Annotated in this window: 41 protein-coding genes and 2 pseudogenes; 21 read left to right on the top strand and 22 right to left on the bottom strand. The window is 73.6% G+C overall.

The window, feature by feature from the left end:
• Positions 1–87: 87 nt before the first annotated feature.
• The 4 genes from HF526_RS23640 (at position 88) to HF526_RS23625 (ending at position 4,587) form a co-directional block, all read left to right on the top strand.
• Positions 88–795, top strand: coding sequence for a LuxR C-terminal-related transcriptional regulator (locus HF526_RS23640; RefSeq protein ID WP_169383754.1), 708 nt, complete (start codon positions 88–90; stop codon positions 793–795).
• 111 nt (positions 796–906) lie between these two features.
• On the top strand, positions 907–2,145 hold the full coding sequence (locus HF526_RS37070) for a GNAT family N-acetyltransferase (protein ID WP_169383753.1): 1,239 nt from the start codon (positions 907–909) through the stop codon (positions 2,143–2,145).
• Positions 2,142–3,359, top strand: coding sequence for an FAD-dependent monooxygenase (locus HF526_RS23630; protein WP_169383752.1), 1,218 nt, complete (start codon positions 2,142–2,144; stop codon positions 3,357–3,359). Before HF526_RS37070 ends, HF526_RS23630 begins: the two co-directional genes overlap by 4 nt.
• Positions 3,360–3,465: 106 nt before the next feature.
• A complete protein-coding gene (locus HF526_RS23625) occupies positions 3,466–4,587 on the top strand; it encodes a right-handed parallel beta-helix repeat-containing protein (protein WP_169383751.1) in 1,122 nt (373 codons plus the stop codon).
• Between the two features lie 25 nt (positions 4,588–4,612).
• On the opposite strand, the gene HF526_RS23620 is transcribed toward HF526_RS23625, so the two are convergent.
• Genes HF526_RS23620 through HF526_RS23575 form a run of 10 tightly spaced genes read right to left on the bottom strand, consistent with a single transcriptional unit; the run spans position 4,613 to position 15,620 of the window.
• The gene (locus tag HF526_RS23620; protein WP_169383750.1) at positions 4,613–5,884 is read right to left on the bottom strand and encodes a nucleotide sugar dehydrogenase; all 1,272 of its coding nucleotides are present in this window, start codon (positions 5,882–5,884) and stop codon (positions 4,613–4,615) included.
• Between the two features lie 20 nt (positions 5,885–5,904).
• Positions 5,905–6,927: a GNAT family N-acetyltransferase gene (locus HF526_RS37065; protein WP_169383749.1), complete on the bottom strand. Its 1,023-nt coding sequence runs from the start codon at positions 6,925–6,927 to the stop codon at positions 5,905–5,907.
• A 20-nt stretch (positions 6,928–6,947) separates the two neighbouring features.
• Entirely contained in the window at positions 6,948–7,922 is a 975-nt protein-coding gene (locus tag HF526_RS23610; RefSeq protein ID WP_169383748.1) for a glycosyltransferase, read from the bottom strand.
• Complete coding sequence (locus HF526_RS23605) at positions 7,919–8,602, bottom strand: sugar transferase (RefSeq protein WP_338051695.1); 684 nt, start codon at positions 8,600–8,602, stop codon at positions 7,919–7,921. The genes HF526_RS23610 and HF526_RS23605 overlap by 4 nt, the downstream gene beginning before the upstream one ends.
• Positions 8,583–10,019, bottom strand: a complete 1,437-nt coding sequence (locus HF526_RS23600) for a hypothetical protein (protein ID WP_169383747.1) — start codon at positions 10,017–10,019, stop codon at positions 8,583–8,585. Before HF526_RS23600 ends, HF526_RS23605 begins: the two co-directional genes overlap by 20 nt.
• Positions 10,016–11,623: a lipid II flippase MurJ gene (locus HF526_RS23595; protein ID WP_169383746.1), complete on the bottom strand. Its 1,608-nt coding sequence runs from the start codon at positions 11,621–11,623 to the stop codon at positions 10,016–10,018. Before HF526_RS23595 ends, HF526_RS23600 begins: the two co-directional genes overlap by 4 nt.
• The gene (locus tag HF526_RS23590; RefSeq protein WP_169383745.1) at positions 11,616–12,479 is read right to left on the bottom strand and encodes a polysaccharide deacetylase family protein; all 864 of its coding nucleotides are present in this window, start codon (positions 12,477–12,479) and stop codon (positions 11,616–11,618) included. The genes HF526_RS23595 and HF526_RS23590 overlap by 8 nt, the downstream gene beginning before the upstream one ends.
• A 26-nt stretch (positions 12,480–12,505) precedes the next feature.
• Positions 12,506–13,483, bottom strand: a complete 978-nt coding sequence (locus HF526_RS23585; protein WP_169383744.1) for a YveK family protein — start codon at positions 13,481–13,483, stop codon at positions 12,506–12,508.
• The gene (locus HF526_RS23580; protein WP_169383743.1) at positions 13,480–14,589 is read right to left on the bottom strand and encodes a DegT/DnrJ/EryC1/StrS family aminotransferase; all 1,110 of its coding nucleotides are present in this window, start codon (positions 14,587–14,589) and stop codon (positions 13,480–13,482) included. Before HF526_RS23580 ends, HF526_RS23585 begins: the two co-directional genes overlap by 4 nt.
• Positions 14,586–15,620, bottom strand: a complete 1,035-nt coding sequence (locus HF526_RS23575) for a Gfo/Idh/MocA family protein (protein ID WP_169383742.1) — start codon at positions 15,618–15,620, stop codon at positions 14,586–14,588. Before HF526_RS23575 ends, HF526_RS23580 begins: the two co-directional genes overlap by 4 nt.
• Positions 15,621–15,962: 342 nt before the next feature.
• On the opposite strand from HF526_RS23575, the gene HF526_RS23570 reads away from it, so the two are divergent.
• From HF526_RS23570 to HF526_RS23545, 6 genes are all read left to right on the top strand, one after another.
• Complete coding sequence (locus HF526_RS23570; RefSeq protein ID WP_169383741.1) at positions 15,963–17,423, top strand: amidase; 1,461 nt, start codon at positions 15,963–15,965, stop codon at positions 17,421–17,423.
• Between the two features lie 34 nt (positions 17,424–17,457).
• Positions 17,458–17,706 carry an aa3-type cytochrome oxidase subunit CtaJ gene (ctaJ, locus tag HF526_RS23565; protein WP_169383740.1) on the top strand — a complete coding sequence of 83 codons (249 nt, stop codon included), beginning with the start codon at positions 17,458–17,460 and terminating at the stop codon, positions 17,704–17,706.
• Positions 17,693–18,193 carry a DUF5130 family protein gene (locus tag HF526_RS23560; protein ID WP_338051694.1) on the top strand — a complete coding sequence of 167 codons (501 nt, stop codon included), beginning with the start codon at positions 17,693–17,695 and terminating at the stop codon, positions 18,191–18,193. Before ctaJ ends, HF526_RS23560 begins: the two co-directional genes overlap by 14 nt.
• 164 nt (positions 18,194–18,357) lie before the next feature.
• Entirely contained in the window at positions 18,358–19,077 is a 720-nt protein-coding gene (locus tag HF526_RS23555; protein WP_169383738.1) for a response regulator transcription factor, read from the top strand.
• Positions 19,074–20,606 (top strand): ATP-binding protein, encoded by a 1,533-nt coding sequence (locus HF526_RS37060; protein WP_169383737.1) that lies wholly within the window; start codon positions 19,074–19,076, stop codon positions 20,604–20,606. The genes HF526_RS23555 and HF526_RS37060 overlap by 4 nt, the downstream gene beginning before the upstream one ends.
• 131 nt (positions 20,607–20,737) lie before the next feature.
• Positions 20,738–21,070: a hypothetical protein gene (locus tag HF526_RS23545; protein ID WP_169383736.1), complete on the top strand. Its 333-nt coding sequence runs from the start codon at positions 20,738–20,740 to the stop codon at positions 21,068–21,070.
• 35 nt (positions 21,071–21,105) lie between these two features.
• On the opposite strand, the gene HF526_RS23540 is transcribed toward HF526_RS23545, so the two are convergent.
• Together HF526_RS23540 and pepN are read right to left on the bottom strand one after the other, a co-directional pair.
• Positions 21,106–21,789 carry a phosphatase PAP2 family protein gene (locus tag HF526_RS23540; RefSeq protein WP_169383735.1) on the bottom strand — a complete coding sequence of 228 codons (684 nt, stop codon included), beginning with the start codon at positions 21,787–21,789 and terminating at the stop codon, positions 21,106–21,108.
• A gap of 64 nt (positions 21,790–21,853) precedes the next feature.
• Positions 21,854–24,427, bottom strand: coding sequence for an aminopeptidase N (gene pepN / locus HF526_RS23535; protein ID WP_169383734.1), 2,574 nt, complete (start codon positions 24,425–24,427; stop codon positions 21,854–21,856).
• A gap of 209 nt (positions 24,428–24,636) precedes the next feature.
• Here pepN and HF526_RS23530 point away from each other — a divergent pair, with 209 nt between their 5' ends.
• Complete coding sequence (locus HF526_RS23530) at positions 24,637–25,272, top strand: mycothiol-dependent nitroreductase Rv2466c family protein (protein WP_169383733.1); 636 nt, start codon at positions 24,637–24,639, stop codon at positions 25,270–25,272.
• Between the two features lie 94 nt (positions 25,273–25,366).
• On the opposite strand, the gene HF526_RS23525 is transcribed toward HF526_RS23530, so the two are convergent.
• Positions 25,367–25,801, bottom strand: coding sequence for a CBS domain-containing protein (locus HF526_RS23525; protein WP_169383732.1), 435 nt, complete (start codon positions 25,799–25,801; stop codon positions 25,367–25,369).
• A gap of 216 nt (positions 25,802–26,017) precedes the next feature.
• On the opposite strand from HF526_RS23525, the gene HF526_RS23520 reads away from it, so the two are divergent.
• The 4 genes and pseudogenes from HF526_RS23520 (at position 26,018) to HF526_RS23510 (ending at position 31,478) form a co-directional block, all read left to right on the top strand.
• Positions 26,018–27,451 (top strand): aldehyde dehydrogenase family protein, encoded by a 1,434-nt coding sequence (locus HF526_RS23520; RefSeq protein ID WP_169383731.1) that lies wholly within the window; start codon positions 26,018–26,020, stop codon positions 27,449–27,451.
• A 227-nt stretch (positions 27,452–27,678) separates the two neighbouring features.
• Positions 27,679–29,181 (top strand): annotated as a pseudogene (locus tag HF526_RS37055) (glycoside hydrolase family 140 protein); the annotation flags it as partial.
• Between the two features lie 252 nt (positions 29,182–29,433).
• Positions 29,434–29,682 (top strand): annotated as a pseudogene (locus HF526_RS37515) (transglycosylase family protein); the annotation flags it as partial.
• A gap of 164 nt (positions 29,683–29,846) precedes the next feature.
• Positions 29,847–31,478, top strand: coding sequence for a serine/threonine-protein kinase (locus HF526_RS23510; protein WP_169383729.1), 1,632 nt, complete (start codon positions 29,847–29,849; stop codon positions 31,476–31,478).
• Positions 31,479–31,484: 6 nt separating this feature from the next.
• Here HF526_RS23510 and HF526_RS37050 read toward each other — a convergent pair whose 3' ends face one another.
• The 3 genes from HF526_RS37050 to HF526_RS23495 form a co-directional block, all read right to left on the bottom strand.
• Complete coding sequence (locus HF526_RS37050; protein WP_211177694.1) at positions 31,485–33,551, bottom strand: prolyl oligopeptidase family serine peptidase; 2,067 nt, start codon at positions 33,549–33,551, stop codon at positions 31,485–31,487.
• A gap of 288 nt (positions 33,552–33,839) precedes the next feature.
• Positions 33,840–34,499 (bottom strand): thiaminase II/PqqC family protein, encoded by a 660-nt coding sequence (locus HF526_RS23500; RefSeq protein ID WP_169383728.1) that lies wholly within the window; start codon positions 34,497–34,499, stop codon positions 33,840–33,842.
• 5 nt (positions 34,500–34,504) lie between these two features.
• Positions 34,505–35,344 carry an MBL fold metallo-hydrolase gene (locus HF526_RS23495; protein ID WP_338051693.1) on the bottom strand — a complete coding sequence of 280 codons (840 nt, stop codon included), beginning with the start codon at positions 35,342–35,344 and terminating at the stop codon, positions 34,505–34,507.
• 198 nt (positions 35,345–35,542) lie between these two features.
• Here HF526_RS23495 and HF526_RS23490 point away from each other — a divergent pair, with 198 nt between their 5' ends.
• Complete coding sequence (locus tag HF526_RS23490; protein WP_169383726.1) at positions 35,543–36,082, top strand: DUF937 domain-containing protein; 540 nt, start codon at positions 35,543–35,545, stop codon at positions 36,080–36,082.
• A gap of 28 nt (positions 36,083–36,110) precedes the next feature.
• On the opposite strand, the gene HF526_RS23485 is transcribed toward HF526_RS23490, so the two are convergent.
• Positions 36,111–36,761, bottom strand: coding sequence for a DUF429 domain-containing protein (locus HF526_RS23485; protein ID WP_338051692.1), 651 nt, complete (start codon positions 36,759–36,761; stop codon positions 36,111–36,113).
• A gap of 36 nt (positions 36,762–36,797) precedes the next feature.
• On the opposite strand from HF526_RS23485, the gene HF526_RS23480 reads away from it, so the two are divergent.
• Both HF526_RS23480 and HF526_RS23475 read left to right on the top strand, forming a co-directional pair.
• Entirely contained in the window at positions 36,798–37,301 is a 504-nt protein-coding gene (locus tag HF526_RS23480; protein WP_169383724.1) for a ribose-5-phosphate isomerase, read from the top strand.
• A 3-nt stretch (positions 37,302–37,304) separates the two neighbouring features.
• The gene (locus tag HF526_RS23475) at positions 37,305–38,126 is read left to right on the top strand and encodes an Fpg/Nei family DNA glycosylase (protein WP_169383723.1); all 822 of its coding nucleotides are present in this window, start codon (positions 37,305–37,307) and stop codon (positions 38,124–38,126) included.
• Between the two features lie 31 nt (positions 38,127–38,157).
• On the opposite strand, the gene HF526_RS23470 is transcribed toward HF526_RS23475, so the two are convergent.
• Positions 38,158–38,931, bottom strand: coding sequence for a hypothetical protein (locus HF526_RS23470; protein ID WP_211177693.1), 774 nt, complete (start codon positions 38,929–38,931; stop codon positions 38,158–38,160).
• 194 nt (positions 38,932–39,125) lie between these two features.
• Between HF526_RS23470 and HF526_RS23465 the strand changes: the two genes are divergently transcribed.
• Positions 39,126–40,022, top strand: coding sequence for an HAD-IIA family hydrolase (locus tag HF526_RS23465; protein WP_211177695.1), 897 nt, complete (start codon positions 39,126–39,128; stop codon positions 40,020–40,022).
• A 249-nt stretch (positions 40,023–40,271) separates the two neighbouring features.
• Here the strand turns inward: HF526_RS23465 and HF526_RS23460 are convergent, their stop codons facing one another.
• Positions 40,272–41,300 (bottom strand): DUF6925 family protein, encoded by a 1,029-nt coding sequence (locus HF526_RS23460; protein WP_211177692.1) that lies wholly within the window; start codon positions 41,298–41,300, stop codon positions 40,272–40,274.
• Positions 41,301–41,364: 64 nt separating this feature from the next.
• Positions 41,365–42,486 carry an amidase family protein gene (locus HF526_RS23455; RefSeq protein ID WP_211177691.1) on the bottom strand — a complete coding sequence of 374 codons (1,122 nt, stop codon included), beginning with the start codon at positions 42,484–42,486 and terminating at the stop codon, positions 41,365–41,367.
• A gap of 197 nt (positions 42,487–42,683) precedes the next feature.
• Between HF526_RS23455 and HF526_RS23450 the strand changes: the two genes are divergently transcribed.
• Together HF526_RS23450 and HF526_RS23445 are read left to right on the top strand one after the other, a co-directional pair.
• Complete coding sequence (locus HF526_RS23450) at positions 42,684–42,860, top strand: hypothetical protein (protein WP_169383721.1); 177 nt, start codon at positions 42,684–42,686, stop codon at positions 42,858–42,860.
• 97 nt (positions 42,861–42,957) lie between these two features.
• The gene (locus tag HF526_RS23445) at positions 42,958–44,109 is read left to right on the top strand and encodes a cation:proton antiporter (protein ID WP_169383720.1); all 1,152 of its coding nucleotides are present in this window, start codon (positions 42,958–42,960) and stop codon (positions 44,107–44,109) included.
• An 18-nt stretch (positions 44,110–44,127) separates the two neighbouring features.
• Here the strand turns inward: HF526_RS23445 and HF526_RS23440 are convergent, their stop codons facing one another.
• Both HF526_RS23440 and HF526_RS23435 read right to left on the bottom strand, forming a co-directional pair.
• Positions 44,128–45,351, bottom strand: a complete 1,224-nt coding sequence (locus tag HF526_RS23440) for an FAD-dependent monooxygenase (RefSeq protein WP_169383719.1) — start codon at positions 45,349–45,351, stop codon at positions 44,128–44,130.
• Positions 45,348–47,177, bottom strand: a complete 1,830-nt coding sequence (locus tag HF526_RS23435; protein WP_211177690.1) for an ABC transporter ATP-binding protein — start codon at positions 47,175–47,177, stop codon at positions 45,348–45,350. Before HF526_RS23435 ends, HF526_RS23440 begins: the two co-directional genes overlap by 4 nt.
• Positions 47,178–47,358: the final 181 nt, after the last annotated feature.

Here is a 47,358-nt window from a genome sequence, read left to right as displayed (position 1 = left end):
GCCCCCGCCCCCGCTCGCCGCCCCCGGGGACGAGGGCCGGCAGCTGCCGCCCGCGTCGGCGCCGAACGCCGAGCTGGGGTCGCGCCCATGACGCTCCGATCGCCGCGGGTGCTCGTGATCGACGATCACCGCCTGGTCGCCTCCTCGCTCGTGCTCGCCCTGGCCGAGCGGGGCCTGGACCCGCATCTGTGCCCGGTCACCGGGACCGCGGAGATCCTGCGGTTCGCCGAACAGACGGCGCCCGCGGTCGTGCTGCTGGACCTCGAGCTGGGGCTCGAGCCGGACGGTGGGCAGGTCGACGAGCTCGCCGTCGTGCGGACCTGCCACGCCCGCCGGTGGGTCACGCTGATCGTCAGCGCGAGCACCGACTCGCGGCGGGTGGCCGCGGCGATCGCGGCGGGCGCGGCCGGCTTCGTCTCGAAGTCGGCGCCCCTGACCGAGATGCTGGACGTGGTGTGCGCGGCCGCGGCGGGCCACCCCGTGCTGACCCCGGCCGAGCGCGCCGGCTGGCTCGACATCGACCGGCGGGCCCGTGCGGCCGAGCGACGCGACCAGGCCCGCCTGAAGCGACTGACCGCGCGCGAGCGGCAGGTGCTCGAGCGGCTTGCGCGCGGCGAGCGGGCGGCGGCGATCGCGGAGGAGTTCGTCGTGTCCGTGACCACCGTGCGCAGTCAGATCCGGTCGATCCTGACCAAGCTCGAGGTCAACAGCCAACTGGAGGCCGCCGCGATCCTGCGCCATGACGAACCGGCGCCGGCGCCGGTGGTGGAGCTGTGGCGCCGGCGTCTGGGCTGACGGCCCGCCGAGCAGGTTCCACCCGTTAACGGTCACCGCCCGCCTCCCGACCTCTTCGAGGGAGCGCGCGAGACGGTGTGCAGACACAGCCCGCTCAGGGGGTGAGCGTTCGTGAGGTCACGGCTCGGAGTCGGCCCACCGCTGCCGCATCCGGCGCGCGGCCGGCCGGCGCCGGATCCCGCGGCGCCGCTGCCGCGCGGGGCGGTCGACGTGGTCGCGACGCCCGACCCGGGTCCGGTGCTGCTGCGGTCCTGGGACGAGCTGGTGGGCCGGACGCCGGGAACCGACGTCACCCAGCTGTCGGCGTGGTCGCGGGTGCGCCGGCTGGCCGGCTTCGCGCCGATCCACCTGCTGGCGCGCCGGGACGGCGAGCTCGTCGGCGGGGCGCAGATCCTCGTCCGGCGGCTGCCGCTGCTGGGCGGCGTCGGATACCTGCCCTACGGCCCGATCATCGCTCCCGGTGTCGCGGACCGGCCGGAGATCCGCCGCGCGCTCGCCGCCGCGCTGGCCCGGCTGGGCCGGCGCCGGCTGCGGATCCTGTTCGTGCAGCCGCCCGAGGGCGCCGAGGACGTGAGCGCGGACCTGCTCGAGCTCGGGTTCCGGCCGTCCACGGCGGGCATCGCGCCGCCCGGCTCCCTCCACGTCGACCTGACCGAGGACCTGGCGACCATTCGGGGCCGGTTCGGCAAGCGGTTGAAGTCGTGGACGAACCGCTGGGAGTCCCGTGGGGTCTCGGTGCGGCCAGGTGACGAGCGGGACCTGCCGCTGCTGCACGAGCTGATGACCCGCTCCGCCGAGCAGCAGGGCCACCCGGTCCTGCCCTACCGCTACGTCGAGGCCCTCTACCAGGAGTTGGCCCCGACCCACCATGCGGCGATCTTCGTGGGCGAGGTGCACGGCGCTCCGGTCGTGGCCGACCTGGTGACCCAGTGCGCGGGCATGGTGCGCGGCCGGCTCGGCGGCTTCGACCGCTCGGGCGACGCCTCCCGGCTCAGCGTCCCGGCCGCGGTGCGCTGGCAGATCATCCAGTGGGGCAAGGCCAGGGGCTACCGCTGGCTCGACTTCGGCGGCCTGCGACCGGCCACGTTGGAGGCACTGCTGGGCGGGGACGGGCCGCCCGCGGACGGCTGGGCCGGCGCGGACCAGCCGAAGCTGACGTTCGGCGGCACGGCGTTCCGCTACCCCCAGGCCGTCGAGATGATCAGACCAGCCGCGCTGCGGGCCGGTTACGACCTCGCCTGGCGCTCGGAGCGCGGCCGCCTGCTGCTCGACTCCGCGCGCACGCTGCTGCGCGGCGGCCGGCCCGAGGGCGGCCGGGGCCCGGCGGCCGGGGGAGGAGACCACACGTGAGGATCGTCTGTGTCGGCGGCGGCCCGGCGGGGCTGTACTTCGCCATCCTGGCCAAGCGGCGTTATCCGCAGCACGAGGTCACCCTCTCCGAACGCAACCCCGCGGGTGCCACGTACGGCTGGGGCGTCGTGTTCTGGGACGACTTCCTCGACGGCCTCTACCGCAACGACCCCGACAGCGCGCGCGAGATCCGCGAGTCCGCGGTGCTCTGGGAGGGGCAGGAAGTCCGGATGCGCGGGGAGCGGACCGCCTACCTCGGCGGTTACGGGTTCAGCATGAGCCGCCGGGGGCTACTGGAGATCCTCACCCGGCGCGCCCGGGCCCTCGGCGTGGACGTGCAGTTCGAGCGCGAGATCGGCGACCCCGCCGGGCTCGACGCCGATCTGATCGTCGCCTGCGACGGCGTCAACAGCGGCATCCGCGAACGGCATGCCGAGCACTTCGGGGCCGGTGTCGCGGTGGGCCGCAACAAGTACATCTGGCTCGGGACGCCGAAGGTGTTCGACTCGTTCGTGTTCGGCTTCGAGCAGACCCCCGCGGGATGGATCTGGTTCCACGCCTACCCGTCGACGACCGAGAACAGCACCTGCATCGTCGAGTGCACGCCGGAGACCTGGTCCGGCCTCGGGCTCGACGAGCTCGACCCGGACAAGGGCACCCAGGTGCTGGAGGAGATCTTCGCCGGGCCGCTCGACGGGCACCCGCTGATCAACCAGACGCGCAGCATGGGCGTGGTGCCCTGGCTGAACTTCCGGGAGATCAGCAACCGGACCTGGCGCCGGGACAACGTCGTCCTGATGGGCGACGCCGCGCACACCACGCACTTCACCATCGGTTCGGGCACCAAGCTGGCGGTCCAGGACGCGATCGGGCTCGCCGACGTGCTGCCCCTGCACGCCGAGGACCTGCCGCGGGCCCTGCAGAACTACGACGAACAGCGCCGGGCCGCGCTGCTGGCGGTACAGGACGCCGCGCACAGCAGCATGACGTGGTTCGAGCACGTCGACGTCCACATCGATCCCCACCGCGATCCCGATGCCGTCGAGTTCGCCTATTCGCTGTGGAAACGGCGCGGGCATTACCCCTTCTGGCGCTATCAGTTGCATCTGGCGACCCAGATCGGCCCATTGCGCCGGGCGCGGTCCTCGGTGAGTTCCGCCCGGCGGACGCTGCGCGCGCGCCGGCGCGGTGAACTCCCCGTACTGCACCCGTGACACGTGCCGAATGGTGCTTCCGCGGTGCGATCACATGCGTCGGCTTTACATCGGATCATTACGCTGGAGACGGGATGCGAGTTCCGACCGGAATGTGGTGATACCGATGACGCCGCACCGCAGGATCGCTGCACGATCGACCGGAACGGCGGTACTGGCCGCGGTGCTTCTCGCGCTCGCCGCCCTGTCCGGGTGCTCGACCGCCTCGGCACCGGGCCCGAGCGGCCCGCCGGGGAGCGCCGCCGTCCCGGCCCCGCCGTCGGGTGTCCCGTCCACCGTCGAGAACTGCACGACGACGCTGACCACCGTGGCCGCGGCGCAGGCCGCGCTCGACGCGGCGCTACCGGGCGAGAAGCTGTGCCTCACCGGCGGTCAGCTCAGCACCGCCGAGCTGACCATCACCCGCTCGGGCCGGCCGGACGCGCCGGTGCAGGTCGTCTCCGACGGCGCGGTGATCCGCGGCATCACCGTGCGGGCCGACAACGTCGTGATCTCCGGCCTCGCCACGAACGCCGGCAGCGGCATCACGCTGACCGGCACCGGGCTGACGGCCCGAGGCAACGCGGTCGCGAACGCAACCGACGACGGCATCCTCTGCAAGGCCTGCACGGACAGCCTCATCGAGTCCAACATGGTCGACCGGGCCGACGGGACCGGCATCCGGATCCAGGGCGACCGGGTCACGGTGCGCGCGAACACGGTCAGCGGCTCGGTGCGGATCAGGTCGCGGGACGCCGACGGGATGCGGTTCTTCGGTACCGACCTCGTCTTCGCCGACAACACGATCCGCGACATCAAGCAGATCGGCTACCCCCAGGGCCAGGAGCCGCACACCGACTGCTTCCAGACCTTCGACGACTCCAGCCCGCGCACCTACAACGTGACGATCTCCGGCAACCGGTGCACGAACGTCGACGCGCAGTGCCTGATCGGCACCGTCAGCAACCGCAACTACGTCGGGGCGCCTCCCGGCGCGCTCGCCATCCGCTTCGTCAACAACGTCTGCAACACCGGTGGCGCGCAGTCGGTGTACCTGGAGAGCTACCCGGACGTCGAGATCCGGAGCAACGCCTTCACCGGCGGGCAGCTCTTGCGGGCCGTGCTGGCCGTGAACGGGTCGACCAGGGTGACCGTCGCCGGCAACACCGTGGCCTCCGGCATCCCACCGGTCGAGGTCGACGACGAGTCCCGGGCGGGGTTCGTCGACTCCGGCAACACGTCGGGTTGACCGCGGGGCGGTCCGGGCGGCGAGCTCAGAGCCGGTCGACCCCCGCACCCGCCACCCGGTTGCGGGTGTCGAGCACCCGCTCGGCGTGGCGCTCGAGCAGGTCCCAGTCGACGGCGTCGTGGTCGGTCAGCACGACCACCACGTCCGCCTCGGTGAGCTCGCCCGGTTCGCACGCCACCATCTGCACGAACGCCGGAACCTCGGCCGCTGCGATCTGCGGGTCGACCGCGTGCAGGTCCGCCCCGAGGTCGGCCAGCCGCCGCGCGACGGCGACGGCCGGCGACTGCCGGGCGTCCCCGGAGTTGCGCTTGTAGGACAGGCCGATGAGCAGCACCCGGCTGCCGTTGACGGCCAGCCGCTTGCGGTTCAGGTGCTCCACCACCCGGGAGACGATGTAGCTGGGCATGTTCTCGTTGACGTCGTTGGCGATCTCGACGAAGCGGAACGTGCGGCCCAGCGCCCGCCGCACCTGCCAGGACAGGTAGGACGGGTCGATGGGCAGGCAGTGCCCGCCGACGCCGGGACCCGGGGTGAACTTCATGAACCCGAACGGTTTCGTCGCCGCCATGTCGATCACCGACCAGACGTCGATGCCCAGCTCGTGGCAGTAGATGGCCAGCTCGTTGACCAGGGCGATGTTGACGTGCCGGAACGTGTTCTCCAGCAGCTTCGCCAGCTCCGCCTCGCGCACCGCGGGGGCCGGCACGGTCCGCTCCACCAGGTCGTCGTAGAACGCCCGCACCGCGGCCGCCGCCGCCTCGTCGATCCCGGAGACGATCTTCGGTGTGTTGCGCAGGCCCCAGGACGGGTTGTTCGGGTCGATGCGTTCCGGGCTGTAGCCGACGTGGAAGTCCGGCCCGGCCCGCAGCCCCGACCCGACCTCCAGGATCGGAAGGAAGATCTCCTCGGTGGTCCCCGGGTATGTCGTCGACTCCAGCACCACACAGCAGCCGGGCGTCACGTGCGGGGCGAGGAACCGGGCCGCGTCGGCGATGTAGCTCAGGTCCGGGGCGCCGTCGCGCAACGGCGTCGGCACGCAGACCACAGCGGTGCCGAACCCGGCCAGGTCGGCCGTGTCGGCGGTCGGATGGAAGTGTCCGGACCCGAGTGCGGCGGCCAGCTCGGCGTCGGAGATGTCGTCGACGAAGCTCTCCGCGCGGCGCAGCCGGTCGATGCGGCTCTTGTCCACATCGAAACCCACGACGCGGTACCCGACCTCGACCGCACGCACCGCGAGCGGCAACCCCACATAGCCCTGGCCGACCACCACCACCCGGCCCCGATCCGTGACTGTCATGGCATCGCTCCTCGCTGGTCTCAGCAGAAGTACCGGTAGAGCAGGCCGCCCGCCTGTGCGGTGATCTCGTCGGGGACCGAGTCGTCGGTGAGCAGGCGGGTGAGCCCGGACAGCGCGGCGCCGAGCTCGCGGTGTCCCGGACGCGGCTCGGCGGCGCCGGCGGCCAGGGTGAGCAGCGGGCGCTCGGTGGTCGCCCACTTCCGCTTGTAGGCCACCAGTCCCGGCTGGTCGAGGTCGCTGAGCCCCCAGTCGACGAGATCGAGGCCCCAGCGGACACCGCAGCGGATCGCGGCCCAGTAGACGGCGTCGTTGGGGCGCAGGTGCAGGTGCTCCGGCAGCGAGGCGCCGAACTTGTAGTAGAGGACCCCGCCCCACTCGACGAACAGCGCGCCGGCGATCACCTCGCCGGCCACCGTGGCCAGCAGGGTGACGACCCGGCCGGGGGAGAACTCCTGCCAGATCCGCTCGAAGAACTCCAGCGGCTGGGCGAGCAGCCGGTACTTGTGCTTGCGCAGTCGCACGTGCAGCCGATGGAACTCGGCCACCGCCGCGAGATCGGGTCGGACGTCGACGCGCACCCCGGCGCGGGCCGCGGCCCCGATGTTGCGCCGCGCCTGGGAGCTGATCCGCCGGTGCAGGTCGTCGAGGCCGGTGTCCAGTGGCGTGCCGTGCCAGGCGGCCTCGCCGGTGACCCGCAGGCGCGGGTCCGACGCCGCCGGGGAACCCGCGAGGCAGCGCAGCGTGTACGGGCGCCCGCCGAGCCCGGCCGCGGAGAACAGCGCGGCCCACGTGGACTCGTCGGCGACCAGTGGATCGGCGCGGTCGGAGAACGGCAGGCTCGACAGCCGGGTGCCGCGGGCGTCGTCGAGGGTCACCCAGGCCAGGCCGCCGACCGGTTCCCCGCGGCCGTCGACGGCGATGCGCGCCTCGGGCGTGAAGCCGTAGGTCCGGCACACCGCGGCGATCCACGGCGGCGAGGTGAACACGCTGCCGTGCGGCCCGTCGGCGAGCCGGCGCCAGGACGGGTCCGTGACGGGGTCCACCGCAACGGTCGCGCAGGTGATCACGGGAGGAGCTCGAAGGCACGGGGAGCGGCGACCCGCCGCACCGCGGTCTGCAGCGTCGCGAGCAGGTCGGAGACGGTGACGGCACCGGCGTCGCGGTGCAGGACCAGCCCGCGGGCGGCAAGCTCCTGGGCGAGCTCGCGCTGGTGGTCGTCGTTCGACTCGCCGTAGCGCGCGAACCGGTCGACCATGATCGCGAAGCGGCCGGCCGCGAGGTTGGCCAGCGCCGACCCGCCGCCGGCGTGGCTGACCACGATGTCGGCCCGGGCCAGCGCGTCCCACAGATCGGCGGCCGGCAGGAACGGCGTCGCCGTCAGCGGCAGATCGCCCACCGGTGTTCCACCGGTCTGCCAGAGCACCTCGACCGGCAGCCCGGTGGCCTGCTCCAGATCCCCGCCCGCGGCCAGCGTCTTCGACAGTGGGACGACAAGGCGCCGGAACGGGAACTCGGTGGCCGTGCCCAGGGTGACGACGACCCGGATCCGGTCGCCGAGGCGCGGCTGCCTCGGCGCCGGCTCGTAGACGTCGAACCCGTTGCCGCCGTAGTGCCAGTGCGCGTCGCTCCAGTGCCGGTACTGGGTGTAGGTGCGCACCCGCGGCACCCGGCGCAGGATGCGGCCGGTCATCGACGGGCCGCCGACCCGGGCCGCGCTCTCGATGTAGTGGCACGCGACCCCGCGTGCGGCGAGGTAGGGCAGGTAGCCGAGCGCGATCCCGGAACCGGTCGACACCGCGCGGGTGATACCCCGGCGGCGCAGCAGCGCATGCGCATGCGGCAGGCAGCGCAGCACCCCGCGAACGTCCCGGACGCCGACGTAGGGGACGTACTCGACCTCGCGGCCGGCCAGCATCGACAGGCTCTGCTCGTTCTCGTGCGTCACCCACAGCGAGTCCGGGTCCCGCGGGATCCGCTCGGCCAGGCCGCTCAGCTGGGTGAGATGGCCCCCGGTGGTGGCCAGGAACAGCGTGGTCATCGGGCCCCACCTCCGCGCAGCAGCGCCGGGACCGTGCGCAGCAGGATCCCCATGTCCGACCAGAACGTCCGCTGTCGCACGTAGCGCGCGTCGAGCCGCAGCATGTCGAGGGTGCCGAGCCGGCTGCGGCCGCTGACCTGCCACAACCCGGTCAGGCCCGGCGGCACCGTGAACCGGGACGCGAACTCGGGTGGGAACATCTCGGCCTCCCATTCGAGGCAGGGCCGGGGACCCACCAGGGCCATGTCCCCGCGGACCACGTTGAACAGCTGCGGCAGCTCGTCGAAGCTGGTGCGGCGCAACAGGTTTCCGGTCCGGGTGACCCGCGGGTCCCGGTTCAGCTTCGAGCTGCCGTCCTCGCAGGTGTCCTCGCCGCGCAGCTCGCGGGCGATCAACTCGCGCAGCGCCGCGTCATCGCCGCCGAGGCGCATGGTGCGGAACTTCAGCAGCGTGAACACCCGGCCGTGCTGCCCGACCCGCCGTTGCCGGAACAGCACGGGCCCACCGCCCTCCAGCCGGATCGCACACGCGATGAACAGCATCGGGAGCAGCACGATCACGATCAGCAGTACGGCAAGGACGACGTCGACCGTGCGGCGCGCCAGCGCCGCCGGCCCGGTCAGGTCGGGGCTTCCCGGTCCGTCCGCGATCGCGGAGGTCTCACCCGTGTCGTGGCTCACGACCCCTCCCGACCGTCATCGCGAGCATGGCGAAGATCAGGTCGCCGGTTCCGCGCTGCTCGAGATGGGGGTCGATGACCGTCACGATCAGCAGCACCCACCACACGATGTACAGCGCCGCCGCGTAGGCCCCCGGCATCGCCGCACGGACGGCGGTCCCGCGCAGGTGGCGCAGGACCACGACGGTCAGCCAGGCGAACCCGGCCAGCAGCGGCAGCCCGCCGATCCAGAGGAAGTACAGGTAGCCGTTCTCCAGGTAGATGACGTCGCGCCAGGTCTCCGGGGCCTGCAGGACCGGGTTCGGTGCCACCCCGATCGCGATGTGCAACGGGTCGAACCGGGGAAGGAAGAAGTTCGACAGGTTGTCGATGCGTCCCAGCCAGCTGACCGGCAGCCCGGTGCCCTGGAACTCCCCGATGCGGGCGATCACGGCCGGCGCCCCGACCAGGCACACCACCACCGCCGCAGGCAGCAGCCGTACCACCCGGGGGCGCAGCCGCGGGTACCGGCGCAGCAGCATCCAGCCGGCCACCACGGCGCAGATCCAGATGCTGTACTGGCCGGCGGCCAGCACCCCGGTGCCCAGGATCAGCCCCAGGGCCAGGCCCTCCCGCCGGCCGAGCCGGCCGCGCATCGACAGGATGATCAGCAGCACCAGGCTGATGACGATGTAGTCCCCGGTGGCGATGGGCGAGGCCAGGGTCGCGGACCCGCGCTCGGTGATCGCCTGCGGGTCGTCCCCGGGCGAGGCCCAGTAGGTCTCCAGGAGCGAGACGACGGGCCCGAAGTTCAGCGTCTGCAGGATGGCGATGACCGCCAGCGCTGCGCCCGGCCACACGATCACCCGCGACATCCGGACCATCTGGTCCTCGGACACCACGGCGAGCCGGACCAGCAGGTAGAGCCCGACGAGCTTGCAGACCGGCAGGATCGCCGCGTAGTCGGAGGACTGCGGCATCTGCCCCTGCAGCATGTACGACACCAGCGGCCACACCGTCGACAGCAGCAGGAACGCCAGCAGCGGGCGGTCCACCGGGTGCCAGCGCCACTCGATCCGCTCGCCCCGCAGGTAGCGCACGTAGTAGCCCACCGCGGCGCCCAGCGTGAGCAGGGCGAGCAGCCCCTCACTGGGCCGGACCAGCGGGATGAGGGTGCCGCGGTCGATCCCGCCGAGGAAGGGCAGCGTCGCCATGTAGGCGTAGACGGCGAAGACCGGCCGGTACGCCGTCAGGGCGACGAGCTCCAGGCAGGCCAGCCCGGCGAGGATCCCCCAGGCGCCGACCGAGGGCAGGACCACCATGACGGCCCCGACCAGCACGGTGGCCAGCGCGGCGACCAGCACCAGCAGGGTGCCCGAGCGCCGGCGCCGGGCCGGCGGCGCGGGGGGCGCCGTCGCGGGGAGCAGGTCGGCGGTCATGCCGCACCCCGCACCAGGTGCCGCCCGGTGTACCGCACGACGCCGACGTAGACCGCCAGCGCGACCGCACCGCACGCGGACAGCAGGGCCAGGATGCCCAGCCGGCCCGGCTGGGCGGCGGCCAGCGCCCACCAGCCCAGCGCCACGACGGGCAGCATCGAGGCCCCCGCCAGCGCGACCCGGCCGAGCTGATGGGGCTCCACCACGGCGTGCGGGCGGAGCGCGGCCCGGATCCGGCCCAGCACGATCACGGCGGCGGCGAGCTCACCTGCGAGCAGGGCGCCGACCAGCCCGACGAGCCGCGGGCCGGCGGCAGGCAGCAGCAACGCCGCCCCCGCGGTGGCCAGCGTGACCGCCAGCGCCGCCCCGGCGGCCAGCCGCGGCCCGCGGTCGGTGAGCCGGGCGAACAGTGCCTGCTGGCCCAGGTCGTGCAGGCCACCCACCAACTGCGCGAACGCGACGACGGTCAGGCACGCGGCGAGCTGGGAGATCAGGACGGCGTTGCGCAGCTCCCCGTTGGCGAGCAGATCGGCGGTCGGCCAGGCGAACGCCGCCAGCAGGATCAGGCCGGGCAGGCCGGCCAGCAGGGCATAGAGCAGGCCGGTGCGCCAGGCCGCGGCGAACGGCCCGCGGTCGGGCAGCCGGGCCGCGGCGGCGAGACCCGGCAGCGCGGCCATCGAGACGGCCCGCCCGCCCAGATAGGACAGCGCGTAGAACACCGAATACGACAGCTGCACGACGAGCACCCCCCCGCGCACCGTGGTGGCCAGCGCGAGCAGCGCGTACATCGCGGACGTGGGGCACGCGGCCACCCACATCGACCGCACGATGCGGCGCACGACGTCGACGGCGTCGGGATCCCGGCGCCAGTCCAGCGTCGGGCGGGCGACCATACCGAGCCGGGCCGCCCCGAACAGCTGGATCCCGGCGTGCGCGACGACGGACAGCGTCGAGCCCACCCCCAGCAGCACGATCATGTCCATCGGCACCGCGCCGGCCTCCAGCCCGGCCCCGTACACGGCGCCGGCGAGCAGCACGGTGACGATCAGACCCAGGTTCTCCACGGCGGGTGCCGCGGCGGCCAGCGCGAACCGCTGCCGGGCCTGCAGCGCGGCGACCCCCAGCGCGGCCACCGTGTAGAGCACGATCTGCGGGGCGACGAACAGGACCAGCACGACGGTGAGGCGGAACGCGCGCTCCCGGACCGCCGGGTCGGGGATGCCCACGGTCAGCGTCCAGGCCACCGCCGGCGACAGCAGCGCCAGCACGACGGCGACCACGGCGGAGATGGCCAGCAGGACCCCGCCCACCCGGGCGAGGGTGCGGGCCGCGTGCCCGGTGCCGTGCACCGCCGCGACCCGCACGACCGTCGGTACGACGACCATGGCCAGCACCGGACCGGCGATGACCGTGTAGACCAGGTTGGGCACCACGTAGCCGGACTGAAAGCTGTTCGCGAAGTAGGTGGGGCCCAGCACGGCACCGATCACCAACACGCGCAACAGCCCGGTCACCCGGCTGACCAGCGTCCATCCCGCGACGGTGACCGAGCTGCGGGCGGGGTCGCGGGGAGTCTCGTTCATCACCGTCGCCGATTCACTCATCGGGCCACCCGGCCTCGCGGTCACGACCGGCGGGGTGCACGACCTCGCGGACCCGGTGCCGCAGCCGCTGCGTGCGACCTGCGGTCCGGGACAGCAGCCGGTAGGCCGGGGACAGCTTGAACCGGAACATCCGTGGCGAGTCCGCGCCGTGCACGCCCACCCGGTCCACGGCGAAGCGACCGCCTTCCCGGGCGACGGCGAAGCCGACGTCGTACCCGGCGGCCGCCACTGCGTGCCGCGCGGCCTCGTCGAAGGTGCCGTACGGGTAGGCGAACGCCCGGGGCGCCACCCCGGTCACCGCCGCCAGTTCCGCACGTGCCGCCGCGACCTGCCGGTGCAGGGCGGCCCCGTCCAGCCCGGCGAGCCGGGTGTGGTCGAAGCCGTGCACACCCAGCTCGACGCCGTCCCCGCACAGCTGGGTCAGCTCCGCCGCCGCAGCGAGCCGCTCACCGGTGTAGCCGGGGGTCCAGCGCGCCCGGCCGCCGAGCAGACCCGGGCACACGAACAGCACCGCCGGCACGCCCGCCGCGGCGAGCACCGGCGCCGCGACCCGCCCCACGGACTCGTGGCCGTCGTCGATGGTGACCAGGAACGAGCGCCGCGGGGTGGGCCGCCCGGCGAGCCCGGCGAGGTAGTCGTCCAGGCTCAACGCCCGCCAGCCGCGCCGGCGCAGGTCCTCGAGCTGCGCGGCGAAGGCCTGCCGGCTGACGAACAGGCCCTTGGGATCGCCGCCGGCCGGGGCGTCGCCGAAGAAGTGGTACATCAGCACCCGCGGCGCCTGCCGGGGCAGTCGTGGCCGCGGCGCCGGGCGGAGCAACGTCAACCGCCCGGTGTGCAGGAGGGTCCGGGTGGACATCGGTCGGGGCCTGCGCCGGCGCCGGCTCAGCGCCGGGTCCAACGCCGCGCCAGCAGCGCCGCGGCCACCACCGCGACGAGCAGCCCGCCCAGCGCGCCCAGGCCGGCGGCCAGCGGCGGCCGGAAGCCGACCGGGTCGGGGACCGAGTACGCCGGGACGACGATCTGGGACAGCGGGCCCGTCGCGTCGGCACCGGTGCCGGTGGCGTTGATGCTGGTGTTGAGCGCATCCAGCTGGGCCTTGATCGCGGCTGCCTGGTCGGTGAGGGCCTGGTTGGTCGTGCCCGCCGGCAGCGCCGCGATCTGCGCGGCGACCGCCGCCTGCTGGGCGGTCAGGTACTGCCGCGTCCCCAGTTCCCCGAAGTGCCCGGCGATGTTCAGGTAGCTCTTCGCCACGGCGTCGGCGATGGCGGTCGCGGTGGTCCGGTTGCGGTCGTGGGCCTCGATGGTGATGAAGTCACTGCCCTCGACGATCGTCGCGGTGACCTTCTTGCCGAGGTCCTCGACGGTCATGCCGTTGGCGGCGGCGACCGGCTCGAGCACGGCGCGGCTGGTCATCAGCACGGCCTGGGTCGTGAGGTTGCGGTCCTCGCGCAGGAAGCCCGTGGACTGCTCGTTCTGGACCTTGTACATCACCTCGACGCGCGAGGCGTACGTCGGCGGCAGCAGCAGCGACGTCGTGACCGAGGCACCGGCACCGAGCACGACCAGCAGCAGGCCGAGCAGCACGAGCCGGAACCACTCCCGGCCGGTCAGCGACCGCCGGGGCGGGGGCGCCGGCGGCTCACCGGCGGCGAGGGTGCCGGCCGGCGCCCAGGGCGCCTCCTCGACCGGCTCGGCCCGCCGCGGCGGCGCGACGACCGGATCGATGGTCTCCCCGGCGCGCCCGTGGCCGTTGGCCGGACCGGGATCGACGGCGGGTTGTACGGTCGGCGAGTCCGCGGCGAGCTTCCGCCGGACCGCCTCGGCGACCGTCTCCCGCTGGTCGGTCGCACTCTTCTTCACCATTGGGCACCTCGAACCGTGTCGCACACCAGATCGATCTGGAAGTGATCGAGCGTCGGATGGATGGGGAGGGAGAGGATGCGGTCCGCCGCCGCCTCGACGACCGGGAGCCGCTCTCCGTAGGTGGCGAACGCCGGCTGCCGGTTACACGGAACGGGGTAGTGCACACCCCATCCGATGCCCGCCGCGTCGAGCGCCGCGGTGACGGCCGCCCGGTCCGGCACCTGCACCACGGCGAGGTGGTGGACGGGTTGGGCCGCGGGCGCGACGGTGACCGGGACGCACCACACCGGCAGGTTCGTGCGGTAACGACGCATCACCGCGGCCCGCGCGCGGTTCGCATCGTCGAGTCCGGACAGTTTCACCCGCAGCACCGCCGCCTGCAGGCTGTCGAGCCGGCTGTTGCGCCCGGACACCTCGTGCCGGTGCCGGTCGACCGGCGACCGGCCGTGGTCGGCCAGCCGGCGGATCCGGGAGGCGAGGGCGGGATCGCCGGTCACGACGGCACCGCCGTCGCCGAGCGCGCCCAGGTTCTTGCCCGGATAGAAGCTGAACGCCGCGGCGGCCCCGGCGCTCCCGGCCCGCACCCCCGCGAAGCGGGCCCCGTGCGCCTGTGCGGCGTCCTCGACGAGGGCGAGGCCGTGCCGGTCGGCCACCGCGCGCAGCGCCGGCATGTCGGCCATCTGTCCGAAGAGGTGCACGGCGATGATCGCGGCCGTCCGCGGGGTCACCGCGGCGGCGGCCAGGTCCGGGTCGATCAGCAGCGTGTCCGGCGCGACGTCGACGAACCGTGGGCGGGCCCCCACGGTGCACACCGCCTCTGCGGTGGCCACGAACGTGTTGGCCGGCACGATCACCTCGTCGCCCGGACCGATGCCCAGTCCGGTCAGGATCAGCTCGAGCGCGTCGGTGCCGTTGGCGACCCCGACGCAGTGCGCCGCGCCGCAGTAGGCGGCGAACTCGGCCTCGAAGGCGGCCACCTCGGGACCGCCCACGAAGTACCCGCTGGCGAGCACCGCCTTCCAGGCCACGTCCAGTTGGTCGTGCAGCCGGTCGTGCTGTCCGACGAGGTCGAGGAACTCCACGGTGCGGCGCGGCGCGGTCATGAGGCCGCCCGGCTGCTCGGGACCAGCACCGGCGCGACGCCCGGAGCCCCGAACACGGGCGAGGACTGCCCGGTGGCGATCGCGCGGTCGGTCGCGGCCAGCACCCGCACGACCTCCAGGCCGCGCTCGCCCGGCGTGTCGGGCTGTCTACCGGTGCGGATGCACTCCACGAAGTGGCCGTCCTGGATCATCAGCGGCTCGCGGAACGGCACGTACGGCGAGGTGATGTCGCCGGTCCGGTAGCTGACCGGCATGTCCCCGGTCGCCTGCGCGTCGTCCGCACCGGCCGGGTCCACGCCGATGTCGTAGATGCGGATCCGCTCGTTGTCCGACAAGTCGTCGTAGATCGCCATCTTCTGCTCGCCGACCACCGTCGTGCGCCGCACCTTGTTCGGGTTGAGCCAACTGACGTGTACGAATGCGTGCGTGGTCGGGAAGTCCAGACGCAGGTAGGCGACGTCGGCATGGCGCCGGCCGATGTTGCGGCAGGCCCATACCGCAGTGGACACAGGAAGCTCGTCGAGCAGATAGGAGGCGATCGAGATGTCGTGCGGCGCGAGGTCCCAGATGACGTTGACGTCGCGCTGGTACTGACCCAGGTTCAGGCGCGCCGCGTCGATGTAGAGAATCCGGCCCAGTACGCCGGAGCGGATGATGTCGCGGAGCCTGCGGACCGCGGGGTTGTATTCGAAGGTGTGCCCCACCATGAGTTGCGCGCCGTGCCGGGCCGCGGTCGCGACCAGGGCCTCGGCATCGGGGACCGAGGTCGCCATCGGCTTCTCGACGAGGACGTGGCGGCCGGCGCCGAGGGCCCGGTTCGCGATCGGGAAGTGCGTCGACGGCGGTGTCGCGACGACGACCGCGTCGACGTCGTCGATCACGTGCCCGAGGTGGGCTGCTGTGCGGACGGTGGGACACCGCGCCGCGGCGTCGCGAAGTCGCTCCGGGCTGATGTCCACCACGGTGACCGAGACGTCCGGCATGGAACTGAGAACGCGGACGTGCTTGCTCCCCCAGTAGCCGTACCCCATCACTGCGATTCGCGTTCTCGCTCGTTCGTCCATTGTGCTTCCCCCAGAGCTCGCGCAGTCCTCGGAACAAAGTGGTCGCGCACCCGCGGAACAAGATCGAAGGGATGCCGACCGACGAGGAATCCCTAGGTAGGATCGTTTTGATGCCGAGCGGAGTTACGCATCGGCGCTGGAAGATTCTCTATGAAATCGTCCGGCGCCGAATGGGCCAATGGTTTAGAACGCGTGCGCATTTTTATGGGTCCACGTGGCCCCGGCATGAAGAACCGGTTGAATTCGGACTTTTCACCCGGGCGTCCGGGGCGGGTCCGGGGCGCGGGTCCGGTGGTACACGATGCGTACATGGCCGAGCCGCACGAACTGACCGCCCTGGAGCAGGCCGCGGCGCTGCGCCGCCGCGAGCTGAGCGCGCACGAGCTCGTCGAGCACACGCTGAGCCGCATCGACGCACTCGACGCCACCCTCGGCGCGTTCGTCACGCTGACCCCGGACCGGGCGCTCGAGGCGGCCCGCGAAGCGGACCGGCGGCTCGCCGCCGGCTCCGGTGACGACCTGCCGCCGCTGCTCGGCGTGCCCACCGCCATCAAGGACCTGGCGATGACCGCCGGGGTCCGCACGACCTTCGGCTCGCCGGTCTATGCGAACTTCGTCCCCGACGTCGACGACGACGCCGCCCGGTTGCTGCGCGAGGCCGGCGCGATCAGCGTGGGCAAGACCTCGACCCCGGAGTTCGGGCTGCCGCCCTACACCGAGCCCGCGGGCCGGCCGCCCGCGGTGACGCCGTGGGACACCACGCGGCTGGCCGGCGGCTCCTCCGGCGGCGCCGGTGCGGCGGTGGCGGGCGGGCTGGTCGCGTTCGCGCACGGCACCGACGGCGGCGGGTCGATCCGGATCCCGGCCGCGGCCTGCGGGCTGGTCGGGCTCAAGACCACCCGGGGGCTGGTGTCGCGCGGCCCGCTGGGCGGCGACCCGCTGGGCATGTCGGTGTCCGGTCCGCTGGCCCGCACGGTCGCCGACGCGGCGGCGATGCTCGACGTGCTGGCCGTCGCGGTGCCCGGTGAGGCCTACCCGGCCGCGCCGCTGCCGGCGGGGGAGACCTACGCGGGCCACGTCGAGCGGGCCGCGCCGGGACGGCTGCGGATCGGTCGCTACCGGACTCCGCCGGTGCCCGGCGCCGAGGTCGATCCGGCCTGCATCGCCGGCTACGAGCGGACCTCGGAGCTGCTGGCCGGGCTGGGGCACGACGTCGTCGAGTTCGACCCGGGGATCAGTCCCGAGTTCCTGCCCGCCTTCGAGACGCTGTGGGCGGTGCTCGCGCACGCCCACCCGGTGCCGGCCGAGGCGGAGCCGCTGCTCGCCCCGCTGACCCGGTGGTGGCGCGACCGCGGCAGTGCGATCAGCGCCCCCGAGTACCTGGCCGCGACGCAGGCCGCGCTCGGGGTGACGCGGACCGTCGTCGGGGCCCAGGCCGACGCGGACACCGGCGTGGACGTCGTGCTCACCCCGGCCCTCGCGCAACTGCCGCGCCCGGTCGGCTGGTTCACCGCCGGGGGCGACCCGGCCGAGGACTTCGAGCGGCAGAAGCGGTTCACCCCGTTCACCGCGACCTACAACATCACCGGCCAGCCCGCGCTCAGCCTTCCGGTCGGCTGGGGCCGGGACGCGACGGCCCCGAACGGTCCGGAGCTGCCGGTGGCCGTGCAGCTCGTCGGCCGGCCCGGCGCCGACGCGCTGTTGCTCGAGCTGGCCGCGCAGCTCGAGGCGGCCGCGCAGTGGTGTGATCGGCGACCGCCGACCTGGTGAGTCGCACCAGGCGCTCATCGGATAGCTTTGGGTCGTGAGCGTGGTGCAGACGGTGCTGCTGTTCGTCGTGCCGCCCGTGGCGTTGTACCTGCTGATCGTCCTGCTGGTGGTCGGGCCCAAGATGGCGCGGCGGCCCCGGTACCGGGCCGGTCAGCCCTGGACGTACGAGCCCATGTGGTGGACCGCGAACCCGGAGGGTGCGGGGCTTGCGCCTGCGCACGACGAGCCCGGGGCGGATGCGGCTTCGGCCGCTGGTCGGGGAGGTGCCCGTGGCAACTGGTGAGCACGGCGGACACGGCGCGCTGGCCGAGGTCAACCCCGACGACCTGCCCCAGGGCGCGGTCGTCACCACGTCCGGGCGCGTGTCGCGGGCCGAGGTGTTCCGGGAGCCGTCGAAGGCCGACCAGCCGTTCAGCCCGGTCCAGCTCTCCCGCCTCGACGAGGCACTGACGATGGCGAGCCGCGAGACGGGCCTGCGCTTCAGCGTCTACCTGGGCGATCTGGGCGGCAAGCCCGACGAGCGGGCCGCCGAACTGCACGGCCGGCTCCCCGGTTCCGCCGAAGCCGTGCTGGTGGCCGTCGACCCGGAGCACCGGGTCGTCGACGTGGTGACCGGCCCGGAGGCGCGGCTGCGGCTCCCGGACCGCGGCGCCAAGCTGGCCGTGATGAGCATGGTGGCGTCCTTCCGGGAGAGTGACCTGGTGGGCGGGCTGCTCAGCGGTCTGCGCATGCTCGCGGATCAGGCGGGTGGGCGGGCCCGCACGCAGTGACCCGATCGTGCGCAGCGCGCTACGGGGTGTATCGCTAGCCCATATGGTGGACGCATGTGCGCCGAAGGCCCGCGCCGTGCTGCGATGAGGGGCTCCAACCCTCACCATCCACACATCGTCGACTGTCGGCGAGAGCGTCTCGCGTCGAGTGGACGACCGCGCCCATGACTGATTCACGACAGATCCCCGAGGCCGACAAGGTCGCGGAGCAGCCGCTCCGAGACCTCGCCACGCCCGTCTTCATCGTCGACGACCACGCGCTCGTCGGGACCGCACTGGCACGCAGCCTGCACGACGAGGGCATGCACGCGAAGCACTGCCGGGCCGGTTCCACCGAGGGAATCCTCGCCGAGGCCGCCGCGCTGACCCCCGGGCTCGCGCTGCTCGATCTGGACCTCGGCCGCGACGCCGAGGGCAACCGGATCGACGGCGCCGACCTGATCGAGCCGCTGCGGGCGTCCGGCTGGCGGGTTCTGGTGCTCTCCGGGAGTGCCGACCACGGGCGCATCGGTGCCACGCTCGACGCCGGGGCGCTGGCCTGGGTGCCCAAGCACGCCCCGTTCCCCACCCTGCTGCGCGCCGTCCGCGAGGCCGCGGCCGGGCGGGAGGTCATGTCGCCGGCACGCCGCCGGCAGTTCATCGACCTGCACCACCGGCGGCTGGCCGAGAGCCGGGAGCTCACCGAGAAGCTGGCCCGGCTCACCCAGCGCGAGCGCGAGGTGCTCGCCGAACTCGCCCGGGGCCGCCGCGCGCAGGCCGTCGCCGATCTGTTCGTGGTCTCGCTCGCCACCGTGCGCACGCAGATCCGGGCCGTCCTGACCAAGCTCGAGGTCGGCTCCCAACTCGAAGCCGTCGCGCTGTACCGCAAGGCACACCGCAGGTGACCCGGCCGGCCGCCCGCGGTGGAGCCGGCGCCGCCGCGGGGCAGCGCCGGCTCGCGGCGCGGTGGGCCTCCCGCCGCGCCATCGACACCGTGGTCACGGCGGGGGTGTGCGCGGTGGCCGCCGTGGTGTTCGGCGCCCCGTCCGTCCTGGACGTCCTCGACCCGGTGCTGACCGGGCAGATCCTGACGCTGGCGGCCGCGGCCGTCGGCGCCGGGGCCGCGATCCTCGCGGTGGTTGCGTCGCGGCTGCTCGGCGACCCGCGGCCGGGCTGGATCGCCTCCGCGCTCATCCTGTACTGCGTCGTCGTGCTGCCCTGGAGCGCGGCGTCGCCCACCGACCTCGACCTCGCGCACCGCGCGTCCCGGCTGGTGGCCTACCTGACCGCGCTCGTGCTGCTGCTGCTCTCGATCCGCCCGCCGCGGGCGCTCGGGTCCTGGGGTGGCTGGGTGGTCATGTTCGGCGGCGGCCTGCTCGCCGTGGCCGCGCTGAACACGCCGGACGTCGGCCCCGCCCGAGTGCTCGTCGAGGGCCCGATGATCACGATCGCGGTGCTGGTCGGCTGGACGGCGACGGCGGTCGCGTTCGTCGTCGACGGCGTCGCCCGGCAGAGCACCCCGCGGTCGCGGTTCGGGCTGGGACTGGTCGTGCTCGCCGTCGCCCAGCTCTACCGGGTCGGGGTGGGCCTCCCGGGCGCCGGCGGGAACCTGGTGTTCGCCGTGCTGCGGCTGATCGGTCTCGTCGTCGTCCTGGTCGGGCTGGCCCAGCTCGTGCAGCGCGCGCTGAGCGCCCTGCGGTCCCAGCAGTGGGAGCAGCAGGAGGAGCTCGCGGCGGCGGCGCTGCACATGGAGCGCGCGACCGAGCTCGCTGCTGAACGCGACCACGAGCTGCGCAACGGGCTGGCGGGGCTCGCCGGGATCACCCACCTGCTCAGCTCCGAGCCCGATTCGGAGGACCACGAGCGCCTCAAACAGGCCGTGCTGGCCGAGCTCGGGCGACTGCACCTGATCCTGGACGGCGCCGGTATCGATGGCGGCGGGGGCGAGGCGTTCGACGACGGCGCGCCCCAGGAGTACGAGGTCGAGCCGGTACTCGCCGGGCTCGCCGCGCTGCGGCGGTCGCGCGACGCCGCGGTCGACCTGGAGGTCGAGCCGGGGCTGGCCGCCCGCGGCCACTCCGCGGTGCTCGCCCAGGTCGTCACGAACCTGCTCGCGAACTGCGACCGGCACGCCCCCGGGACCCCGGTCACGATCCGGGCCCGCTCCGCGGACGGCGCCGTCGCGGTCGAGGTGCGCGACCGCGGACCCGGCCTGGCCTCCGGCGGCGAGGAGGCGGTGTTCGCGCGCGGGGTGCGCGACGAGGCCGCCGGTGGCTGCGGGCTCGGGCTGCACATCAGCCGGCAGCTGGTCGACCGTGAGGGCGGCACCCTCGAGCTACGCACCGTGTCCGACCCGCCCGGCTGCCTCGCCGTGATCACCCTGCCGCCGGTGGGCGCCCCCGTGCCATCGGTCACCGACAGTCTCGGTCGGTGACAGCACCCCCCTTCGGTGCTGCCGGTTCATCATTTTCGGCGATGCCGAGCACCTCCGTTTCGTCCCATACTGTGTTCGTCAGGGGCGATGACTCCTCGGAGACTCCTCGGACGAGGAAGGTGGGGACCCAGATGGGCGATGCGGCATCGCGGCGGTCACGCAAGGCCGGCCCGTCCGTGCTGACCCCGCCGGCCGGGCTGCCCGTCCAGCGCGACGTCCACGCGGCCGTCCCGGCCCAGCGGGACGGTTCGCCCGACCAGGTACCGGCGCAGCCGCCGGCACCCCCCGCGCCGCAGGCGCGGTCGGCCACGACGTGCACCTGCGGACACGAACGGGAGACCCACGAGCACCTGCGGCCGGGCAGCGACTGCGGAGCCTGCGGAGCGACGGTGTGCTCGGCCTACCACCCGCGCAGCGGGCGGATCCGCCGGGCGCTGCGCCGGATCGGGCTGCTCGCAGACTGACCGGGACCGGCCCTGCGGGTATCACCCTGCGGGTATCAGGACCCGCCGCGCTCCCCGAGACGGCGGCGCCGGGCCCGGCGCTCGGCCGCCCACTCGATGACCAGCGCCGAACCGAGCACCATCGCGACGGCTGTGCAGAACCCGCCCACGGTGTCGGTGGGGTAGTGGATGTCCCCGGCGACCAGTGCGATCGCCATCCCGGTGCCCGCGACGAGCGCACCGGCCGCCAGCAGCGCAGCCCCGGCCCGTGGGCCCGGCCGGACCAGGCTGATCACCAGCAGCGCGGTGACCAGGCCCAGTGAGGTCGCCCCGCCGGTGTGCCCGCTGGGGTAGGCGAGCCCGCCGTCGATGGTCCGCCCGATCGCCGGCTTGAGCAGCGTGGTCGCGACCCCGGTGAGGCCCGGCCCCACGATCGCCAGGATGGCGATCCGCCACCGGCGCAGCGCCAGGCAGATCCCGGTCAGCAGCGTCGCGAGCACGATGACCGGCAGCGGGTTGCCGATCAGGGTGGCGTCGCGCCACGTCCGCTCCGAGTCCCCGGTCCACAGCGACACCAGCGCCTGCAGCCTGCCGTCCAGCCGGCCGCTCATCGAGTCGCCTGCGTAACGCACGGCCAGCACCGTGAAGACCAGCGCCGCCACGACCACCACGATCGCGGCCGGGCGGCGCAGTGCGGCAGGTAACGCGGACCGTTCGGCAGCGGACGGAGTGGTCACCACGCGGCCACGCTACCGCCGCCGCCGGGCACCGGTCATCGCTCAAGGATGGGGATGTCCTGTGAACCTAGGACCGGTCGAACTCCCGCGCCGCGAGCGCCCGGACGATCCCGGCCCGGCCCTCGGAGACCAACCGGCGCAGGGCCGGCGGGTGCGACTCGTCGGCGAGCCAGGTGTCGGCGGCGTCGACCGTCGCCTTGTCCACGGCCCACGACGGGAACAGGCCCAGCACCACCGGCTGTGCCCGCTCGCTGGTCCGCCGGTTCCACACACCGGCCACGTCGGAGAAGTAGCGCTCCACGTACGGCGCCAGCAGCGCCCGCTGCGACGGGTGGCTGAACCCGGAGATGATCGCCTCGTTCACCGCGTTCGGCAGGTCGTCGTCGTGCACCGCGCGGTCCCACGCCCGGGCCTTGGCCTCCGGGGTGGGGATCAGCGCACGGGCCCGCTCGGCCTGCCGCTGCCCGGTCGCCGTCGGGTCGCGCTGCGACTCCTCGTCGATCTCGGTCTCCGAGGCGGCTCCGTGTGCGGCGAGCGCCTGCAGCAGCCGCCAGCGCAGGTCGGTGTCCATGGTCAGCCCCTCGGGCACGTCGACATCGAGCAGCCAGCCCTTCATCCGGTCCAGCGTGGCCCGGTCCAGCACGCTCCCGGCCAGCGCGTTGACCGTCGCGAGCTGGGCGTCCGAACCGGGCTTGGCGGTGTCCAGCCGGAACCGCAGCGCGTCGACCAGCAACGGCCAGCCGCGCTCGGCCGCCCACTGCTCGTCGGCGTAGGAGGACAGCGCCGTCTGGGCCTGCAGCAGCAGCCGCTGCACGACGCCGATCTCGGACTCCGAGCCGAACCCGCCGGCGACCAGCGTGGCGAAGTCGCGGGCCTTGAGCTCGGCCTCCCGGGTCATCTCCCAGGCCGCCGACCAGCACAGCGTGCGCGGCAGCGGGTCGGCGATGTCCCCGATCCGGTCGACCAGCACGGCGAGCGAGTCCGGGTCGAGGCGCAGCGCGCAGTAGGTGAGGTCGTCGTCGTTGACCAGGATCAGCTTGCCCCGCGCCGTTCCGACGAGGTCGGGGACCTCGGTGCGCTCACCGGTGACGTCGACCTCCACCCGATGGGTGCGGACCAGCTTGGACCCGGACCCCTCCCGGTCGGGGTTGTCGTCGTCGTAGATGCCGACGGCGATGCGGTGGGTCCGGAACTCGCCCGCGCCCGGGCGGGCGCCGCCCTGGACCACCTCGAACCGGGTGAACCGGCCCTGGTCGTCGACGTCGAAGGACGGGCGCAGCATGTTGAGCCCGGTGGTCTTGAGCCACTGCTCGCCCCAGCCGGAGAGGTCGCGGCCCGAGGCCTCCTCCAGCGCGCCGATCAGATCGGCGAACGTCGCGTTGCCCCAGGCGTGGGCGGCGAAGTAGCTGCGCAGCCCGGCCAGGAACGGCTCCAGGCCGACGTAGGCGACGAGCTGCTTGAGCACCGACGCACCCTTGGCGTAGGTGATCCCGTCGAAGTTGACCTCGACGGCCTGCAGGTCCGGGATGTCCGCGGCGATGGGGTGCGTCGAGGGCAGCTGGTCCTGGCGATAGGCCCAGGACTTCTCCACGTTGGCGAAGGTCGTCCAGGCCTGCGCGTACTCGGTGGCCTCGGCCTGGCACAGCACCGACGCCCAGGTCGCGAACGACTCGTTGAGCCACAGGTCGTCCCACCAGCGCATGGTGACCAGGTCGCCGAACCACATGTGCGCCATCTCGTGCAGCACGGTCTCGGCGCGCCGCTCGTACATGAACCGGGTGACCCGGGAGCGGAAGACGTAGTCCTCCAGGAACGTCACCGCGCCGGCGTTCTCCATCGCGCCGGCGTTGAACTCGGGGACGAACAGCTGGTCGTACTTGCCGAACGGGTACCGCACGCCGAAGTTGCGGTGGTAGAAGTCGAAGCCCTGCTTGGTCTCGGTGAACAGCCGGTCGGCGTCCATGTACTCGGCCAGCGAGGCGCGGCAGTAGATGCCGAGCGGGATCCCGTCGTGGGTGTCGCGCCACTCGGCGTACGGGCCGGCGATCAGCGCCACCAGGTAGGTGGACATGATCTCGCTGGGCGCGAACCGGTGCCGCGCCGCGCCGCCCGTCCCCTCGCCGGTCTCCTCGATGACCGCGTTGGAGACGACCTTCCAGTCCGCCGCCGCGGTCACGTTCAGCTGGTAGCGCGCCTTGAGGTCGGGCTGGTCGAAGCACGCGAACATGCGCTTGGCGTCGGCGGTCTCGAACTGGCTGTAGAGGTACACGCCGCCGTCGACCGGGTCGGCGAAGCGGTGCAGGCCCTCGCCGGTGTTCATGTACCGGCCGGTGGCGACGACCGTCAGCTCGTTCTCGGCGGCGAGACCGGGCAGCGGGATGCCGTCCTCCTCGCGGTAGCCGGAGACGTCCAGCGGGGTGCCGTTGAGCGTCGCGGACTCGACCCCGGCGCCGACGAAGTCGATCCAGCTGTCGGCGCCGGGCTCCCGGCACTCGAAGCGGACCGTCGTCGTCGTCGCGAAGGTGGCGTCGCCGGGCTTGCCGCTGCCGTCGGTGAGGTCGAGATCGACGGTGTAGTCGGAGACCTTCAGCAGCGCGGCGCGCTGCTCGGCGTCGGTACGGGTCAGGTTGGGCGGGGCCACGAATCTCCTCAGTGCTCCTCGGCAGAGCGGCTCGGCGCTGCTCGGTGCTGATTGGCGGGCGGTTCACCAGCGCGGAGGCAGCCGATCCAACCACGAGCGCGGATCGGGTGCCGCGGAAAATCCCCCCGGCCGGGCCGAGATGCGGGGAACAGCACGGTCCCGCATCGTGTTGCCCATCGTAGGAGTGCGTCCACGGGGGGCGCGCAACCATGATCGGAGAGCACGTGAGCAGCACCGAGAAGGCCCCGTCCCGCGTCGACCTGTGGTTCGACCCGCTCTGTCCGTGGGCCTGGCTGACCTCCCGCTGGATCCTCGAGGTCCGCGAGGTGCGCGATATCGAGTTGAACTTCCATGTCATGAGCCTTGCCGTGCTGAACGAGGGCCGGGATCTCCCGGAGAACTACCGTGCGCTGATGGAGAAGGCGTGGGGCCCGGTGCGGGTCTGCATCGCCGCCGCCCGTGAGCGCGGCCCGGAGATCCTCGAGCCGCTCTACACGGCGCTGGGTACCCGTATCCACAACGGCGGCAACAAGGACTTCGACGTCGTCGTCAAGGAGGCGCTGGCCGAGCTCGACCTGCCGGCGTCGCTTGCCGACGCCGCGAGCAGCACCGAGTACGACGAGGAGCTGCGCGAGAGCCACCACCGCGGCATGGACCCGGTCGGCCTGGACGTGGGCACCCCGACCATCCACGTCGACGGCGTCGCCTTCTTCGGCCCGGTCATCTCGAAGGTCCCGACGGGTGAGCAGGCCGGTCGCTTGTTCGACGGCGCGCGGCTGCTTGCCGAGTACCCGCACTTCTTCGAGCTGAAGCGGACCCGGACCGAGGACCCGACCTTCGACTGAGCCGGTCCGCCCGGACACGCCACGAACGGCACCGCCGCCCACACCTGGTGGGCGGCGGTGCCGTTCGTGATGTCCGGGGCGTTCCCCCGGGGTCTCAGTACCGTGCGATGACCGCGTCGCGCAGCACGCCGGTCTCCAGTTCCATCTCCCGCACACGGTGCTTCACCAGGTCGCCGATGCTGACCATCCCGATCAGGCTGCCGTTGTCGACGACCGGGAGGTGCCGGTAGCGGCCCCGGGTCATCAGCGCCATGGCGTTGGCGACGGTCTCGTCCGGCGCACACGTGACGACGTGGTGGGTCATCACATCGTCGATCTTCATGTTCAGCAGTTCGCTGCCGTGACGGCCGAGACCCCGGATGATGTCGCGCTCGGAGATGATCCCGCAGATCTTGCGATCGGCGTCGCACGCCAGAATGGCGCCGATGCCGTGCGTGTTGAGTCGATTGACCGCTTCGGCTACCGTGGTCCACGGCAGGGCGGTATGTACAGTTCGGCCCTTCACATTGAGGATGTCCGCAATCTTCATCGGTCTCTCCTCCGTTCGACGACGATGCACCAATGGTGCGCTCGATCGCCGTCGAACGCGCTGTCAAGGTATTATGTGTCACTGATCGGGTGCACGAATGGGCCGAATTGCGGAATTCTTTGCGCCGAGTGGCCCCACCGACGTGCCACCCGCACACCCCCCACACGGGTGTCGCGCGACCCCATGGGGGCGCCTCGGCATGTGAGGATGCCCTTCATGGCTGCTCCGACGAAGACCCACACGAACGCGCCCGGGCACTGGATCGGCGGCGAGGTGGTCCCCGGTGGCGCCGACCGCATCGAGGTGACCAACCCGGCCACCGGTGAGGCCATCGCAGAGGTCCCCGCGGGCACCGCCGCCGACGTCGACCGCGCGGTCGCCGCGGCGAGAGCCGCCTTCCGCGAATGGTCGGCCACCGACGTCGCCGAGCGCGCCGCGGTGGTCCAGCGGATCTCCGAGGGCCTCGCGACGCGCGGCGCGGACATCGCCGCCTCGATCACCGCCGAGATGGGCTCGCCGATCACGTTCTCGCGCAAGGTCCAGGCCACCATGCCGGTGGCCTCCTCGGCCGGCGTCGCGTCGCTCGCCGCCGACTTCCCGTGGACCGAGGAGATCGGCAACTCGCTGGTCGTGCGCGAGCCGATCGGGGTCGTCGGCGCGATCACGCCGTGGAACTATCCGCTGCACCAGATCGTGGCCAAGGTCGCGCCGGCGCTGCTGGCCGGCAACACCGTCGTGCTCAAGCCCACCGAGATCGCCCCGCTGACCGCGGCGATCCTCGCCGAGGCCGCCGCGGAGGCGGGCCTGCCGGGCGGCGCGTTCAACGTCGTGCACGGCACCGGCCCGGTGGTCGGCGAGGCCGTCGCCGCGCACCCGGACATCGACATGGTGTCCTTCACCGGCTCCACCCGGGCCGGCAAGCGGGTGTCCGTGGTCGCGTCCGACACCGTCAAGCGGGTCGCCCTCGAGCTGGGCGGCAAGTCGGCGAACGTGATCCTCCCCGACGCCGATCTGGCCAAGGCCGTCAAGATCGGCCTGGCCAACGCCTGGATCAACGGCGGCCAGACCTGCACCGCGTGGACCCGCATGCTGGTCCCGGCCGCGCGCCACGACGAGGCGCTCGAACTGGCCGCGGCGGCCGCCGCCAAGTACACGGTGGGCGACCCGGCCGACGAGAGCACCCGGATCGGTCCGATGTCGTCGCTCGCACAGCAGCAGCGGGTGAACAGCTACATCGAGCGGGGCGTCGCCGACGGCGCGACGGTGGCGTTCGGCGGCCCGGGGCCGGTCGAGGGCCTGGGGACCGGCGCCTACGTCCGCCCGACGATCTTCGGCAACGTCGAGCCGGACGCCGTCATCGCCCAGGAGGAGATCTTCGGCCCGGTGCTGTCGGTGATCCCCTACTCGACCGAGGACGAGGCCGTCGAGATCGCCAACTCGACGATCTACGGGCTGGCCGGCGCCGTGTTCGGCGAGCAGGACCACGCGCTCGCGGTGGCCCGGCGGCTGCGCACCGGCCAGGTCGACGTCAACGGCGGCGCGTTCAACCCGATGGCCCCGTTCGGTGGCTACAAGCAGTCCGGCAACGGCCGGGAGCTGGGCCGGTACGGGCTGGAGGAGTTCCTCGAGGTCAAGTCCATTCAGCGCTGACGCGCGGGCTTTGCGATCGCAACCGGTCTGCGCGAACGGCCTCGGGTCCGAGGCCGTGACTGCCACGGTGGGCGCCTACCCGCGGTGGCGCCCGCTGACCGGTCGACGGCGCCCCCGCCCAGGGTCGCCGGTCCGGGAGACGGCGTCGCGGCGCGACAGGAGCGCCCGGCGGCCCGGTCCGGCGGCCCGCCGATGCCCCGCCACCCCGGCGGGGCGCGAGGTGGGGCGTGCGATCGATCGACCGGTTCTCCCTGCGTCACGTGGTGGCCGTTGTCGCGTGCTGTGCCGGCGCGGTCGCGCTGCTCGCCGGTCACCTGCGCGCGCCCGGGCCGGTGGCCGCGCCGGTGCCGGTCGCCGGGGTCGCCGGGTGCGGCCCGGCCGGTCCCGGTGCCGGGTCCGTGGGCCGCGGCGCGCGGGCCGGCGGGAGCGCGGGATCGGGCGCCGCCGGCGCGTGCGGGCCCGGTGCGGCGCTGCCCCCGCTGACCGTCGACGGCCGGTTCTTCGCCCTGCCCGACGGCACCCCGTTCTTCTGGCTCGCCGACACCGCGTGGAGCCTGTTCGTCAACCTCGACCGTGCGGAGGCCCTGGCCTACCTCGACGCCCGCGCCGCCCAGGGCTTCACGGTCATCCAGGCTGCGCTGATCTTCCCGCAGGCCGGCGGGCCCGGCCCGAACCGCTACGGCGACGCACCGTTCTCCGGCCACCTGGGCCGGCTGCCGGTCAGCCCGGGGGCCGACGCGAGCGACGACGCGCAGTACGACTACTGGGACCACGTCGACTTCGTGCTCGCCGCGGCCGCCGAGCGCGGGTTGCGCATGGCGCTGCTGCCGGTGTGGGCGGACGCGCAGGTCGGCAGCCTGGTCACGGCGTCGAACGCGCGCACCTACGGCGCCTTCCTGGGGCAGCGCTACGCCGCCGCCCCCGTCGTCTGGGTGCTGGGCGGGGACGCGCCCGCCGATGGTGCCGAGGACGTCTGGCGGGAATTGGCGGGGGGCCTGCGCGCCGGCGGCAGCGACGGCCTGATCAGCTACCACCCGCGCGGCGGGCAGACCTCGGCCACCTGGTTCCACACCGACGACTGGCTGGGCTTCGACATGCTGCACGGCGGGCACTGCCTGCGCTACGAGCAGCGCCGGCATCTCGTCGAGGACACCCGGGCGGCGCAGCCGGCCAAGCCGTTCCTCGACGCCGAGCCGGTCTACTCCGACCACCCGTACTGCTGGGACGATCCGCCCGGGGGCTACTCGACCCCGCGCGACGTCCGCCGGGACGCCTACTGGGCGGTGTTCGGCGGCGCCGCCGGGCACAGCTACGGCCATCACGCCGTCTGGCAGTTCCTGACCGCCGGCCGGCAACCGTCGCTCGGGGCGCGCGGCACCTGGACCGCGGCTCTCGACGATCCGGCCCCCGGGCAGATGCGCCACCTGCGGGCGCTCATGGAGTCCCGGCCCTACCGGCACGCCGTCCCCGGCCGGCGGGTGCTCTCCGGCGACGTGGGCAGCGGCCCCGACCGGATCGCCGCGACCGTCGCCGAGAACGGCTCCTACCTGATGGCCTACACCGCGGCGGGCCGGCCGATCGAGGTCGACCTCGACGCGCTGACGGGCAGCACCGCCCGGCCGTACTGGTTCGACCCGCGGACCGGCGCGGCGACCGAACTCGGGGTGCTGCGCAGCGCCGGGCGGGCCGCGTTCCCGCCGCCGGACGGCGAGCGTGGCCAGGACTGGGTGCTGGTGCTCGACGACGTCGCCGCCGGGTACGGGGTGCCGGGCGGGTCGGTGGCCGCCGCCGATCCCTCGTCCGGCACCGCCCGCGGCCCCGCCACTGCGCCGCGCACCGCGCCACCGGCCGGCGGTTCCGCAGCCCCCACACCCACCCCGGCCACACCCACCCCGGCGCCGAGTCGCAGCCGGGAACCTGCACCCGCCCGCCAGCGGCCGCCGGAGCCGGCGCCGCGGCGGGAACCCCCACCTCCCCCCGATCCCGTCTGGGACCGGCTGGCCCGCTGCGAGTCCAGCGGCGACTGGGCCATCGACACCGGCAACGGCTATTACGGCGGCCTGCAGTTCGACGCAGCGACCTGGCGCGACTACGGCGGCGCCGAGTTCGCCCCACGTGCCGACCAGGCCACCCGGGAGGAGCAGATCACCGTCGCCACCCGGGTGCGCGACGACCGCGGCGGCTATGGTTTCTGGCCGGCGTGCGCGCGCAAGCTCGGGTTGCGGCGGTGAACCCGGCGCCGGTCGGCCGGGCCGCCGGATCGCCCGAGGCGGGGGAGACAGCGCAGGGTGAGTGGCGTCATCATCGACACCGGGCCGGGCGTCACCTTTCCGATCGATAATATGGTGCTTCCGCTGCCCCCGAGTTCACCCTGCGAGCCCTACGCTGGAGTTCCATGAGCCCGTCCGATTCCGATGGCACGCGCATCGGGAACCGCTACCGGCTCGACGAACGAATCGGCGCCGGGGCGATGGGCGCCGTCTGGCGCGGAACGGACGAACTGCTCAACCGCACCGTCGCCATCAAGGAACTGCTGGCGGCGGCGGTGTCGCCGAGCAGCCCGGGTGACGCGCTCGAGGAGTCGCGCCAGCGCATTCTGCGCGAGGGCCGGATCGGCGCGCGGCTCCAGCACGCGCACGTCATCAGCATGTTCGACGTCGTGGTGCACGACGACCGGCCCTGGCTGGTCATGGAGTACCTGCCGTCGCGGTCGCTCGCCGTGGTGCTCGGCGAGAAGGGGCCGATGGCCCCGCGCGAGGCGGCCGCGATCGGCCAGCAGGTCGCCGACGGCCTCGCCGCCGCCCACGCCGCGGGTGTGGTGCACCGCGACATCAAGCCCGGCAACGTGCTGATCGCCGAGGACGGCCGGGCCAAGATCACCGACTTCGGGGTGTCCCGGGCCGTCGACGACGTTCAGCTCACCCGGACCGGGATGATCGCCGGCACCCCGGCCTTCCTCGCCCCCGAGGTGGCCCGCGGCCAGCAGCCGACCTCGGCCTCCGACGTGTTCGCGCTCGGCGCCACGCTCTACGCGGCGGTCGAGGGTGCGCCGCCGTTCGGCCTCGACGACAACGCCTACGCGCTGCTGCACAAGGTGGCCACCGGGGCAGTGCGCCCGCCCACGGAGGCCGGGCCGCTGACCGCGCTGCTCATGCGCCTGCTGGCCGACGATCCCGAGCAGCGCCCGACGGCCTCGCAGGCCCGCGACGCGCTGGCCGTGGTCGCCGCCGGCCGGCCCGCGCCGGACAGCGGCACACCGGGCGCCTCGGGCACCGCGGTGCTGCCGGTCGGCCCGTTCACCCCGTCCGCCGCGAGCGCCGCCGAGTCCGCGCAGGCCCCGCGCACGCTGTCCGAGATCGACGCTCCGGCCGCGGCGAAGAGCGGCCCCCCCACGCCGCCGCCCGCCGGCGGAGCCGGGCCGGCTCGCGAGGCGGCGGAGCCGTCCCCCCGGCGGCGGCGCCGCGCGCCGATCCTGCTGGGGCTGCTCGCCGTGGTGCTGGTGGCCGGGATCGGCGTCGTGATCGGGATCGTGCGCGCCTCGTCGAGCGGGGCGGCGTCGACCGGGGCGGCCCTGCCCGCCGCTCCGACCAGCGTGGCCTCGGCCCCGAGCGCCGCGCCGGCGACCAGCGCCGCGCCGCGGACCACCACGCCGGTGACCAGCGCCGCGCCGACGTCGGCGCCCACCTCCGCGTCCACGTCGGCGGCCAACCCGCCGGCCGCGCCCGGTGACGCCGTCGCCTTCGTGCAGAACTACTACAGCCTGCTGCCGGGCAACGTCGACGCCGCGTTCGCGATGCTCAGCCCGGCCGCGCAGGCGCAGTCGGGCGGGATCGACGGCTTCCGGCGCTTCTACGCGGGGCTGAGCTCGGTCAACGTCGAGTCGGCGCGCTCGGTGGGGGACAACACGGTGGAGGCCACGATCATCTTCCAGCGCCAGGACGGGACGACGACGCGCGAGCCCTACCGGTTCGTCATCGGCCAGGGCAACGACGGCAACTTGATCATGCAGTCGTTCAGCCGGGCCTGACGCCGGTCACGCCGTCCGGGAGTCGACCTCCTGCAGGTTCCGGCCTACCCAGCCGACCACCTCGCGGACGAACGCCGCCCGGTTCGCAGTGCCGCGCACCTGGTGGCCCTCGTCGTCGAACAGCAGGAACCCGGGTGAGGCGCCTCGTTCACGCAGCGCCGCGACGACCTGCTCCGCCTCGCCGAGCGGGACGTCCGTGTCGTGCGCGCCGTGCACCACGAGCAGCGGCGCGCCGACCCGTTCGATGGCGTGGATCGGGGAGAGCGCGCGCAGCATCTCGCGGTCGCGGACCGGGTCGCCGTACTTGGTCGTCGCCGCCGTGGCGATCCACGGCTCGGTGTCGGCGTAGAAGGTCTCGAAGTCGGCGATCCCGCAGACGTCGACGCCCACCCGGAACAGCTCCGGGAACCAGGTCAGCGCGGCCAGCGTCAGGTAGCCGCCGTAGGACCGCCCGGCCACCCCGATCCGTGCGGGGTCGGCCAGCCCGGAGTCGGTCAGGAAGGTCACCGCGGCGCGCACGTCGGTGATCGCGGTGAACCGGCGCTCGTGGTCGTCGGCCTGGGTGAAGCTGCGCCCGAAGCCGCCGGAGCCGCGCACGTTCGGCGCGAACACCGCGATGCCCTCGGCCACCAGCGCCTGGAACAACGGCTGGAACGTGGGCCGCTCCTGGGCCTCCGGCCCGCCGTGCAGCCAGATCAGCGTCGGGGTGGCGCCGAGCGCCGTGCGCGGCCGGAAGAGCCACCCGGACAGCGTGAGCCCGTCCTCGCCGGTGAACTCGTGCAGCGTCGGCCCGACCAGCGCGTTCAGGGCGTCCCACAGGTGCTCGGGTGGTTCGGCGGGCAGCAGCACGGTCGCCTCCAGGGCGGGGACGCAGGCGTCGAGCCCGATCCGGGCCAGCTGCGGAGGCACCGTCGGGCCCTCGCTGGCCAGCAGCAGCGCCGTCCCGTCGCGGGTGAACGCCGCGCTGCTGACGACGTCGCCGGGCGGCTCGGGCAGCGGCCCGACCATCCCGGAGCGCAGGTCCAGCAGCTCCAGCTCGCTGCGCCCGTCGACGTTCCAGACCAGCGCGGCTCGCGCGCCCGACGGGTCCAGCGCGACGAGGTCGAGGTCGTCGTCGGCGCGGGCGGCGACCGGGTAGGCCAGCGACGGCTCGCCATCGCCCAGCGTGACGCCCAGCAGCGCGGCCCGCTCCCGGCCGGCGTCGGTGTGCAGGAACAACTGGCTGCCGGTGACCCCGAACCGGGCGTCGGCGACGGTCGCGTCCCCGCCGGGGATCAGGTCGGTGCGCCGGCCGGTGCGCAGGTCGATCAGCTCCAGGTGCCGGGCGCCGCGGCGGCCCAGCCGGACGACGACGCGCCGGCCGTCCCCGCTGATCGTGCAGACCTTCGCCGCGGGGCCGTCGGCCAGCACCGTCGACGTGCCGTCGCGCAGGTCGACCAGGCAGGCAAGGCCATCCCCCCGGCCCTGTGGGTAGATCGTCACGCCGAGCCGCCGCCCGCCCGGCGACCAGGCCCCGAGCGTCACCGCCGCGGCGTCCGGGGCGATCTCGCGCCGTCGTGCGCCGTCGGGGGAGACGAGCAGGACCCGGGTCCGCTCGCCGCCGCCGGGCGAGAGCTGGCAGGCCAGCCAGCCGCCGTCGGGGGACCAGCTGAGCGCCTGCACGTCGCCGGCCGGCAACTCCGGGTCGTCGAGCTCGGTGGGCAGCGGCCAGTCGGGCTCGGTGACGGTTCCGACGGAGGCGGCGGGCGGCAGCGCTCCCACCCAGGCCCGCGGCCGGCCGTCCCGATCGGAGATCCAGGCCAGCATCTTCCCGTCGGGGGAGGGGGCGGGATCGCTGTAGGCCGCGCCGAACAGCACGTCCGAGGCCGGGCCGTCGCCCGCCAGCTGGGCCCGGCGTCGGTCGGCGAACGCAACGGCGACTCCGCGGTCGTGACCGTCATCCATCTGGATCCCCCTCTCCTGCAACCACACGTCGGGCAGCGCCACCTGCCACAACGCCGTGGAGCCCGACGTGGTCCGGCTGCTGTTCCGGTTCGGCCGGTCACCCCGGAACGGGCCCCTGGCCTTCGTCACCGGGTCGGTCACCGCGTCCGGGGCCGGCCCGGCAGCGGCCCCTCCAGGTGCCGGATCGCGGGCACCGGGAAGTCTCCGTTCGGGCGATCGACCGGATCGTCCACGAGCATCACGGTGCTGTCCATACGCAGGGCGGGTCGAAACGCATCTCCCCTCCACGACGCCGGCGCGGGGAAAGTCCGGGCCGCACATACGGGTGACGCTAGGCGCCGGTTGTTACAGCCGGTTTTCCCCGAGGTCACCTGACGACACTCGGAGGACGCGCGCCCGGCCCGTTCCGGTGGCCGGTCAGCCGGTGGACGGCTGCCGGTAGGCGGCCTCGAAGAAGTCCCGCTCGAGGTCGGCGGCGCGGCGGAACCGGGCACCGACGGCATCGCGGGCCGGGCCGTCGAGGCCCTCACCGGCCCGGTCGAACTCCGCGCGCAGGAACGCGACCCACTGCTCGAACTCCGGCCCGCTGTGCAGCTCGATCCACTCGCGGTCGATCGACCCGGCGGGCAGCTCGGCGCCCGGGCGGGTGGCCCAGTCGAGGTAGAGCCACTCGGCGACCAGCAGCACCGCGAGGATGTCCGGGTAACGGGCGTCCGCGCGCACCTCGTCCATCAGGGCGAGGAACCCGGTCGTGGGCGGCAGCAGCCCGGGGTGAGTGCGCTCGTGCTCCCCGACGCCGAGCGCGTCGAGCGCGCGGTCGAAGAAGTCGTTCTCCGGGCCTGCGACCATGCCCAGCTGGCGCGCGATCCGCAGCCGGGGCCCGGGCCGGTCCGCCGCCGCGACCGCCGCCCCGAGCAGCGCGACGAACGAGTCGAGGAACTGGTGGTCCTGCACCAGGTAGCGGGTGAGGACGTCGCGGGGGAGGGTGCCGCCCCACAGCTCGTCGACGAAGCGGTGGCCGACCGCCGCCTCCCACACCGGCGCGGTCGCCGCCCGCAACTCCGCACTCACCGTCACGCCCCTCACCCTGCCCGCGAGTCGCCCTTTTCGGGAGGGTGAGTCGCCGTTCGGGGGACACCGGACCACGGCACGCCGGGGTACGGCGATCGGCGCTCGGCCGTCCCGGCGTCGATCTCGCGGGCCCCGACGGCGGCGTGCAGCGCCGCGACCTCGGCGAGCGCATCGCGCTGCTCGGCGACCTCGCCCGGATCCATCGGATCGCCGTGCCCCGGTACGACCGTGCGCGGGCCCAGGGCGAGCAGCGCGGTCACCGTGTGCGGCCAGTCCGCCGGGAAGGCGTCGCCGAAGTCGGGTGGCGCACCCTGCTCGAGAAGATCCCCGGCGAGGACGACCGCGCTGTCCGGGACGTGCACGACGAGGTCGTGGTCGGTGTGGCCGCGGCCGAGGTACCGCAGATCGGCGCTGCGCCCGCCGAGGTCGAGCGTGACGGCCGGGTCCACCCGGTGGTCGGGCAACACCGGCCGGGTCGCGGTGAGGGCGTCGGCGGTGGCGGGGTCGCCGTGCTCGTGGTAGCAGGCAGCCCATTCGGCGCGCTGCGCGGCGGCGGTGGCGGTGATCGCGGCGCGGCACGCCGGGTGGGCGTGTACCGGACAGGGCAGGAACGCCGCGGTGCCGAAGCAGTGGTCGAAGTGCGCGTGCGTGAGGACGACCTCGATCGGCAGGGCGGTGACGGCGCGGACCGCCGCCGCCCACTCGGCGCCCTGCCGCTCGTCCCCCCTGGTGTCGACGACGAGGGCGCGCTCGCCGCCGAGGACCAGCCCGACGGTCAGGTCCAGCTCGGTGTAGCGGCGGGCCAGCACGCCGTCGCCGACCTCGACCCAGCGTCCCGCGTCGGTGTCCACGCCGCCCATTGTCGATCCGGCGTCGAGCCGGGGCGCGGCGACGTCGGCGAGGCGACCCGGGGCGCCGGCCGGCCGCAGTGACGGTCCGGGCTCTCTCCGGTGGCCGCCATGGCGACCGATCGGCCGAGTCGTGGCCCGGTGCCCGCCGATACCCTCCTCGGGGACCGCGCACACCCGCACCGACCAGGGAGCAGAGCGATGAGCGCAGTCGAGGACATCATGTCCCAGATCCCGATGAACGAACTCGCGGGCAAGCTCGGCGTCGATCCGCAGACGGCCGAACAGGCCACCCGGCAGGCCCTGCCCGCCCTGCTGGGCGGCATCCAGGCCAACACCGCCGACCCCGCAGGCGCCCAGTCCTTCGCCTCCGCGGTGCAGCAGCACGACCCCGGGCTGGTCGAAGGCGGTGTCGATCTTCACGACGTCAACGCCCAGGAAGGCGACAAGATCGTCGACCACGTCTTGGGGGACAACCGCCCCGAGGTGGTGAACCAGCTGGGTAACCTCGGCGGCCCCGGTGGCAAGGAGCTGATGGACAAGCTGCTGCCGATGCTCGCACCCATCGCCATGTCGTGGCTGGCCAAAAGCCTGACCGAACACGCGGCGCCGGCCGGCGCGACGCCCGCAGCGGCGCCGGCCGGCGGGCTGGGCGGTCTGCTCGGCAACGTGCTGGGCGAGGCGGAGCGCGCCGGACTCGGCAACCTGCTCGGCGGGCTGCTGGGCGGCAGCCGCCACTGACCCCGGGCGGCCGCGTCCGGTAACCGGGTCACACCACCACACGCATCGGCCTGCCCCGCGCGTCCACCTCGTCGCCGATCACCTCCGCGACCCCGCGCGCCCAGCGCCACGCCGACCACGACGCCGCCAGCGCGTCGAGCACGTCGTCGAAGCGCGCGCCGGGCGGCAGGTCGACGAGTGCGGCGGCCGGGTCCACCCACCGGGTCAGCGCCGCGATGCGCTGCCCGGCCCCGCGCGCGGTCTTCTTCGGGGCGAACGGGACATCCGGGGCGAGCGTGCGCACCGACAGCTCCGGGTGAACCTCCACGACCCGGTCGGGCAGCACGGCCAGCGCCTCCCACTCCCGGATCTTGCGTCCGATGTGGAAGGTCTGCAGGCTGATCGCCCGCCCGGTGAGCTCGCGGGCCACCCGGCAGGCCTCGGGATGGGACGGGGCGGCGAGCACCGCCCGCGGCGGGGCCGGGAACACCGACGAACGGGCCCGTCCGAGCCGTAGCGCGGCTTGGACGTCGCAGGCCCGCCGGTCCCGGCCGGCCGGCAGGCCGATCGGGATGTCGACGCCGACGGCCGCGCAGTCCTCGGTCGCGGCGAGCACCGCGGCGGCGTCGGCGCACACCTCCCAATCGACGTGACCCGGGCGCACCCGGGCGACGACCCAGCCGTCGGGAACCCCGTCCACTCCGGCGACAGGTGCGATAGGGCAGGATGCTGGGCCGTGCGCGTCTACATCGGTTCCGACCACGCCGGCTTCGAACTCAAGGCCCACCTGCTCGCGCACCTGGCCAGTCTGGGCCATGAGGTGATCGACGTGGGCCCCATCCACTACGACCCCGACGACGACTACCCGCCGTTCTGCATCGCGACCGCCATCCGGACGGTGGCCGACCCGGGCAGCCTCGGCTTCGTGCTGGGCGGCTCGGGCAACGGTGAGCAGATCGCCGCCAACAAGGTGCCCGGCTGCCGCGCCGCACTGGCCTGGAGTGTCGAGACGGCCCGGCTCGCCCGGGAGCACAACGACGCCCAGGTCGCCGGCATCGGTGCCCGGATGCACTCGGTGGAGGAGGCCACGGCGATCGCCGAGACGTTCGTGGCCACGCCGTTCTCCAACGACCAGCGGCACCTGCGCCGGATCGGGATGCTCGCCGACTACGAGCGCACCCGGGTGCCACCGCCGCTGCCGTCGGACCAGACCTCGGAGCAGGACACCGACCAGCACTGATACATGCCCGAAGGTCACACACTGCACCGGCTGGCGCGGCTGCACCACAAGCAGTTCGGGGGTGCCCCGGTCGCGGTGTCGAGCCCGCAGGGCCCCTTCGCCGAGTCGGCCGCACTGCTGAACGGGCGGGTGCTGCTGCGCGCGGTCGCGCACGGCAAGCACCTGTTCCACCACTACGGGCCCGATCTCGTGGTGCACGTGCATCTCGGGCTCTACGGCACGTTCGACGAGGCTCCGGTGCCCGCCCCGCAACCACGGGGGCAGGTGCGGATGCGCCTGGTCGGCGCGACCCACTACGCCGACCTGCGCGGGCCGACGGCGTGCGAGTTGCTGGTCGACGCCGAGGTGGTGGCGCTGCGCAGCCGGCTCGGTGCGGACCCGCTGCGCCGCGACGCCGACCCGGAGCGGGCCTGGGCGCGGATCTCCCGGTCCCGCGCACCGGTGGCCACGCTGCTGATGGATCAGTCGGTGATCGCGGGGGTGGGCAACGTCTACCGCGCCGAACTGCTGTTCCGGCACGGGATCGACCCGCAGCTGCCGGGACGTGCGCTGCCCCGGGAAGTGTGGGACGCCATGTGGACCGATCTGGTCGGGCTGATGCGCGACGGCGTCAAGCGGGGCCGGATCGACACCGTGCGCCCGCAGCACGATCCGCGGCGGCGCGGCGAGCCGGCCCGGAAGGACCGGCACGGCGGCGAGGTCTACGTCTACCGCCGGGCGGGGCTGGGCTGCCTGGTGTGCGGCACGCCGGTGGCGCAGGCCGCGCACGCGGCCCGCAACCTGTTCTGGTGCCCGACCTGCCAGCCGCCGGCTCGCGTCGGCTGATCACCGGGGCCGGACCCGGCAGGCGCCGGCATCAGAAGAAGTCGTCGCCCCCGCCGAAGTCGACGTCGCCGCCACCCCAGTCGCCGCCCATGTCGCCGGGGTCGCCGCCTCCCCAGTCGCCCCCGCCGTCGAAGCCGCCGTCGAAGCCGCCGTCAGCGGCGTCCATGGCCGCGCCGTCGGCGAACCCGTCGGCGTAGGCGGCCCCGGACATCCCCGAGAACAGGGAGCTGAACAGCAGCGCCGAGCCCAGTCCCCACGCGCCCGCGACCAGCGCCGGCTTCCACCACGGCTCGGAGTACCAGCCGGCCGGGACCGGCCGGCCCGCGACGCTGCCGCCCGGGTAGTAGTGCCGGTTGCGTTCCGACGGGTTGGGCGAGGCGCTGTACTCGCGCCCCTCGACCTGAACGTCCCGGTTCTCGGTGACGGCACCCGCCTGCCGCTGGCCGGGCAGCACCGGCAGCTCCGGGCCCGGGTCCAGGCCCATGGCGGTGCGCGCCGCGCGCACGTAGTAGAGACCCTCCGAGGCGGTCTCGGTGACCTGCCGGGCCTGGGCTGCGCTCTTGGCCTGGTCGAGCTGCGAGCCGGCCGCGGTGTAGCGCTCGGCCGCGTCGGCCAACGCCTGCTTGGAGGCCTCGTCGGTGCCGACCAGGTTGAGGACCTGGCCGCCGAGCCGCTCGACCCAGCGCCGGGCCTCGGACTTTGCGTCCTCGAGTTCGCGTGCCTGCTTGGCCTTCTGCTGCCGGATCAGCCACACGACGCCGGCGATGATGCCCACCAGCACCACGAGGGTCACGATCGTGCCCATCAGGTTTCTCACTCCCCACATGTGGGCCTGCTGTGGCGGCCCGATTTGTCCTGAGAACGGCCATCAGGGATCAAACGTTCCCCGGACCGCGTCGTCCGTTCGACGGGATTAGGACTGGCCTGCGCGGGCTACCCTCGGGTGCCCCCGAGCTGAAGGGACGCCGCGTGTCCGACGCCAAGTCGATCGACTGCTGGATGACCGACATGGATGGTGTTCTCGTCCATGAGGGACGGTTGATCCCGGGCGCCGACCTGTTCATCTCCCGGCTGCGGGAGACCGGAACCCCGTTCCTGGTGCTCACCAACAATTCGATCTACACCCCGCGCGACCTGCAGTTCCGACTGCACAACACCGGCATCGACGTGCCCTGCGAGTCCATCTGGACCTCGGCGCTGGCCACCGCCGCGTTCCTGGACAACCAGCGCCCGGAGGGCAAAGCCTACGTGGTCGGCGAGGCCGGGCTCACCACGGCGCTGCACGAGATCGGCTACGTGCTCACCGATTCCGACCCCGACTACGTGGTGCTCGGTGAGACCCGCACGTACAGCTTCGAAGCGGTGACCACGGCGATCCGGTTGATCATGGGCGGTGCCCGGTTCGTGGCCACGAACCCGGACCCGACCGGACCGTCGAGTGAGGGGCCGTTGCCCGCGACCGGCTCGGTCGCCGCCCTGATCAGCCGTGCGACCGGGGTGGAGCCGTACTTCGTCGGCAAGCCGAACCCGCTGATGATGCGGGCCGCCCTGAACCGGATGAAGGCGCACTCGGAGACCACCGTGATGGTCGGCGACCGGATGGACACCGACATCGTGGCCGGCCTCGAGGCCGGGATGCAGACCGTCCTCGTGCTCAGCGGCATCATGCGGGCGGAGCAGATCGACCGGTTCCCCTACCGCCCCAGCCGCGTGGTCGGATCCGTCGCCGAACTGGTCGACGAGATCTGGGACTTCTCCCGCGGTGCGTCCCCGCGGGGCGCGGCCATGCTGGACGGGGCCTACGGCGGCCCCCACCGCGGGACGATGGGCGACGATCAGCCTTGTCGGATGCCGGCCGCCCCCCACCACCTCGACGACCCGCGGGACCTGGCCTAGAACCGGCGTCTCCCGGGGTCCACGCCGGCGGGCACACCGGCGTGGACCGAGGGCCGGCGGAGGGAGGGGTGCTGCCGGCCGGGGTGAGTGGGGCCCGGCCGCGGCGTGCGGGCCGCCGATGTCACCAACGACGCCGGTGCCGAGACGGCTGCGAGCGGGTCCCCGCCCACCCGTCCTTCCACTCGGATGCCCGCGGCCCGGTGTTACCGGACGTCCGGGTCCGAACAGGGCGCACCCGGTCCCCGCCGCTCAGCGGGCGTCGCGGTCGCCGTCCGGGTCGAGCAGGTCGGGGGTGGGCGCGTGCCGGCGGCGCCAGGCGCCCAGCGCGGGGGAGGGCCCGTCGGTGTGCGCGAGCTGGCGCAGCGCGACGGTCAGTGCCGCCCGGCCCGGCGGGTCGGACGGCACCAGGGCACCGTCGGGGCCCTCGCCCGCGCGGACGGCGGCCACGGCGGCCGCCTTGATCGCGCCCTGCACCGGGTCGCCGAACGTGGCGAGCAGCCGCTGGAACGCGGCGTGCCGACGGTGGTCGAACGGGACGGGCCGGCCGGCACCGTCGACTGCCGGGTGCGCGGGATGGAGGTGGGCACACGGCACCAGGCCGTCCGGGATCGGGGCGGTGGCCGGATGCGTCCGCCCGGCCCGCAGCAGGTGCGGGAGCAGGTGGGTGTGCGGGCCGTCGGGAGACCGCCCGTTCGGCGCCGGGATCGGGGTGAACACCTCGACGCGCCCACACGCCGTCAGGAACACCCGGTGCGGGCTGTGCCTGGCCAGCGCCGCGGGAGCCCCCGTCTCGAACAGCGGCCGCCCCGCGGCGGCACGCAGCGCGGCGAGCAACTCCGGGTCCGTGGTGCGCACGCACGCGTCGACCGTCGGGGTGCCCAGGCCGAGGTCGAACAGCACGCCGGGCAGGTCCTGCGGGCGCAGCGCGCCGGTGTCCGGGCCGAGCTCGGTCAGCACGGTGCGGGTCTCCCGGCGGGCCGTGGCGGCGGACAGGCAGAACGCGACGGCGTGGTTCCAGTGCGAGCCGGGGCCGGCCGGGGTCTCGTAGGCGACGGCCTCGACGTCGTCGGGCAACACGAGCCGGATTCCGCCGCGCGCGGTGACGACGCTGTTCGGCCCGCGGGAGGCCGGTTCGTCCGGCGCCCGGACGAACTCGGCGATCGCGCCGATCGTGCCCATGCTCCAGCCGGCCGTGGCGTCGGCCAGCGCCAGCTCGACGAGCTGTCGGACCGCAGTGTTCGCCGGGTCGGTGGGCTTCGGGGTCGTCGGGCCGGCCATTCGCCGAGGGTCGCAGGCGGCTGGGCGGGCGGCAATGGGAGACCGACATAACCGGCTGATCGCCTCAGCGAGCCGGACCGGGGGCGATCCGGGCCGCCGCGAGCGTCCGGGCCAGCTCCAGGAGCTGCCGGTCGGCGCGGTGCCGGGCGACGATCTGCAGGCCGACGGGGGCGCCGTCGGCGGTGCGGCCGGCCGGGACGCTGATCGCCGGGTGCCCGGAGAGGTTGAACACCCAGGTGAGCGCGACGCTCATGTGCGCACCGGGCCCGTCGTGCCCGTGCGGGCGGCCCGGCGTGGTCGGGGTCAGCAGCACGTCGGTGGCCGCGAACACCGCCGTCAGCAGGCGGTCGTTGTCCGCGCGCAACCCGGCCGCGGCCGTCCGGTCCGCCGCGGTGGCCTGGGCGTCTCGCAGCGTCGTCCACGCCCGGCTGGGATCGGCCAGCAGCACGGGGCGGCCGCTCCAGCGCAGTCCGGCGGCGTCGACCAGGCTCTCGGCGGCGGTGCCGGCGATCGTGACGACCTCGTCGTCGAGGTGCTCGGTGGCGTGGCCGAGGTCCGCCGACCACGTCGCGGTCACCGGGGCCGTCGCCGTCGGCAGCGGCCCGAGCACCACCTCGGCCCAGGCGGCGAGGTCGCGCGGGTCGCGGGCCAACGGGCCGGCCACGGTGAGCCCGGCCGGGTCGGCCGTGGGAAGCAGCCCGGTGGTGGGTTTGTAGCCGAAGATCCCGCACCATGCCGCGGGGATCCGCGTCGAACCGGCACCGTCGCTGCCGGTGGCCAGCGGGACCACGCCGGCCGCGACGGCGGCCGCGGATCCTGCGGAGGAGCCGCCGGGCGACAGGTCGGCGCGCCACGGGTTCCTGGTCGGCCCGCGGTCGGTGTACCCCCAGGTCTGCGGGCCGGGCCCGCGTGGAGTCGAGGTGACACCGATCGGGACGGCGCCCGCGGCGCACAGCCGCCGGGTCTGCACGCTGCGCATCCCGGTGCGGCCCTTCACCGCGATGGGCACCCCGGCCAGCCGGGGCGCGGGGTGGCCGGCAGCGAGCCCCGCATCCACCCTGCGGGCGGCGGCGGTCGCCGCATCGGCGGTGACCTCGACGAACGCGCGCAGCCGGTCGTCGGTCATGGCGTGGCGGCGCAGGGCTTCGCCGGCGAACTCCTCGGCCGTGGCCCGGTTGCCGGCCACTGCTCGGCGGATCTCCTCCGCCGAGGCCGGGAGCGGATCGAGGTGCGGGCTGACGTCGGCGGCGGCAGAGTCCCCTGTCCACTGGTCACAACGTTGACGAGTGCGCGATCAGGTTAGCGGGAGACCGAGGGCTCGGTCATGGCCGGCGGGTCTCGGGGATCCAGCGCGAACTACAGCGGTGTCGTTATCATCGGCGGGTGGATGCGAGCACGATCGGCTGGTGGGGCTGCGCGGACTGCGGCGGCGACGCGGAGCTGCCCGCTGCGGACACCGCCGGCTACCAGGTCTCCTGTCCCGACTGCTCCGGTGTGATGGCCGAGCAGTGGCAGTGGGAGTGCATCGAGCCGAGGCAGCGGGACCGCATCGCCGCCTGATGGCCCCTGCCGGGCCGTCGAATTCCGGCTGCCCACGCGGGACCATCATCGGCATGAAGCTTCGCGAGGCGTTCGCCGCGACCCGGTCCCGCCGGCGATGAGCTTCGGGGCACTCGCGCTGATCGTGCTGGCCGGGCTGGCCGGGCCGTTGCTGGCCGCGCTGCCCCGGTTCAGGGTGCCGCTGGTCGTCGGCGAGATCGGCGCCGGCGTTCTGCTCGGCCGCACCGGGCTGAACTGGATCGACCCCGGCGAGCCGACGGTCGCGTTCCTGTCCGAGGTCGGCTTCGCGATGCTGATGTTCGTGGTCGGCACCCGTCTGCCACTGCGTGACACCGGCCTGCGCGGCTCGCTGCGGCCGGCCGCCCTCGCCACCGTGCTGCTGCTCGTGCTGGCGGTCCCGGCCGGGTTCCTGCTGACGGTGGTGGGACCGCACCGTCCGCTCGTGCTCGCCGTGATCGTGGCGACGTCGTCGGCGGCGGTGGCGATGCCGATCCTGCAGGGTCTCGGTGACGAGGTGCTGGCCACTCCCGTGGCCACGTTCGGTACGGCGTGGATCACCCTCACCGACATCGTCACGGTGCTTGCGGTGCCGCTCGTGCTGGCCACCGGCGTGCTGCTCCGGGTGCTCGCCGGCGCCGCCCTGGTGCTGCTGGCCGGGGTGGTCGTGTTCGTCGTGCTGCGGCGGCTGCGGCGCACCGAGGAGATTCGCACGCTGCGCAAGATGTCCAAGGCGCGGGGGTGGGCGCTGGACCTGCGGGTCGGTCTCGCCATGCTGTTCGGGCTCGCCGCGCTGGCAACGGCGTTCGGCACCAGCATCCTGATCGCGGGCTTCACGGCGGGCGCGATCGTGGCCGCGGCCGGGGAGCCGCACCGGCTCGCGCAGCAACTCGTCGGGGTTGCGGAGGGTTTCTTCGTGCCGCTGTTCTTCGTGACGCTGGGCGCCCAGCTGCAATTCGCCGCGCTGTTCGAATCGCCGCGTGCGCTGGCCCTGTTCGGCGGGCTGGTGCTGGCCACGGTCGTGGTCCACATGCTCGTCGCGCTGGTCCTGCGCCGCCCGGTGGCGCTGGGACTGCTCGCCACCGCAGCGCTCGGCGTGCCGTCCGCGGTGGTCGCGATCGGGTTCCGGCAAGGTCTCCTCGACCCCGGCCAGGCCGCCGCGATCGTCAGCGCGGTGCTGGCGACGATCGCGACCTCGTCGGTCGGTGGGGTGCTGCTGGGACGACGGATGGCCACCCCGCCGACGGAGTGAACGCGCGGTCGGGACCCGTCACCGTGACAACGCGGCGGACCGCTCGGCGCCGATGAACGGGACCTCACCGCGCCGGACGGCCAGGTACCGGCGCCGAGCCGAGTCGATCGCGTGCTGTGCCCTGCGCAGCACCGGGATCTGGGTGGCGATGTGGTGCTGGTACACCCATGGTGGGTGCTGGCCCTGCCGGGCCGCCATCGCATAGGCAAGCCCGGTCGCGTTCTGGTCGGTGTACCGGTCGACGTTCTCGAACCACGCCATGCTGGTGCGCGCCGCAGCCTGGGTCGGGCGCAGTTCGGTGCGGTGGACGCGATCGTATTCCTGCAGCGCGGTGGGCAGATCCTCGTGGTTGTACAGGCTCTGGGCGAGTCCGACGGCATCGATCATGGCCAGCCGGGTGCCGGATCCGATGGTGAAGTGGGTGGTGTGCGCGGCGTCGCCGATCAGCGCCACGTTGTCGTGGTACCAGGTCGTGTTGCGCACCTGCATGAAGCGCAGCCACCGTGCCGGCTCGCCGCGGGCGGCGCTGATGAACGAGTGGCCTTCGAGATGGCCGGCGAAGATCTTCTCCAGCAGCTGGAGGCCGTCCTCGGCGTCGCGGTGGTCGAAACCGTGGGCCTCCCAGGTCTGCGGGGAGCACTCGACGATGCAGGTGCTGATGCCCGCGCTCGAGGGATAGGCGTGGAACCACATCCATCCTTCGGGGGTGTCCTCGAAGGCGAAGACGAAGCTGTCGAACACCTTGTCCGTGCCCAGCCAGATGTAGCGGTTGCGGCCGAGGTCGACCTGGGTGCCGAAGTCGTCGGCGTACTGCTGGCGGACCCGGCTGCCGGCGCCGTCGGCGGCGACGATCAGGTCGGCGTCGGCGAAGTCGGACAGGTCCTCGACGGACCGTCGGTGCTGGACGTCGATGTCGAGGTCGAGGGCGCGCTGGGTCAGGATGTCGAGCATCGTCCCGCGCCCCATGCTGAACCCGTACCCGCTGAGCCAGGCGGTCTGGCCGCGCAGCCGGATCTGCTGCTGCTCCCAGAGGCGGGACGCCGCCCGGAGCCGGCGGGCGCTGTCCGCGTCGTTGCGGAACAGCATGTCGAGCAGGTTGTCCCAGTACACGACGCCCCAGCCGTAGGTGGCCCCGGGGGGATCGCGTTCGATGACGGTGATGTCGTGCCCGGCGTCGCGCCGTTTGGCCGAGATGGCGAAGTACAGCCCGCCCGGGCCCCCGCCAACGCAGACGATCTTCATGTCGAGACACCTCCTGGATGAGCGGAGAACAGCGGTCCGGGTCCCGGTGGACGTGCCGCGGCCGGAGAGCGGTGTAGCTGGTACAGGTGGGCGTAGCCGCGGCCGTTGGTCAGCAGCTCGGCGTGCGTACCGGTCTCGGCGACGCGGCCGTGGTCGAGGTAGACGATCTGGTCGGCCTCGGTCACGGTCAGCAAATTGTGCGAGATGACGACGGTGGTGCGGCCGGTCATGAGCCGGCGCAGCGGGGTGAGGACGCGCTGGCTGGCCTCGGCGTCGAGGCTGGTGGTGGGCTCGTCGAGGATCAGGATGGGCGCGTCGCGGATCATGGCGCGGGCGATCGCGACGCGCTGGCGCTGCCCGCCGGACAGCAGCCGGCCGCGCTGCCCGACGCGGGTGTCGTAGCCCTCGGGCAGCGCGGTGATGAAGTCGTGCGCGTCGGCGGCGCTGGCGGCCGCGACCAGCTCGTCACCGGTGGCGTCCGGGCGTCCGGCGCGGATGTTCTCCGCGATCGTGCCGTCGAGCAGCAGGGTTTCCTGCAGCACGATCGCGATGTGGGTCCGGAGCCGGATGGGGTCGAGATCGCGCAGGTCGTGCCCGTCGAGGCTGATCCGCCCGCTCGTCGGGTCGAAGAAACGCAGCAGCAGCTTCGTCAGGGTGGATTTCCCCGCCCCGCTGGCGCCGACGAGGGCTGTGGTCTGTCCGGGCAACGCGGTGAAACTGACGTCGGCCAGCACGTCGGTGGTGGTGCCGGGGTAACGGAAGCCGACCCGGTCGACGACCAGCAGGCCCTTCGGCCGCTCCAGCGGAACGGGGTGTTCGGGCGCGGCGACGGCCGGACGCTGGTCGAGCAGGTCGGCGATCCGCTCCGCGCCGGCGGCCGCGCCGTAGACGGCGTTGACCAGCTGGCCGAGACTCTGGGCCGGGTTGTAGAGCTGCGAGAGATAGACGAGGAAGACCAGCAGCCCGCCCAGGGTGATCCGGTCCGCGGACAGCTCCCAGATGCCCACCCCGAGGATGGCGAGCACGCCGGCGAGTTCGAGCAGGTCGACGAACGGACCGAACATCGCTCCGATCCGCGTCACGGCCAGTTGCGCGGCGACGCTGGCCAGGCTCTGCTTGGTGAACCGGTCGATCTCGGTCTGCTGCCGGCCGTAGGCCTGGATCAGGGTGGCGTTCGCCAGGCTCTCCTCGGCGACCGTGGTGATCGATCCGGTGCGCCGGCGGACCTCCTGGGACGCCGTCTTGATGCGGCGGGAGAAGATCCGGGACGCGAGCCAGAAGGCGGGGATACCGATCAACGAGACCAGCGCGAGTTGCCAGTTGAGGTAGAACAGCACCCCGGCGAACACCACGATCTTGAGCAGCGACGAGGCCGTCTGCGCGATACCGGAGAGCACCAGCGCCTCGATCGCAGCGATGTCCCCGGTCAGCCGGCTGAGGGTGTCACCGAGGCGGCGGCGGTCGAAGAAGGCCACCGAGACGGTCTGCAGGTGGGCGAACACCCGGGTCCGGACCCGGTGCAGGAAGTTCTCGCCGGTCCAGACCGTCAGGTACGTGTCGGCGAAGCCGACCACCGCCGAGGCGACGGTGAAGCCGACGAACGCCAGAGCGATCACCGGGAACAGGGAGAAGTCTCGCGGGGTCAGCACGTCGTCGATCAGGATCTTGAACAGCCAGATGCCGGCGGCGTCGAGAAGCGGGGCCACCGCGACGAGCACCAGGCTGAGGGCCAACCATCCGCGGAACGGCCGGGCGTCCGGCCAGAACCGGCGGAAGACGTCGCGCACCGCTACCGACGGGGAGACCTCCACGGGGCCTTCGGCCATGGCCGGTTGTGGGCGTACGAGCGAGCGTACGACCTCCCACACGAGCGTTCCCCCCTGTTATCGGCCTGCCTCCGACGCGGGCGGTGGCCCCATTCCACGTGGGAGTGGAGCCACCGCCGGTTCGTCGGTTCTGTGGGCCTTGTCGGCTCAGTGGGCTTCAGCGATCAGTGCCAGCCGCCCC

Source organism: Pseudonocardia acidicola (assembly GCF_012911935.1).
GTDB lineage: Bacteria > Actinomycetota > Actinomycetes > Mycobacteriales > Pseudonocardiaceae > Pseudonocardia > Pseudonocardia acidicola.
This window is presented reverse-complemented; position numbering and strand designations above follow the sequence as displayed.

What these genes read in the sequence shown, in the direction of transcription:
- HF526_RS23640 (WP_169383754.1), top strand. Translation starts at nt 88, where the DNA reads ATGACGCTCCGATCGCCGCGGGTGCTCGTGATCGACGATCACCGCCTG.
- HF526_RS23600 (WP_169383747.1), bottom strand. Translation starts at nt 10,019, where the DNA reads ATGACCGCCGACCTGCTCCCCGCGACGGCGCCCCCCGCGCCGCCGGCC.
- HF526_RS23475 (WP_169383723.1), top strand. Translation starts at nt 37,305, where the DNA reads ATGCCCGAAGGTCACACACTGCACCGGCTGGCGCGGCTGCACCACAAG.
- HF526_RS23610 (WP_169383748.1), bottom strand. Translation starts at nt 7,922, where the DNA reads ATGACCACGCTGTTCCTGGCCACCACCGGGGGCCATCTCACCCAGCTG.
- HF526_RS23510 (WP_169383729.1), top strand. Translation starts at nt 29,847, where the DNA reads ATGAGCCCGTCCGATTCCGATGGCACGCGCATCGGGAACCGCTACCGG.
- HF526_RS23460 (WP_211177692.1), bottom strand. Translation starts at nt 41,300, where the DNA reads ATGGCCGGCCCGACGACCCCGAAGCCCACCGACCCGGCGAACACTGCG.
- HF526_RS23470 (WP_211177693.1), bottom strand. Translation starts at nt 38,931, where the DNA reads ATGGGCACGATCGTGACCCTCGTGGTGCTGGTGGGCATCATCGCCGGC.
- HF526_RS23595 (WP_169383746.1), bottom strand. Translation starts at nt 11,623, where the DNA reads ATGAGTGAATCGGCGACGGTGATGAACGAGACTCCCCGCGACCCCGCC.
- HF526_RS23445 (WP_169383720.1), top strand. Translation starts at nt 42,958, where the DNA reads ATGAGCTTCGGGGCACTCGCGCTGATCGTGCTGGCCGGGCTGGCCGGG.
- HF526_RS23545 (WP_169383736.1), top strand. Translation starts at nt 20,738, where the DNA reads ATGGGCGATGCGGCATCGCGGCGGTCACGCAAGGCCGGCCCGTCCGTG.
- HF526_RS23465 (WP_211177695.1), top strand. Translation starts at nt 39,126, where the DNA reads ATGACCGACATGGATGGTGTTCTCGTCCATGAGGGACGGTTGATCCCG.
- HF526_RS23525 (WP_169383732.1), bottom strand. Translation starts at nt 25,801, where the DNA reads ATGAAGATTGCGGACATCCTCAATGTGAAGGGCCGAACTGTACATACC.
- HF526_RS23620 (WP_169383750.1), bottom strand. Translation starts at nt 5,884, where the DNA reads ATGACAGTCACGGATCGGGGCCGGGTGGTGGTGGTCGGCCAGGGCTAT.
- HF526_RS23590 (WP_169383745.1), bottom strand. Translation starts at nt 12,479, where the DNA reads ATGTCCACCCGGACCCTCCTGCACACCGGGCGGTTGACGTTGCTCCGC.
- HF526_RS23625 (WP_169383751.1), top strand. Translation starts at nt 3,466, where the DNA reads ATGACGCCGCACCGCAGGATCGCTGCACGATCGACCGGAACGGCGGTA.
- HF526_RS23570 (WP_169383741.1), top strand. Translation starts at nt 15,963, where the DNA reads ATGGCCGAGCCGCACGAACTGACCGCCCTGGAGCAGGCCGCGGCGCTG.
- HF526_RS23520 (WP_169383731.1), top strand. Translation starts at nt 26,018, where the DNA reads ATGGCTGCTCCGACGAAGACCCACACGAACGCGCCCGGGCACTGGATC.
- HF526_RS23575 (WP_169383742.1), bottom strand. Translation starts at nt 15,620, where the DNA reads ATGGGGTACGGCTACTGGGGGAGCAAGCACGTCCGCGTTCTCAGTTCC.
- HF526_RS23530 (WP_169383733.1), top strand. Translation starts at nt 24,637, where the DNA reads ATGATCGGAGAGCACGTGAGCAGCACCGAGAAGGCCCCGTCCCGCGTC.
- HF526_RS23490 (WP_169383726.1), top strand. Translation starts at nt 35,543, where the DNA reads ATGAGCGCAGTCGAGGACATCATGTCCCAGATCCCGATGAACGAACTC.
- HF526_RS23580 (WP_169383743.1), bottom strand. Translation starts at nt 14,589, where the DNA reads ATGACCGCGCCGCGCCGCACCGTGGAGTTCCTCGACCTCGTCGGACAG.
- HF526_RS23440 (WP_169383719.1), bottom strand. Translation starts at nt 45,351, where the DNA reads ATGAAGATCGTCTGCGTTGGCGGGGGCCCGGGCGGGCTGTACTTCGCC.
- HF526_RS23435 (WP_211177690.1), bottom strand. Translation starts at nt 47,177, where the DNA reads ATGGCCGAAGGCCCCGTGGAGGTCTCCCCGTCGGTAGCGGTGCGCGAC.
- HF526_RS23555 (WP_169383738.1), top strand. Translation starts at nt 18,358, where the DNA reads ATGACTGATTCACGACAGATCCCCGAGGCCGACAAGGTCGCGGAGCAG.